This is a genomic window from Nocardia sp. JCM 38205 (assembly GCF_058222935.1).
This window is the reverse complement of the sequence record NZ_JBYHFL010000008.1, coordinates 1-57,006: the sequence shown is the minus strand read 5'-3', so window position 1 is coordinate 57,006 and position 57,006 is coordinate 1. Positions and strand designations below refer to the sequence as shown.

The 57,006-nt window shown below is 66.5% G+C and carries 52 protein-coding genes, 1 tRNA gene and 1 pseudogene; 26 read left to right on the top strand and 28 right to left on the bottom strand.

The window, feature by feature from the left end:
* Positions 1–9: 9 nt before the first annotated feature.
* The 3 genes from AC4HOU_RS25345 to AC4HOU_RS25335 all read right to left on the bottom strand — a co-directional run bounded on the left by AC4HOU_RS25345 (position 10) and on the right by AC4HOU_RS25335 (position 5,447).
* Positions 10–1,632, bottom strand: a complete 1,623-nt coding sequence (locus AC4HOU_RS25345; RefSeq protein WP_195021618.1) for a long-chain fatty acid--CoA ligase — start codon at positions 1,630–1,632, stop codon at positions 10–12.
* A gap of 68 nt (positions 1,633–1,700) precedes the next feature.
* Positions 1,701–4,025: an alpha-L-rhamnosidase-related protein gene (locus AC4HOU_RS25340; protein ID WP_195021619.1), complete on the bottom strand. Its 2,325-nt coding sequence runs from the start codon at positions 4,023–4,025 to the stop codon at positions 1,701–1,703.
* A 216-nt stretch (positions 4,026–4,241) separates the two neighbouring features.
* Positions 4,242–5,447 (bottom strand): MFS transporter, encoded by a 1,206-nt coding sequence (locus AC4HOU_RS25335; protein ID WP_195021620.1) that lies wholly within the window; start codon positions 5,445–5,447, stop codon positions 4,242–4,244.
* Between the two features lie 399 nt (positions 5,448–5,846).
* On the opposite strand from AC4HOU_RS25335, the gene AC4HOU_RS25330 reads away from it, so the two are divergent.
* Positions 5,847–6,887 carry a LacI family DNA-binding transcriptional regulator gene (locus tag AC4HOU_RS25330; RefSeq protein WP_195021621.1) on the top strand — a complete coding sequence of 347 codons (1,041 nt, stop codon included), beginning with the start codon at positions 5,847–5,849 and terminating at the stop codon, positions 6,885–6,887.
* A 13-nt stretch (positions 6,888–6,900) separates the two neighbouring features.
* On the opposite strand, the gene AC4HOU_RS25325 is transcribed toward AC4HOU_RS25330, so the two are convergent.
* From AC4HOU_RS25325 to rhaI, 5 genes are read right to left on the bottom strand one after another with little or no spacing between them, the layout of a single operon-like run.
* Positions 6,901–7,614 (bottom strand): DUF8020 domain-containing protein, encoded by a 714-nt coding sequence (locus tag AC4HOU_RS25325; protein ID WP_195021622.1) that lies wholly within the window; start codon positions 7,612–7,614, stop codon positions 6,901–6,903.
* Positions 7,615–7,646: 32 nt separating this feature from the next.
* Complete coding sequence (locus AC4HOU_RS25320; protein ID WP_195021623.1) at positions 7,647–8,894, bottom strand: alpha-hydroxy acid oxidase; 1,248 nt, start codon at positions 8,892–8,894, stop codon at positions 7,647–7,649.
* The gene (locus AC4HOU_RS25315) at positions 8,891–10,348 is read right to left on the bottom strand and encodes a rhamnulokinase (protein WP_195021624.1); all 1,458 of its coding nucleotides are present in this window, start codon (positions 10,346–10,348) and stop codon (positions 8,891–8,893) included. Before AC4HOU_RS25315 ends, AC4HOU_RS25320 begins: the two co-directional genes overlap by 4 nt.
* Complete coding sequence (locus AC4HOU_RS25310) at positions 10,345–12,381, bottom strand: bifunctional aldolase/short-chain dehydrogenase (RefSeq protein WP_195021625.1); 2,037 nt, start codon at positions 12,379–12,381, stop codon at positions 10,345–10,347. Before AC4HOU_RS25310 ends, AC4HOU_RS25315 begins: the two co-directional genes overlap by 4 nt.
* Before the next feature lie 43 nt (positions 12,382–12,424).
* Complete coding sequence (gene rhaI, locus AC4HOU_RS25305) at positions 12,425–13,594, bottom strand: L-rhamnose isomerase (protein WP_195021626.1); 1,170 nt, start codon at positions 13,592–13,594, stop codon at positions 12,425–12,427.
* Positions 13,595–13,991: 397 nt separating this feature from the next.
* Between rhaI and AC4HOU_RS25300 the strand changes: the two genes are divergently transcribed.
* The 4 genes from AC4HOU_RS25300 to AC4HOU_RS25285 all read left to right on the top strand — a co-directional run bounded on the left by AC4HOU_RS25300 (position 13,992) and on the right by AC4HOU_RS25285 (position 18,559).
* Entirely contained in the window at positions 13,992–15,539 is a 1,548-nt protein-coding gene (locus AC4HOU_RS25300; protein WP_490725442.1) for a hypothetical protein, read from the top strand.
* 479 nt (positions 15,540–16,018) lie between these two features.
* Entirely contained in the window at positions 16,019–17,440 is a 1,422-nt protein-coding gene (locus AC4HOU_RS25295; protein WP_195021699.1) for a UbiD family decarboxylase, read from the top strand.
* Positions 17,441–17,489: 49 nt separating this feature from the next.
* Positions 17,490–17,942 carry a hypothetical protein gene (locus AC4HOU_RS25290; protein ID WP_324197470.1) on the top strand — a complete coding sequence of 151 codons (453 nt, stop codon included), beginning with the start codon at positions 17,490–17,492 and terminating at the stop codon, positions 17,940–17,942.
* Positions 17,939–18,559 (top strand): non-oxidative hydroxyarylic acid decarboxylases subunit B, encoded by a 621-nt coding sequence (locus tag AC4HOU_RS25285; protein WP_195021628.1) that lies wholly within the window; start codon positions 17,939–17,941, stop codon positions 18,557–18,559. The genes AC4HOU_RS25290 and AC4HOU_RS25285 overlap by 4 nt, the downstream gene beginning before the upstream one ends.
* Positions 18,560–18,562: 3 nt before the next feature.
* Here the strand turns inward: AC4HOU_RS25285 and AC4HOU_RS25280 are convergent, their stop codons facing one another.
* From AC4HOU_RS25280 to AC4HOU_RS25255, 6 genes are read right to left on the bottom strand one after another with little or no spacing between them, the layout of a single operon-like run.
* Positions 18,563–19,459, bottom strand: coding sequence for a LysR family transcriptional regulator (locus AC4HOU_RS25280; RefSeq protein ID WP_195021629.1), 897 nt, complete (start codon positions 19,457–19,459; stop codon positions 18,563–18,565).
* A gap of 2 nt (positions 19,460–19,461) precedes the next feature.
* Positions 19,462–21,153, bottom strand: a complete 1,692-nt coding sequence (locus AC4HOU_RS25275) for an asparaginase domain-containing protein (RefSeq protein ID WP_324197464.1) — start codon at positions 21,151–21,153, stop codon at positions 19,462–19,464.
* Positions 21,150–21,971 carry a 3-(cis-5,6-dihydroxycyclohexa-1,3-dien-1-yl)propanoate dehydrogenase gene (gene hcaB, locus AC4HOU_RS25270; protein WP_195021702.1) on the bottom strand — a complete coding sequence of 274 codons (822 nt, stop codon included), beginning with the start codon at positions 21,969–21,971 and terminating at the stop codon, positions 21,150–21,152. The genes AC4HOU_RS25275 and hcaB overlap by 4 nt, the downstream gene beginning before the upstream one ends.
* 23 nt (positions 21,972–21,994) lie before the next feature.
* On the bottom strand, positions 21,995–22,198 hold the full coding sequence (locus AC4HOU_RS25265; RefSeq protein ID WP_195021630.1) for a dihydrodiol dehydrogenase: 204 nt from the start codon (positions 22,196–22,198) through the stop codon (positions 21,995–21,997).
* Complete coding sequence (locus AC4HOU_RS25260) at positions 22,195–22,743, bottom strand: aromatic-ring-hydroxylating dioxygenase subunit beta (RefSeq protein WP_324197465.1); 549 nt, start codon at positions 22,741–22,743, stop codon at positions 22,195–22,197. The genes AC4HOU_RS25265 and AC4HOU_RS25260 overlap by 4 nt, the downstream gene beginning before the upstream one ends.
* Positions 22,740–24,080, bottom strand: coding sequence for an aromatic ring-hydroxylating oxygenase subunit alpha (locus AC4HOU_RS25255; protein ID WP_228816213.1), 1,341 nt, complete (start codon positions 24,078–24,080; stop codon positions 22,740–22,742). The genes AC4HOU_RS25260 and AC4HOU_RS25255 overlap by 4 nt, the downstream gene beginning before the upstream one ends.
* Positions 24,081–24,324: 244 nt before the next feature.
* On the opposite strand from AC4HOU_RS25255, the gene AC4HOU_RS25250 reads away from it, so the two are divergent.
* A complete protein-coding gene (locus AC4HOU_RS25250; RefSeq protein ID WP_195021632.1) occupies positions 24,325–26,625 on the top strand; it encodes an ATP-binding protein in 2,301 nt (766 codons plus the stop codon).
* Between the two features lie 60 nt (positions 26,626–26,685).
* Here the strand turns inward: AC4HOU_RS25250 and AC4HOU_RS25245 are convergent, their stop codons facing one another.
* From AC4HOU_RS25245 to AC4HOU_RS25225, 5 genes are all read right to left on the bottom strand, one after another.
* Positions 26,686–27,513, bottom strand: a complete 828-nt coding sequence (locus AC4HOU_RS25245; RefSeq protein ID WP_195021633.1) for a carbon-nitrogen hydrolase family protein — start codon at positions 27,511–27,513, stop codon at positions 26,686–26,688.
* A complete protein-coding gene (locus AC4HOU_RS25240) occupies positions 27,510–28,670 on the bottom strand; it encodes an oxidoreductase (protein WP_195021634.1) in 1,161 nt (386 codons plus the stop codon). Before AC4HOU_RS25240 ends, AC4HOU_RS25245 begins: the two co-directional genes overlap by 4 nt.
* Positions 28,671–28,705: 35 nt before the next feature.
* Positions 28,706–29,398 (bottom strand): DUF2848 domain-containing protein, encoded by a 693-nt coding sequence (locus AC4HOU_RS25235; RefSeq protein WP_195021635.1) that lies wholly within the window; start codon positions 29,396–29,398, stop codon positions 28,706–28,708.
* A gap of 44 nt (positions 29,399–29,442) precedes the next feature.
* Positions 29,443–30,294, bottom strand: a complete 852-nt coding sequence (locus AC4HOU_RS25230) for an IclR family transcriptional regulator (RefSeq protein WP_195021636.1) — start codon at positions 30,292–30,294, stop codon at positions 29,443–29,445.
* A 299-nt stretch (positions 30,295–30,593) separates the two neighbouring features.
* Positions 30,594–31,409 (bottom strand): 2-keto-4-pentenoate hydratase, encoded by an 816-nt coding sequence (locus tag AC4HOU_RS25225; protein WP_416383107.1) that lies wholly within the window; start codon positions 31,407–31,409, stop codon positions 30,594–30,596.
* 220 nt (positions 31,410–31,629) lie between these two features.
* Between AC4HOU_RS25225 and AC4HOU_RS25220 the strand changes: the two genes are divergently transcribed.
* From AC4HOU_RS25220 to AC4HOU_RS25170, 11 genes are all read left to right on the top strand, one after another.
* Positions 31,630–32,391: an alpha/beta fold hydrolase gene (locus AC4HOU_RS25220; RefSeq protein ID WP_195021705.1), complete on the top strand. Its 762-nt coding sequence runs from the start codon at positions 31,630–31,632 to the stop codon at positions 32,389–32,391.
* Positions 32,388–33,026, top strand: coding sequence for a pyroglutamyl-peptidase I (locus AC4HOU_RS25215; protein WP_195021637.1), 639 nt, complete (start codon positions 32,388–32,390; stop codon positions 33,024–33,026). The genes AC4HOU_RS25220 and AC4HOU_RS25215 overlap by 4 nt, the downstream gene beginning before the upstream one ends.
* A 16-nt stretch (positions 33,027–33,042) precedes the next feature.
* On the top strand, positions 33,043–33,888 hold the full coding sequence (locus AC4HOU_RS25210) for an alpha/beta fold hydrolase (protein WP_195021638.1): 846 nt from the start codon (positions 33,043–33,045) through the stop codon (positions 33,886–33,888).
* Between the two features lie 123 nt (positions 33,889–34,011).
* Entirely contained in the window at positions 34,012–34,878 is an 867-nt protein-coding gene (locus AC4HOU_RS25205; protein ID WP_195021639.1) for a VOC family protein, read from the top strand.
* A 51-nt stretch (positions 34,879–34,929) separates the two neighbouring features.
* Positions 34,930–36,171 carry an NAD(P)/FAD-dependent oxidoreductase gene (locus tag AC4HOU_RS25200; RefSeq protein ID WP_490725441.1) on the top strand — a complete coding sequence of 414 codons (1,242 nt, stop codon included), beginning with the start codon at positions 34,930–34,932 and terminating at the stop codon, positions 36,169–36,171.
* Between the two features lie 19 nt (positions 36,172–36,190).
* Positions 36,191–36,523 carry a non-heme iron oxygenase ferredoxin subunit gene (locus tag AC4HOU_RS25195; RefSeq protein ID WP_195021641.1) on the top strand — a complete coding sequence of 111 codons (333 nt, stop codon included), beginning with the start codon at positions 36,191–36,193 and terminating at the stop codon, positions 36,521–36,523.
* Between the two features lie 94 nt (positions 36,524–36,617).
* Positions 36,618–37,943, top strand: a complete 1,326-nt coding sequence (locus AC4HOU_RS25190) for an aromatic ring-hydroxylating oxygenase subunit alpha (RefSeq protein ID WP_195021642.1) — start codon at positions 36,618–36,620, stop codon at positions 37,941–37,943.
* The gene (locus AC4HOU_RS25185) at positions 37,940–38,512 is read left to right on the top strand and encodes an aromatic-ring-hydroxylating dioxygenase subunit beta (RefSeq protein WP_195021643.1); all 573 of its coding nucleotides are present in this window, start codon (positions 37,940–37,942) and stop codon (positions 38,510–38,512) included. The genes AC4HOU_RS25190 and AC4HOU_RS25185 overlap by 4 nt, the downstream gene beginning before the upstream one ends.
* 26 nt (positions 38,513–38,538) lie before the next feature.
* On the top strand, positions 38,539–39,711 hold the full coding sequence (locus AC4HOU_RS25180; RefSeq protein WP_195021644.1) for an acyl-CoA dehydrogenase family protein: 1,173 nt from the start codon (positions 38,539–38,541) through the stop codon (positions 39,709–39,711).
* A gap of 58 nt (positions 39,712–39,769) precedes the next feature.
* The gene (locus AC4HOU_RS25175) at positions 39,770–40,660 is read left to right on the top strand and encodes a VOC family protein (RefSeq protein ID WP_195021645.1); all 891 of its coding nucleotides are present in this window, start codon (positions 39,770–39,772) and stop codon (positions 40,658–40,660) included.
* 4 nt (positions 40,661–40,664) lie between these two features.
* Complete coding sequence (locus tag AC4HOU_RS25170; RefSeq protein ID WP_490725439.1) at positions 40,665–41,270, top strand: NADPH-dependent FMN reductase; 606 nt, start codon at positions 40,665–40,667, stop codon at positions 41,268–41,270.
* A gap of 63 nt (positions 41,271–41,333) precedes the next feature.
* Here AC4HOU_RS25170 and AC4HOU_RS25165 read toward each other — a convergent pair whose 3' ends face one another.
* Positions 41,334–42,125 carry an SDR family NAD(P)-dependent oxidoreductase gene (locus AC4HOU_RS25165; protein ID WP_195021647.1) on the bottom strand — a complete coding sequence of 264 codons (792 nt, stop codon included), beginning with the start codon at positions 42,123–42,125 and terminating at the stop codon, positions 41,334–41,336.
* Between the two features lie 207 nt (positions 42,126–42,332).
* Here AC4HOU_RS25165 and AC4HOU_RS25160 point away from each other — a divergent pair, with 207 nt between their 5' ends.
* Entirely contained in the window at positions 42,333–43,529 is a 1,197-nt protein-coding gene (locus tag AC4HOU_RS25160) for an aromatic ring-hydroxylating oxygenase subunit alpha (protein WP_195021648.1), read from the top strand.
* Entirely contained in the window at positions 43,519–44,001 is a 483-nt protein-coding gene (locus tag AC4HOU_RS25155) for an aromatic-ring-hydroxylating dioxygenase subunit beta (RefSeq protein WP_195021649.1), read from the top strand. Before AC4HOU_RS25160 ends, AC4HOU_RS25155 begins: the two co-directional genes overlap by 11 nt.
* A 139-nt stretch (positions 44,002–44,140) precedes the next feature.
* On the opposite strand, the gene AC4HOU_RS25150 is transcribed toward AC4HOU_RS25155, so the two are convergent.
* Positions 44,141–45,496 (bottom strand): phosphatase PAP2 family protein, encoded by a 1,356-nt coding sequence (locus tag AC4HOU_RS25150; protein ID WP_195021650.1) that lies wholly within the window; start codon positions 45,494–45,496, stop codon positions 44,141–44,143.
* Positions 45,497–45,618: 122 nt separating this feature from the next.
* Positions 45,619–46,329, bottom strand: coding sequence for a TetR/AcrR family transcriptional regulator (locus AC4HOU_RS25145; RefSeq protein WP_194989362.1), 711 nt, complete (start codon positions 46,327–46,329; stop codon positions 45,619–45,621).
* Positions 46,330–46,430: 101 nt separating this feature from the next.
* Here AC4HOU_RS25145 and AC4HOU_RS25140 point away from each other — a divergent pair, with 101 nt between their 5' ends.
* The 5 genes from AC4HOU_RS25140 (at position 46,431) to AC4HOU_RS25120 (ending at position 51,354) form a co-directional block, all read left to right on the top strand.
* Positions 46,431–48,005: an MFS transporter gene (locus AC4HOU_RS25140; RefSeq protein WP_194989361.1), complete on the top strand. Its 1,575-nt coding sequence runs from the start codon at positions 46,431–46,433 to the stop codon at positions 48,003–48,005.
* 122 nt (positions 48,006–48,127) lie between these two features.
* Positions 48,128–48,790, top strand: a complete 663-nt coding sequence (locus AC4HOU_RS25135) for a cupin domain-containing protein (RefSeq protein ID WP_194989360.1) — start codon at positions 48,128–48,130, stop codon at positions 48,788–48,790.
* Between the two features lie 510 nt (positions 48,791–49,300).
* Positions 49,301–49,693 carry a PPOX class F420-dependent oxidoreductase gene (locus AC4HOU_RS25130; protein ID WP_194989359.1) on the top strand — a complete coding sequence of 131 codons (393 nt, stop codon included), beginning with the start codon at positions 49,301–49,303 and terminating at the stop codon, positions 49,691–49,693.
* A gap of 45 nt (positions 49,694–49,738) precedes the next feature.
* A complete protein-coding gene (locus tag AC4HOU_RS25125; RefSeq protein WP_194989358.1) occupies positions 49,739–50,329 on the top strand; it encodes a TetR/AcrR family transcriptional regulator in 591 nt (196 codons plus the stop codon).
* A 128-nt stretch (positions 50,330–50,457) separates the two neighbouring features.
* The gene (locus AC4HOU_RS25120; protein ID WP_194989357.1) at positions 50,458–51,354 is read left to right on the top strand and encodes an LLM class flavin-dependent oxidoreductase; all 897 of its coding nucleotides are present in this window, start codon (positions 50,458–50,460) and stop codon (positions 51,352–51,354) included.
* Between the two features lie 297 nt (positions 51,355–51,651).
* On the opposite strand, the gene AC4HOU_RS25115 is transcribed toward AC4HOU_RS25120, so the two are convergent.
* Both AC4HOU_RS25115 and AC4HOU_RS25110 read right to left on the bottom strand, forming a co-directional pair.
* Positions 51,652–52,059 (bottom strand): transcriptional regulator, encoded by a 408-nt coding sequence (locus AC4HOU_RS25115; RefSeq protein WP_194989356.1) that lies wholly within the window; start codon positions 52,057–52,059, stop codon positions 51,652–51,654.
* Between the two features lie 216 nt (positions 52,060–52,275).
* The gene (locus AC4HOU_RS25110) at positions 52,276–52,776 is read right to left on the bottom strand and encodes a MarR family winged helix-turn-helix transcriptional regulator (RefSeq protein ID WP_280498636.1); all 501 of its coding nucleotides are present in this window, start codon (positions 52,774–52,776) and stop codon (positions 52,276–52,278) included.
* Between the two features lie 76 nt (positions 52,777–52,852).
* Between AC4HOU_RS25110 and AC4HOU_RS25105 the strand changes: the two genes are divergently transcribed.
* Both AC4HOU_RS25105 and AC4HOU_RS25100 read left to right on the top strand, forming a co-directional pair.
* The gene (locus tag AC4HOU_RS25105) at positions 52,853–53,224 is read left to right on the top strand and encodes a VOC family protein (RefSeq protein WP_194989354.1); all 372 of its coding nucleotides are present in this window, start codon (positions 52,853–52,855) and stop codon (positions 53,222–53,224) included.
* Between the two features lie 156 nt (positions 53,225–53,380).
* Positions 53,381–53,454: transfer RNA gene (locus AC4HOU_RS25100), tRNA-Pro, on the top strand.
* 42 nt (positions 53,455–53,496) lie between these two features.
* Here the strand turns inward: AC4HOU_RS25100 and AC4HOU_RS25095 are convergent.
* From AC4HOU_RS25095 to AC4HOU_RS25080, 4 genes and pseudogenes are all read right to left on the bottom strand, one after another.
* Complete coding sequence (locus tag AC4HOU_RS25095) at positions 53,497–54,705, bottom strand: tyrosine-type recombinase/integrase (protein ID WP_490725431.1); 1,209 nt, start codon at positions 54,703–54,705, stop codon at positions 53,497–53,499.
* Entirely contained in the window at positions 54,705–54,923 is a 219-nt protein-coding gene (locus AC4HOU_RS25090) for a helix-turn-helix transcriptional regulator (RefSeq protein WP_324191346.1), read from the bottom strand. The genes AC4HOU_RS25095 and AC4HOU_RS25090 overlap by 1 nt, the downstream gene beginning before the upstream one ends.
* A 14-nt stretch (positions 54,924–54,937) precedes the next feature.
* Positions 54,938–56,623 (bottom strand): replication initiator, encoded by a 1,686-nt coding sequence (locus AC4HOU_RS25085; protein ID WP_194988993.1) that lies wholly within the window; start codon positions 56,621–56,623, stop codon positions 54,938–54,940.
* Positions 56,623–57,006 (bottom strand): annotated as a pseudogene (locus AC4HOU_RS25080) (hypothetical protein); the annotation flags it as partial. The pseudogene AC4HOU_RS25080 and the gene AC4HOU_RS25085, both read right to left, overlap by 1 nt.

The following is a 57,006-nucleotide window of genomic DNA, read 5'->3' as shown; positions in this document are numbered from 1 at the left end:
CGGGCGCGATCAGAGCCGGATGACCGAGAGCGCACCTGATTCGTAGTCGGCGCGCAAACGCTTCTTGTCGAACTTTCCGACGCTGGTCTTGGGCACTTCGTCGACGATCGCCCAGTTTTCCGGCAACTGCCATTTGGCGACCTTGTCCGCGAGGAACTGCCGTACCTCGCCGGCGGTAGTCGCCGGATCACGCAGCACGACGACGGCCAGCGGCCGTTCGTCCCACGTGGGGTCCGGGATGGCGACGACGGCCGCTTCGGCCACGCCCGGGTGGGCCATGACGGCGTTCTCGAGATCGACCGAAGAGATCCACTCGCCGCCGGATTTGATGATGTCCTTGGTGCGGTCGGAAAGGGTGAGGTACCCGTCCGAACTGATGGACCCGACGTCACCGGTGCGCAACCAGCCGTCGTGGAACTTGTCGGCCGCGTCGACGCCGTAGTACGAACCGGTGATCCATGGACCGCGGACTTCGAGTTCGCCGAGCCCGGCTCCGTCGTGCGGGACGAGGGTGCCGTCGGCGGCGACGAGGCGGGCTTCGACCGAGGCAGGGAATCGGCCCTGCGAGTAGCGATACCTCCAGCGCCGCTCGCCGGTGGCATCGGCAGGCGGACGCGCGACCGAGCCGAGCGGGGAGGTTTCGGTCATACCCCACGCATGCAGCACCTCGACCCCGTACTCGTCCGCGAACGCGTGCATGAGGGCAGGCGGTACGGCGGAACCGCCGATGAGCACCTCGCGTAGCGAGGAGATATCGGCCGGATTATCGCGCAGGTACAGATGCAGGCCCTGCCAGATGGTTGGCACGGCGGCCGCGAAATCGGGCTTCTCGGCGGCGATCATCGCAGCCAGCGGAGCCGGTTGCAGGAACCGGTCCGGCATCAGCAGGGAGGCGCCGATGAGGAACGCCGCATAGGGCAATCCCCAAGCCATGGCATGGAATTGGGGCACGACCACCAGTGCGCGATCACCCTGGGCGAGCCGCGTCGCATCGGTCATGCAGACCTGCATCGAGTGCAGGTAGATCGAACGATGCGAGTAGACAACGCCTTTCGGATCGCCGGTGGTACCGGAGGTGTAGCACATGGCGGCGGCGCTGCGTTCGTCGAGCGGCGGCCAGTCGAAGTCGGTGGCACGACCTGCCAGCAGCTGCTCATAGCTGTGCACCTGAACGCCGTCGGGTGCTTCGCCGGCTGCCGCAGGATCGTCGCCGGTCACGATCAGATGACGCAGGCTGGTCAGTCGCGGCAGGTGCGGAACCAGCAGCGGCAGCAGTGATGCGTCGGCGATGATCACCTGGTCTTCGGCATGTTCGGCGACGTGCACGAGCTGGTCGGGGAACAGCCGGATGTTGAGGGTGTGCAATACCGCGCCCATGGCAGGCACCGCCAGATAGGCCTCCAGATGTTCGGCGTTGTTCCACATGAAGGTCGCGACCCGCTGGTCACCGCTGATGCCGAGTTCGCGCAGTGCGTGTGCGAGTTGGGCGCAGCGCCGGCCGATCTCACCGAAGCTACGGACCCGCGGACCGAACTCGGTCCACGTGGTCACCTGCGCCCCGGCGTGCACGGTGCTGCCATAGCGCAGCAACCGGCTCACCGACAGTTCGACGTCCTGCATCGTGCTTCGCATGAGAACCTCTCCTATCGCAAGATGACTTGCGATATCTACAGTAGGTGGGCGTGATCAAGTAACGCAAGTCAAGTTGCGATATTGTCCGCGCCGAACGTCGCGGTGCCGGCGGCATGCCTCGAGGCTCGTCCGTCACCGTGGATGAAAGTGAACGGGACAGGGCTCTCGACGATGGCCGAGCCGCCGCTGACCGAGACGTGCAGCAATCCCTGTGGCGTCGGGGCCGCGCCGCGGAATTCAGCGACCGTGCCGAATGCCGGAGCGATCCGTGCCGAGGCGAAGCCGGGCTCGTCTGGTTGGATCCCGAGCAGATACTGGACGAGGTCGCGAGTCGGTGTCGCGCTCCAGCCGTGTGCCGGGGTACCCCAGCCCCAGCATTCGCCGAATGTGTCGTACCCGTCCGCCCGGAAGCCGCTCCAATCACGCAGTGCGCGAACCAGATCGGCCTTGCGCCCGCACTCGGCCAACGCATCGTGCACAAGGTAGGAGCCGAACGGCTCCGCGCGGACCGACTCGGTATGCGGGTTCCAGGTGAGGGTCTGGATGCCACGCATGTGCTCGGCGATCTTCTCGTCGTCGTAGCCGCCGTCTCCGCCGACCCACGTACGGACGACCATACGGTCTCGATCTGTGATCCAATCGGCGATGGACGTCCATCGACCGCGCGGGGCCAGCCCGGAAACGATCGCGGCCGCACCGGCCAGTTGCGACGCGGGCGGCTGTGGCACGCCGTCGAGCACGTGGTCGATGTAGGTGCCGCGTTGCGCGTCCCAGAAGATTTCGAAGCCGGCTTCAGCATCTGCCAGCAGCCTTCTCGCCCAGTCGGCGTTGCCGCGGTTGCCCAGATAATCGCTCATCTGCGCGAACTCACGCAGGCCGCGAGCCCACAGCGCGGTCAGGATGGAACTCGCCCCGGTCAGGTAGATCGCCGACCAGTCGACGAGGGTCCATTCGGGCACGTCGGTGAGTACACCGCCGGCGTCGCGGTACGGCAGAAACCAGCGCAATATCTGCTCCGCAGCCGGAAGCAGCGAGCGCAGCGTCTCGGGGTCGCCACAGTACCGAAACCAGTTGTGCACGCCGTGAATCCAGTGCAGTGCCCAGTCCGGAATGGTGGCGCCGCCGTTGTACTCCATCTCGCCGACGACGCTCTTCGGCAGCATTCCGTCGGACCGGGGGGAGTTCGCCAGCTCGAGGTACCACTGTGCGAGCGACCAATCCGTCGACGTCGTCAGGTGAACCATCTGATGAACCACTCCGTCGCCCACCCAGGCGCGCTGTTCCCGGGTCGGGCAATCGGTGAAGGCATCGGCGGAATTCAGCCACACGGTGCGGCGACCGGCGGCGTAGAGCGCGTCCAGTTCGGAATCGCTGGATGAGAAGTAGGCGTCGCCGCGCAGCGGGTACAGATGCTCGCGCACCCGGATTCCGCTGAGTTGGATCTCGCCGGGGACGTCCGAGGAGACGAGCAGGCGGATATAGCGCAATCCGCTGACCTCGAGTGCGCGGAAACGGTCGTCGCTGCCGCGCGCTATATAGCGGGCGCCGGTGATATTCGCGATTGTTCGCGGCACCCCCGGGTCGATCGGACGTTCCTGGTACCACAGGTCCACCCGCGTGCCCGGTGGCGCCAGCAGATCGAATTCGACGAAACCGCACACGATTCGGCCGAAATCGACGGTGACCAGCCGCGCCGTCGCCGACTCCGCCGTAAACGAAATCGGCTGGCCGACTTCGGCATGGTCGAGTCCGGTATGGGTGGCGCAGAAGGCCTCGACCTGGGTGACCGGATGCTCGACCGGCGCATCGCATGCCACGGCGGGGGAGAGGAGATAGCTGGTGGGCCGGCAAGCCTCGCCGGTGAGGGGCCCGATAGGACGCGGCAGCAAAGCGCCGTACGGATCGGTCGGTGGCCGTGATCGCGCCAGTGCGCCGGGATGGCCTGCGCGGGCGACCGCCGCCACCGGCCAGGCGTCGTCGATGCGCCACTGTGCCCACTCCGGCGGGATGGCGCGCGCATCGACCACCTCGACCGGAACATCATGGAATCCCACGAGCGGCGCAATGGTCCAGCCCGTGAGTCGCTGCACTCGCCACTGCTCGTCGGTGACCAGCCAATGACCGTCGAGCTCGCATTCGAATACCACCACTGCGTGCGCGCCGAGCGTCGCATTGGGCGCGGCTGGTTGCCATAACGAGTTCGCCGCAGCGTAATAGGTGACCAGCACGGTGACGGCATTGTCGCCCGGCCGCAGAAAGGGGGCCAGGTCGTAGTCGTCGTAACGCATCCGCCGAGGCTGCGAGCGCACCGGGCCGCGGCCTACTTCCTTGCCGTTGACGAGCAGCACGTAGCGGGAGTCGGCGGTCAGTCGGGCGGGCGCTCGATCGGGCACCGAAGTCAGGGTGAATTCGCGGCGGAACAGGTGACGTGCCGGCCCCGAGCGCACCGAATGCGTCAGCTGGGTATATCCCCGCGGCGTCTCGACCTCGTCCGGATGCCCGATCCAGTGGCCATGCCACGCGATCGGCCACCGGACGGGTTCTGCAACGCTTGCGCGCCCCGGCTGCGTCGTCGGGTGCTGAACCATAGGAGTTCTCCTTCTCGTCTGTCAGGCGCGGCTCGGTGCGAGATCGGATGCCGTCGTGCCAGGCTCGGCGGCACGCGGCATGCGATCGATTCGGAACCCGATAGCCGCGGCGGCGGCCACCAGAACGGTGAGCGCGGCGAACAGCGCTCGTGGGCCCAGATCGAGGAGCAGCGGCGTCCACAGGGCCATGATTGCCGCGAGCACGCGGGCGAAGGCGATGGTCGCGCCTTGGGCGGTGGCCCGCAGCAAGGTCGGGAACTTCTCCTGGGTCCACACCTTGTAGATGCCCTCGAAGGCGAAAGCGGCACCGATACCGCCGATCAAGCCGCCGATCGCCAGGGACCACACGCTGACCCCGGCAAGTGCGGGCAATCCGAAATACAGCAGCAGGCCTGCCACGCCCGCGGCGTACCACCGCATGCGATGCGGGCCGTCGACCACGCGCATGAACAACAAGGCCAGCCCGATACTGACGGCCTGCATGGCGAGGCCGATCGCCGAGGCCACCTGAACTGTGCTGCCGGCGACCTTCACATACATGTAGGTGCCGAACTGGCCCTTGGTGTTGGCGGCCAGGTTGGTCATCGAATAGAACAGCGTCAAGGCCACGAATGGTGCCAGGTAGGGCGGCCGGAACAGATCACGCAGGACGGACATGGTCACGCCACCGTTGTCGACGGCGGCGAAGCGCCTGCCGACCCACTGTGCCGATTCCGGCACCCGGAGCCGGAGCAGCAGCACGATCAGTGCGACGGCGGCGATGTGCGTGTACAGGATTCGTGCGCCGGCTGCTCCCATGTCACCGACCAGCAGGCCGAGCACCTGGGTGACGACGATCCCGATGTACCACAGCACTTGCGACAGCCCGACGAGTTTGCCCTTCGCGCCGGTGGGCGCCTCCTCCGAGATCATCGCCAGGGAGACCGGCAGGTCGGCGCCGGCGGCGAACCCCACCATGATCATGCCTGCGGTGAGCATGCCCGGCCCGTTGGCCGCGGCCAGCAGTGCGGCCCCGGCCGTCAGCAATCCCATGGTTGCGAGGAACACGGTGCGGCGCCCGTAGCGGTCGCCGAGCCGCCCGCCCACCAGCGCACCTGCCGCGATGGCAAATGTGAGTGCAGAGGACAGCGCGCCGATCGTGCCACGGCTCAGGTGCAAAGGGTCCTGATAGAGGACCAGTGCAACGCCGCTGGACACGATGGCCGCGGAATCGAGGTAGGAGGCCATGCCGGCAATCCCCGAGCGGAACCAGATAGTGCCCGAGATCTCCGTCGTTGGAGGTGCCATTGTTCTTCGCTTTCCACGCTGGGAGGCCGCGCGGGTGCTGTGACCTTCGACGATCAGCGTCGATCGGGTCGCAGCGTACCCGGCGCGGGCCGATAATGAAACGATTCACTCAAAGAGGAGTGAATCGGCACACAGGTCGAGCACGGTGAACGGGTTTGCCGTTTGGGGACTTGACCTGTGTTGACTGTGTGGCGAGTGCGGTGACTCCGGAACGACAGCGCGGCTGCCGCCATGAGATGAAACGATTCAGATCGCGTATGCTGGGCGAGACGAAAGCGCGCGGCATGAGGGCGGCCCGAATGCGGAGCACATCCGCCGCGCCTGGACGGAAGGAGTGCTGTGGCTTCTCGGCGGGTGAACGCCCGGCACGGGATTCGTGTCCGCGATGTCGCCGAAGCTGCGGGTGTGTCCCTCGGCACGGTGTCGAATGTGCTGAACCGGCCGGACACGGTGAGCCCGAGCACCAGGGCCCGGGTGCAGGCCGCGATGGATCAGCTCGGATTCGTGCGCAACGAGTTCGCCCGCCAACTGCGGGCCGGCACCAGCCGCACGCTCGCCTACGTGATGATCGATGGCGCCAATCCCTTCTTCATGGATGTCGCCCAGGGCATCGAGGAGCAGGCCCAGGCCAACGGTCTGTCGCTGTTTCTGTGTAACAGCGCAGGCCGGGCCGATCGCGAGCAGGAGTATCTGGCGCGATTGGAAGAGCAACGCGTGCAGGGCATTCTGATCACCCCCACCGACCCGGATGCCGCCGTGCTGGACCAGCTGGTCGCCCGCGGCACCCCGGTGGTGATCGTGGATCGCCACCGCGACGCCGAGACCCACTGTTCGGTTGCCGTCGACGACGTGCTCGGCGGTGAACTGGCGGTCGACCATCTCGTCGAGCTCGGCCACCGCCGGATCGCGTTCGTCGGCGGCCCCACCGAGATCGGCCAGGTGCGCGACCGGCGCGCGGGAGCGCTGCGCGGCCTCCGGCGGGCCGGGCTCGGCGCGGAATGCCTCATCGATATCCCGACCGCCGGGCTGACGGTGGCCGAAGGCATCCGCGCGGGCGAACGCCTGCTCGGGCTACCGTCGGCATCCCGGCCGGCCGCGGTCTTCTGCGCGAATGATCTCCTGGCGCTCGGCTTGTTGCAGCAGTGTGTGAGCCTGGGGCTGCGGGTGCCCGACGACGTGGCGATCGTCGGATACGACGACATCGAATTCGCCGCCGCGGCGGCGGTACCGCTGACTTCGGTGCGCCAGCCCCGCACCCTGCTAGGCCGCACGGCCGCGGATCTGCTCCTGAGCGAGGTTTCCGACACCGAGCACCGGCATGAGCAAGTACTGTTCGCGCCCGAGCTGGTGGTGCGGCGCTCGACCCGCGGCGCGGGATGAGCGGTGCGGCGGCTCATTTCGCCGGAGCCGGGGCTGGAGTAGGAGCCGGCTGGTTGATCGTGGTGAAGTACTGGACGGCGGCTGCGACCACCACGGGCGCGGTCACCAGCAGTTGCCCGGCCACAGCTCCCAAGGCGCCCACAGCCATGATCCCGCCGATGCAGCCGATGGCCGCGGCGGGCAGGAACGCACCGAAGAGGCCGACGATCGCGGCGGCAGCGACGGTCGCGCCCGCGATACCGCCGAGTACGCAGCCCACGGCCGCGCCGCCGAGCGAGCCGACCAGCGTGCCCACGGCCGCGCCGACGGAAATCGTGCTGGTCAACCGGGCCCAGGCGGCCTGCTCACGTTCGTACTCGGTGCGCCAGGGCGCCTGATTCTCGAACGGCAGGGCCACCGGGCGATACGAGGCATGTTCACGCTGGAACAACGGCGTCAGTGTCGCGGTATGGCCGGAGATCGTGGCGGCGATGGGGAAGACGAAATCATCCACCCGGAAGGCCAATTCGGTGCCGCCGACAGTTGTCCCGCCCGGCGCCCGCACCAGAAGTTTCCCGTTCTCCACGACGAAGGTGCCCGCGTCGATGGTGATTTCGGTGCGGTCGCCGAGGTGCGTTGCGGTGTAACCGATCGCTTCGTCCTGTGGTGTCGCGTCGGCGGCACCCGCCGTGACGCCGAGAGTGCCGATCAGGGCGGCAGCGGCCAGAGCAGTGGTTCGAGTCTTCATCGATATGTTTCCTTCGTGAGCGGGTCGAGCGGTTAACGGGGGAAGGTGTGCAGGGCCGGGCGGCCCAGGCGGGTGAGCTGGGTGACGTGGCCGGGACCGAGATCCTCGAGGCAGCCGACTCCGAGCAGGCGCATAGTGCGTTCGAGCTCTTCGGCGAGAATGGCGATCGCGCGGTCCACACCGGCCGCACCGCCCGCCATGAGCCCGTACAGGTAAGCGCGGCCGATCAGGGTGAAGCGGGCGCCGAGCGCTATCGCCGCGGCGATATCCGCGCCATTCCTGATCCCGGTATCCAGGACGATCTCGAGGTCGCTGCCGACTTCCGCGACCACCCGTGGCAGTAGCTGAAACGGCACCGGTGCGCGGTCGAGTTGCCTGCCGCCATGATTGGACACCACGATGCCGTCGACGCCGCATCGGGCGACCCGCACCGCGTCCTCGACCGACTGAATGCCCTTGACCACCAGCTTCCCCGGCCAGCGCGCTCGGATCCAGCCGAGATCCTGCTCTGTCACCGTGGGGTCGAACATGGTGTCGAGCAGCTGGGCGACCGTGCCGGGCCAGCGATCGATGGACGCGAAGGCGAGCGGTTCCGTGGTGAGGAAATCGATCCACCAGCGCGGGTGCGGCAGCGCGTCGAGCACCGTGCGAGCGGTGAGTGCCGGCGGCACCGTGAGGCCGTTGCGGCGATCGCGCAAACGCGCACCCGCCACCGGCACATCCACGGTGACGAGCATGGTGTCGAAACCGGCCGCCGCAGCCCGATCGATCAACGCCATCGAGCGATCCCGGTCCTTCCACAGATACAGCTGGAACCAGTTGCGCCCGTGCGGGTTGGCGGCATGGACGTCCTCGATACTGGTGGTCCCCATGGTGGACAGCGCGAACGGAATGCCTGCGCGGGCGGCCGCCCGCGCACCCGCGATCTCGCCCTCGGTATGCATCATCCTGGTGAATCCCGTCGGTGCGATGCCGAAAGGCATGGCGACCGGTGCCCCGAGGACGTCCCATCCGGTGTGCACGTGAGCGACATCGCGCAATACGGACGGATGGAATTCGATATCGTTGAACGCGTCTCGTGCCCGCGCGATAGATATTTCGGCTTCGGCCGCGCCTTCGGTGTAGTCGAAGACCGCACGCGGGGTCCTGCGGCGAGCGATCACGCGCAGGTCGTCGATGGTTGCCGCGGCCGCCAAACGGCGTCTGGTGCGGTGAAAATCCGGCCGCCGCGGACGCAGCAGTGGCGCCAGTTCGCGGGGCCGTGGGAGTCGGCGCTTCACAGGCGGGTCTTTCGTATAGGCAGTGGATTCGGCAGGTATCGGCGGGCCGGAAACGCCGCGGCGACGAGGTTGCGCGCGGCGGCCGCGTCGTCGGGGATCGCGCCGTGTGCCCGCGCCTGGGTCAACGCGTTGCCGAGCGCGCTCGCCTCGACAGGGCCGGCCAGTACCGGAAGTCCTGCATGATCGGCGAGCAGTTGGCACAGCAGTTCATTGCGCGCGCCGCCACCCACCAGGTGCACGGTTCGTACACCGACACCGGACAGCTGGGCGGCGGTGTGGACCGCGTCGGCGAACGCCGCAGCCAGGCCGGTCAGCACAGCGCGCACGATCGCGGGGCGATTACCGGGGGCGGGCAGATCTCGCTCGCGATACCACTGCGCAATACGCCGTGGCATGTCACCGGGGGCGAGGAATCGCGGGTCCGCGACGTCGAGCACGGCGACCGGATCATCCGCCGCGGCCGCATGGTGTAACAGACTGTCGAGGTCGGCGGGATGGCCCTCGCGTTCCCACTGCCGCATCGATTCCTCGAGCAGCCACAGGCCCATCACGTTGTGCAGGAACGTGATCCGGCCGTCGGCTCCTTGCTCATTGGTGAACCCGGCGGCGCGGCAGGCGGGATCGAGAATCGGATGCGGCAATTCGACGCCGACCAGGCCCCAGGTGCCGCAGGAGACGAAGGACGCGGTGGCGGGATCCATCGGGATAGCGGCTACCGCGGCTGCGGTGTCGTGGGACGCCACCGCACGGACCTCGGGTCGTCCGCGCAATCGCAATCGGCGCATCACCTCCGGCAGTGGCGCGCCGAGCGCGGTGCCGGGCTCGATGACGCCGGGAAACAGCCCGGCGGGCAGGCCGGCACGATGACACAACTCCGCATCCCAGCGCCCGTCGACGCCGAGCAGCCCGGTGGTCGAGGCATTGGTGCGTTCACACACCGCGCGACCGGTGAGCCAGTACCCGATCAGGTCGGGGATGAGCAAGGCCTGATCCACATCGTCGAGCAGCCCCGCGGCGGCGTCGGCGGCCAGCTGATAGATGCTGGTGAATCGCAGGAATTGCAAACCATTGCGCCGGTACAGCTCGTCCGGGTCGATCTGCTCATGGACGAGCCGCACCCCGAGCTCGGCGCGTTCGTCACGATAGTGGTGCGGTACCCCGATCAGCCGCCCGTCGCGCAGCAGCCCGTAGTCGACAGCCCAGGCGTCCACCCCGATGCCGTCGAGCGGCCCGTCGTCGAGGTCCGCGCGCGCGAGGCCGCGGCAGAGCTCGGCGAACAGCCAGGGAAGGTCCCAGTGCATCGCCTCCCGGTTGCCGTCCCAGATGTGGACGGCGTCGTTGCGGAACCGATGCACCGGGCGGAGGCCGAGTTCGCCCGCGCCGACTGTCGCCAGCATCACCCGCCCGCTGCTCGCGCCGAGATCGACCGTCGCGAACCGTGCAGCCGGGCTCATCGCAGGAACGCCGCGGAGACGCCGGCGTCGACGGGCACGAGCAGTCCGGTCGTGCGGGCGAAATCGCCGGCGCACAACGCGAACGCGGCCGCGGCGACGTGGTCGGGAAGCACCTCGCGTTTGAGCAGCGTGCGGTCGGCGTAGAAAGCACCCAGCTCGGACTCGGCAACGCCGTAGACAGCAGCGCGTTCGGCGCCCCATCCGCCGGCGAAGATGCCCGAACCCTGCACCACTGCATCCGGATTGATGCCGTTGACCTTGATCCCGGACTCGCCGAGTTCGGCCGCCAACAGCCGCACCTGATGGGCTTGATCAGCCTTTGCCGAGGCGTAGGCGATATTGTTCGGCCCCGCGACAACGGCGTTCTTCGAACAGATGTAGACGATGTCACCGCCCATGCCCTGCTCGACGAGCACGGCAGCCGCGGCCCGGGAGACGAGAAACGACCCGCGGGCCATCACATCGTGCTGAAGGTCCCAGTCCGCTGTCGTCGTGTCGGCGAGTCGCTTGGACAGCGACAGACCCGCATTGTTCACCACGATGTCGATGCCGCCGAATGCCAGCAGGCACTGTTCGATCGCGGCCTCGATGGAACCTTCGTCGGTGACGTCGGCGGTGATACTCGTGGCGACGTCGGCGGAACCGATTCCGGCGGCGGCCTCGCGTGCCCGTTCGCCGTCTCGGTCGGCGATCGCGACGCAGGCGCCTTCGGCCGCGAAGCGCCGTGCGATGGCCAGCCCGATGCCCGACGCAGCGCCGGTGATGAGGGCGACTCGCCCCGCGAGCGGCTTCGGTGCGGGAAGACGGGCGAGCTTGGCTTGCTCGAGTTCCCAGTATTCGATGCGGAACTTCTCCGATTCGCCGATGGGTTGGTAACGCGAGATGGCCTGCGCACCGCGCATCGCCGCGATGGCGTTGCGGTAGTACTCACCGGCGATTCTCGCGGTGTGCTTGTCCGGGCCGTAGCTGAACATTCCGACTCCGGGGACGAGCACGATTGCGGGGTCGGCTCCGCGCATCGGCGGCGTGGATTCATGGGCGTATCGCTCGTAGTACGCGCGGTATTCGTCGCGGTAGGTGCGGTGCAGCTCGGTCAGCCGATCGCGGCAGGTCTGCGGGTCGGCATCGCTGGGCAGGTCGAGCACCAGGGGCCGGATTCTGGTGCGCAGGAAATGGTCCGGGCAGCTGGTGCCGAGCGCGGCGAGATCGGGATGGTCGCGTGCGGCAAGGAATTCGAGCACCTCCGGATGGTCGGTGAAATGGCCGACGCGCCGGTGATCGGTGCTGACGAGGCGGCGCAGATGCGGCGCGAGGGCTGCCGCCTTGGCCCGGCGCTGCCGCTGCGGCAGGGGCTGGTACCCGGACAAGGGCGGTCCGAACGGTTCCGGCCTGCCATTGTCGTCGATATAGCGCTGGATGGCGCGGATGATCTCCAGCGAATTGGACTCCGCGGCCGCTGAGGTCGGGCCCCACGCGGTGATGCCGTGACCGCCGAGGATTACACCGATGGCCTGCGGGTTGGCCTTCTCGATGGCGGCGATATCGAGTCCGAGCTGGAACCCGGGACGGCGCCACGGCACCCATAGCACCCGATCACCGAAGATCTCGGCGGTGATGTCGGGCCCATCGGCGGCGGTGGCGAGGGCGATGCCTGCGTCGGGATGCAGGTGGTCGACGTGGGCCGCGGTGAGCAGGCCGTGCATGGCGGTATCGATCGAAGGTGCGGCCGTCGAGCTGCCGTGACGTGCGTAGTCGAACAGCGCGACCATCCGGTCCTCTTGCGCCGGGCCCGGATAGACCCCGGTCATGGCTCGCAACCGGTCCAGGCGCAACACCGCGAGTCCGTCCTCGGTGAGGGTGCCGAGATCGCCGCCGGAACCCTTGACCCACAGCAGTTCCAGTGCACTGCCGGTGATCGGGTCGCGCGCGGTGGCCTTGGCAGAGGCGTTACCGCCGGCGAAGTTCGTGTTGCGGGGGTCGGAACCGAGGCGGTGTGCGCGCGCGAGTAATTCGGCGACGACGGTATCGGACATCGGGGATTTTCCTTCGACGGTGTGGACGGGACGGTGCGGGAACTCAGCCGACGCTCGCGGCAGCCCAGGTGGTGGCCGGTCCACCCACCCGCGCCGCGGTGAGGCTGTCCTGGTGGCCGGAGCCCGCGTAGGAGGCGAGCGGATCGGCGGGCAGCCCGCGTGCCATGCGCCACTGCGCAAGCATGGGCCGGACATCGGTGTAGAAGGCATCCATCAGCACCGCGTTGGCGCCCAGCACGTCACCGTCGCACTGTGCCGCTGCCAAGGCTTCCGCGTCGACGAGCGCGGCGCGCGCCGTCATTTCCTGCACATTGAGCACCGACCGGATCTGCGCGGGGATTTTCGGTTCGATGTAGTGGCATTGGTCGAGCATCAGATTCACCCGCGCACCGGGTTGGAGGCCGCCGCCGTGGACGAGTTCGAACAGGATGCGGAACAGCTGAAACGGATCGGCGGCGCCGACGATCAGGTCGTCGTCGGCATAGAACCGCGAATTGAGATCGAACGCGCCGAGCCTGCCGAGGCGCAGCAACTGCGCGGCGATGAATTCGATGTTGGTGCCCGGTGCGTGATGGCCGGTGTCGAGGCAGACCACCGCTCGCTCGCCGAGCGCTGTGACATGGGCGTAAGCGGTTCCCCAGTCCGGCACGTCGGTCATATAGAAGGCGGGCTCGAAGAACTTGTATTCCAGCACCAGTCGCTGATCGCTACCCAGCTGGGCGTAGATGTCGGCCAGCGATTCGGCCAGCCGGTCCTGCCTGCTGCGAATGTCGCCTTGGCCGGGATAGTTCGTTCCGTCCGCGAGCCAGATCTTGAGGTCGCGCCCGCCGACCTGGTGCAGGATATCGAGGCAGGCCAGGTGATGGTCGATGGCCTTGCGGCGAATCGTGGCGTCGGTGTGGGTCAGGCTGCCGAGGCGATACGCGTCGTCCTGGAAGGTATTGGAGTTGATCGTGCCGATCGCGACGCCCAGATCGCGGGCGTGGCGCGCCAATTCGGCATAGTCGTCGACAGTGTCCCAGGGAATGTGCAGGGCGACGGTCGGCGCGCTTCCGGTGAAACGGTGCACTGTCGCGGCATCGGCGACCTTTTCGTATGCGGTGCGCGCCGCGCCCGGCGTCGAGAAGACATGGAATCGGGTCCCTGTGTTGCCGAAGGCCCAGGACGGTAGTTCGACGGACAGGGAGTCCAGCACGGACTCAGGGCTTGTCATGAAGTAGCTCCCGGTGGAGGAAAGAGCGCATCCCCGAGGACGGGTGCGCCTGCGACCGGCCGGGCCGGTCGGCGAAATGAAACGTTTCAATACCGTAGCGCGATGTGTGATCTGCGTCAACAACTTGGTTGCCGAACTTGCGCTCAGCGCACCGGCATGCAGTGGCGATACATGATGCGCCTGTTGCAGAAAGTGCAGGTAGATTCATTTTGGTTGGCAAGGTGTCAGGGCGAGAGTGGGATGTGCGGCTCCCTTTGGCTGCTTGCCTGGAGAAGGTGCTCGCGACTAGGTTTGATTGAAACGATCAAATTCACTTCGCGCCGACTGTCGGGTGATCCCGGCCGGCGAGCGCGCCGACGCCCGAGAGGGGCTGTCGGCGATCCACCCAGGAGGCGATATGGCCGATCGATCCGAAGCCGCCGCGCGAATCTCGCGGCGCGGGCTGCTGCGTTCCTCGCTGGCGATCGGCGCCGTCGCCGCCCTGCCTGCCGCGCCGAGTGCGCAGGCATCGCCGTCGGCCGGCGTGCCGGCGCAGCTCCCCGGCCCGGACGTGCTGGTGACCGATGTTCGCGAGATGGTCGCGCTGGGCGCCAGGTATCCGGGTAGTGCCGCACATCGCGCGTGGGTCGACCGGCTGGCCGCGGAGTTCGCAGCGCTGGGCATGGACGTGGCGCGCGATCGGCATCAGTTCATGCGCTGGCAGGCCAACTCCACTTCGCTGCAAATCGAGGGTGAGGCCGTGCGGGTAGCCGCCGCGTACCCGAACTCCGGTGCCACGCCACCGTCGGGCAGCACCGGCCCCGCGGTGTATCTGGGTCCGCTGTCGGCTCCCGGGGTGGGCGAGCTCCTCGGTGAAGGGGCAGCGTCGCGTGCCGTCGACCGAGCGGTCCGTGCTCTGCTCGACGCCGTACCGGGAGGAGTGGCCGGCAAGGTCGTGGTCATCGACGAGCCTGTGGCCGCCTTGCGCCTGGGGGTATTCGAGCCGCTGCTGTCCTACCGCCACGATCCGGAGGGCAATACCGGTCCCGGTACCGACTACCGGCGCACCTGGACCACCCTGCTCACCGCCGGAACTTTGACCGCCTTCCGGGAGGCCGGCGCACTGGCCGCTGTGCTCGTGCTGGATGCCGCACCCGAGAACGCATCCGGTCAGTACACCCCGTTCACGCACCCCTATCAGGATCTGCCCGCGTTGGTCGTCGACCGGGTAGCCGGGGCTCGCCTGCGGGCTGCGGCCGAACGCGGTGCGCAACTCACTGTCGAGCTGCAGGCCACCAGGACGCCGGAATCGTCGGACAGCTTGGTCGCGATCCTGCCGGGTAGTGGACGCAGCCCGGAGGCACTTGTGCTGCACACCCATTCGGACGGAATGAACGCCTTCGAAGAGAACGCCACCGTCGCTCAGGTGCATCTGGCCCGCCACTTCGCCGCCTTCGGTCGCGACAACCGCGACCGCGATCTGATCATCAGCGCGGTCACCGGGCACTTCGGGCCCGGTCTGCCGGAGAGCGAAGGGTTCCTCAACGACCATCCCGATCTGGTCGCCCGCGCGGCGGCGGCAGTGACGATCGAACATTTCGGCGCCACCGAGTGGCTCGACGATGCCGCGGGCTATCACCCCACCGGGCAGGTCGAACCAACCGTTGCGTTCCACTCGCCGACCGGCATCCGCGACATAGCCATCGACACCACCCGTGCGTGCGATCTGCGTCGATTCGAGCTGCTTCGCCCCATCGGCCAGACCTTCTTCGGTGTTGGAGCAGCCCTGCATCGCGCCGGGATTCCGAGTGTCGCCTACATCGGAGGGCCCAATTACCTGCTGTCCGACGTGCCCGGCGGTCATCTCGACAAACTGGACGGCCGGCGCATGGCCGACGAGCTGCGGTGGACCGCCGACCTGTTGCATCGACTCGATCGCGCACCGGCAACGCAGTTGCGACACTGACCGGCCACGAGCTGCAATCCGACGATGCCAACGGTGGGCTACCGGCCGAAGAGCTTGTGTGCAGAGCAGAAAATAGGTAGTGCGTTAGGTAATTCGCCGGTTCCGTCGACGCGGGCGGAATGGAATTCTTATCGGGCGTAGACATCCGGTCTACCGCTCCCGCCACCGACAACGGCGTCGGCATGGCCGCCAACGACGTCGGCCAGCAGGCGGGGATGGCGCCCGGTTGCGGCCCTGTGCTGCTCGAGCCCGGCCGCAGATTGTCTGGAGGCGTGCCGCCACTGCGATCCGGAATTCGGATCGCATTCAACAGAACCTGCTATTGGACTTCCGGAGACCGGCGCAGCAGGCTTGAAGCGGTAGGAATCACTCTCCGCCGATTCGAACCTCGGACCTGTCCGAGTTCTCGTGCAATGAAAGGAGACAGGGCCGTCGCCATGGGGCCGCGGCCCTGGATAGCCATGACCCTTTTTCACGACCTGCGCCACTACATCGACAACTTGACCGACAAGCTGGGACCGGATGAGGTTCGCCGGATCGACGGCGCGAATTGGGACCTCGAGATCGGCGGCATCACCGAACTGTCCGCCGAAAAAGAAGGCCCGGCACTGCTGTTCGACAATATTCCCGGCTATCGGCCGGGCTACCGAGTTTTCACCAACTTCATGGGGACCGCCGAACGCTGCGCGGTGGCACTCGGGCTGCCGGCCGATACACCGAAGATGGACATAATCCGTGCCTGGAAGGACATCGGCAAGAGCATCGAACCGATCCCGCCGACCACCGTCGACACCGGCCCGGTGCTGGACAACGTAATGGCGGGCGACGCCGTAGATCTCACGGCGTTCCCCACACCACGCTGGCACGACGGCGACGGCGGCCGCTACATCGGTACCGCGTGCATGGTCATCACCCGTGACCCCGACACAGGGTGGGTCAACATCGGCACCTATCGCGGCTGTGTCCAGGGCAAAGACCGGCTGTCGCTGTGGATGCTGGGAAACCGGCACGCGCGGGCGATCGCAGAGAAGTATTGGAAGCGCGGGTTGTCCTGCCCGATCGCGGTCGTGGTCGGCCAGGATCCGATCCTGTCCACAGTGGCGGCGATCGCGGCACCGGAAGGGGTCTCCGAATACGATCTGGCGGGCGGCCTGCGCGGCAAAGGTGTCGAGGTGCTCATCGCGCCGGACAGCGACCTGCCGATTCCTGCCCACGCCGAGATCGTCATCCAGGGTGAGATGCCTCCGGTCGAGGAAGAGGCAGTCCTCGAAGGGCCGTTCGGGGAATGGACGGGATATTTCACCCATGCAGGGCCCGAGACCGTCGTCCGGGTAACCCGGATCATGCACCGAGACGCGCCGATCATTCTCGGTGCACCGCCGATGATTCCCACGGTGCCGGCCGGTGACCAGGCGGTGCCCCTGTACTCGGCGTCGGTCACCTGGGACCATCTCGAGGCGTCGGGCGTGCAGAACATTCGCGGCGTATGGGCATATGCCAGGCAGTTGCTGATGGTGATCTCGATCGAGCAAACCGGTGCAGGCGATGCGATGCACGCCCTGCTGGCCGCGGCCGGCCGAAAGCGGACCGGCGGAATGGACCGTTACTTCGTGGTCGTGGACGAGGATATCGACATCACCGATATCAACCACGTGCTGTGGGCCGTGTTCACGCGCGTCGATCCCGCCGAATCGATTCACGTGCTGCGCACGCCGACAACCGCTATCGATCCGCGCTTGGCACCGACCAAACGGGAAGCCGGCGATATGTCGATGGGCATCGTGTTGATCGACGCGTGTAAACCGTTCGCCTGGAAGAACACCTATCCGAAGATGAATCGATTCGACGAGAACTACCGAGCCGAGATCCGCGAACGATGGAAAACTGTTCTTCCGCTGTAGGCCACGGCATCGCATTCGGACAGAAGAAAGTAGGCGCGCCGAGTTGAACGTGCCCGATGAGATCATGCCGCTGCTGCGCGGATGGCCGCAGATCGGTGCGGCGGAGCAGGCGTTTCCGTTTCTGTCGGTGGATGCCGACGGCTTCCCGCACAGTGCGTTGCTCTCACGTGCGGAGCTGGAACCCGGTGCCGACGGGACGGGATTGCTCGCGATCATCGCGAGCACCCGTACCCGGTCCAATCTCATGCGGTCACGCGCCGCGGGGTTGATCGCGATCGACGGCACTGTCTGTCATCGCATGAAACTCGCGCTGACGGCGTGGATCGCCGATGGCAGTGACCTGCTCGGCTGTGTTTTCACGGTCACCGGGCACACACCAGACGATATCGGCGTGCCGATGCGGCCCTTGACCTTTCGGCCGACGAGGGAGCTCGCCGAAATGGAGAACTGGCGGCGCGGTGACCGGCTGTTCACCAGGCTGCGAGAGGAGCTACCGCGATGACGTTGCCGCAGCGACGCATCATTATCGGCGTGACGGGGGCAAGCGGTGCTCCCTACGCCGTCCGGCTGTTACAGACCTTGTACGAGATGCCCGGAATAGAAACGCATCTCGTGATGAGTGCCTGGGCAAAATCGAATATCGAGACCGAGACCCCGCACACGGTCGCCGAGGTCGCCGGCCTTGCCGACGTCACCTACAAACTGGGGGAGCAGGGTGCCGCGATTTCCTCGGGGTCGTTCCGAACCGGAGGGATGATCGTAGTGCCGTGCAGCATGCGTACGCTGGCCGCGATTCGACATGGCATCGCCGACAATCTGGTGAGCCGGGCGGCCGATGTCGTCTTGAAGGAGCGCCGCCGGCTGGTGCTGGTACCCCGTGAGACACCGCTGAACGATATTCATCTGGAGAACATGCTCGCACTGAGCCGGATGGGCGCACGCATCGTTCCGCCGATGCCTGCCTTCTACAATCACCCCGAAACCATCGATGATCTGCTGGATCATGCCGTCACCCGAATACTGGACCAGTTCGATATCGATGCGCCGCAGGCGAAACGGTGGCAGGGTTTGACCAAGACGCGGCGCGCCCGAAACGGCGCCGGGGCGGACCGGATCTGAGGACTATCTGCTCGCGCCGCGGCTGACGAATTCGGTGGCGTGGTCGACGAAAGCGCGGGCGGCGGGCGCGCCGACCCCGCCATTGCGCAGGAGAATGCCGAGCCGCCCCGGGGGCAATTCCTCGACCGCCACACCGACGATCCGATCGTTTCCGCGCACCGCCGATGTCGGCACCAGCGCCATTCCCAGCCCTCGTTCCGCCAGCGCGACCAGGACATCCGGATCGCTCGCGGCGAATGCGACGTGCCCGCGAACCCCCGCGCGTGCCAATGCGCGGTCCAACTGACAGCGCACACCGGAGCCCTCCGGTAGCGCGATCAGTGGGCGTTCGCCCAGGGCGGTGAGCGGTAATGTGTGCCGCGCCGCGAACGGGTCCTCGGGCAGTACCGCCGCGATGATGGGTTCGCTGTGCAGTTCGCGCGTGCGCATGGCCGGCGCCGGATCGTCGGTCAGGCTGGTGAAAGCGATATCGAGGGCGCCGTCGTAGACGCGGCGAGCGAGCTCGTCCGCCGTGCCCTCGACCAGGGTGATATCCACGCCGGGGTGATCGCGGTGGAACGAGGCGAGGATCTCCGGCAGATCGATGCTGCGCGGCGAGATCGAGGTGATGGTTCCGACCGCGACATGCCCGGTCAGCAGCCCGGACAGCGCGTCGATCGAGGCGCGCCCGGCCGCGATGGCGTCCATCACCTCGACCGCATGCGGCAACAGGGCCGCGCCCGCCGCCGTCAGCGTCACCCCACGCGGTTTCCTGACGAACAGCCGCTGCCCCAGCTCACGCTCCAGCGCCTTGATGTGAGTGCTGATCCCCGATTGGGCGACGTGTACCCGCTCCGCGGCACGGGTGAAGTTCCCCGCCTCGGCGACGGCGATGAAGTAATGCAGCTGGCGTATGTCCATCGTCAGTGCGTATCGAAAATCCACTGGTAGGCAGCAACCGCCGCTTCGGTGGCCGCCCGTTCGGCCGGCGTGGGGTGCTCGGGATCCACGGCTACCGGCAGTGCGCCGAGTTTCAGCATGGCTGCCATGAGCAGCATTCGTGCCTTCGTGGCGGTCAGGTTGCTACCGGCGATGACCGTCGGGTCGGTGCGGTAGGCGATGCCGCCGGTATTTCCCCGCCCGACCCGGACCACCGGCATGCCGGAGTACGTCGCGATCGAGAGTGCGGCTTGGGTCGCCGGATCGGTGCCACCGAAGGGCGACATGCCTTCGCAGACGAAACCCGACAGTGGCGCACCGGCGAGATTCGCGGCCCGGCGCGCCAGCACTTCCACCGCTGTCGTGTGGTCCGGCGCGGTATCCGCTCCGACCGCGGTCTGCACGTAGCGGGTGTACTTGACGATGGTCACCACTGGCATCGCCTGGGGGTTCAATGCGCCGGCATCGTCTTTGACCGACACCTCGACGGTACGAATGCCGCCGTCGCCTTCCTCGGCGACGCCGGTCACCCGAGGCGGCAAGAGCGGTAAGCGCAGTTCTGATCGGTGCGTGTGCCGATAGTTGGGAATGTAGGTGACTCGCGGTGGACCGTATCCGCCCATATCCGCGACGACGCCGCCATGGCCGCCGGTGGCCTCATAACCGCCTGGCCTGGCATCGACTTTGGCCACTTCGCGGGCGGAGTAGACCAATTCGTCGACGATCAGCACAGCGCCGAGCCGGTTGCGCCCTCGCTCGTCCAGGGCAGCCTCCGACAGCAGGAACTTGACGCCGTCGACAATATTGCGGGCGCCGTCGGCACTGAGCGTCTGATGCCTGCGCTGCGCGGTGTGTCCGACGATCGGCACCGTGGTGTCGATCAGCAAGCCGAGCCAGTACACCGTCTCCTCGGTGGTCGGGCTGCCTTCCAGCCACTGCGCGCCGACGTAATCACCGGCCGACAGCACTCGCTGGACCATTGTCGTTGCCCGCGCCAATGCGCGCAGGTCCGGCTCGCGATGCAGGTGATACGGGTAGTAGGCGAAGAAGTCCTCGCCGAGCGACTCCGCCGCCCTGCCGTCCTGCTCGCCGGTATACCCGCCGCTGGGGGCGGGGCGGAAGAAATCGAAGGTTGCCCGAGTGCTCAACCCGATCGGATGACCGTGGTCTTCGAGCCCGAACCGCTCGATCTCCTCGTAGAGGCGTTCGGCGTCCGGATAGAAGGTTTGCCGGCTGAGCGCCGCGGGCGCAAGCGGCGAGCTGGACGCGGCTTCCCACGCCGATCCGTCGGCTTGCCTGGCCATATAGGGAAGCTGGTAGAGCCCGTCCTCCGGGTGCAACTCCACCTCGTATACCGGTTTCGCGCCGGGGGTTTCGGTGGCATGCAGTGTGCCGTCGGCGTCCAGCCAGCCGTCCGGCGGCGCGTAGAGGGCCCGTGCGTCGGATTCGAGGGGGTGTGCGGTGTAGGCCTCGACGAGGACCGTCACCGGTGCCGCGAGCCGTTGCGGACGCACTAGATCGAAACGTGGTGTCCCGCCGTCGAGCGTGGCCAGTGGCGGCAGGCCGTAACGTTGCCTGGCTTTGGCGGAAGTCACCAGATCCGGACTGTTGCCGATGGTCGCGGTCGGTCCGGAGAAGACCGCGATGCGGCCGGGGTCGATCGGTTGGGCAGTCACGAGATCAGCTCACCGCCCAGCGGAACGAGTCCGCGGCTGTGCAAGCCGCCGTCGGAATGGATCACGCATCCGGTCACCGATTTCGTCCGTTCCTTGGAGGCGAGGAAGACGTAGGCCCACGCGTGGTCTTCCGGTTCCGACGCGACCTGCAGCGGATTCGTCTGCCGAATCAGTTCGGGCAGGTCGGGCATATCGACCAACCGCTGGCCGCCGCCATCCATCGCCTCGACTCCACGCAGCTGGGTCACCGTGCCGCCGGGTGCGACAGCGTTGACCCTGATATGCGGTGCGAGCTCGAAAGACAGCTGGGACAGCAGGCCTCGGACGGCGAATTTGGAACCGGTGTACAGCGGGCCACCTCCGCCGGGAAGGTAGCCGGCATTCGAAATCGTCAGCACGACATTGCCCTGCGTCTTCGTGATCTCCGGAAGCGCAGCCTTGACCGCGAGCAACGATCCCTTGACGTTGATATCGAACATCTCGGTGAAGGCCGCATCGAGCCGGTCCTCGGGCAGGCTGTCCAATGAAGCGAAGTAGTCGAAGATTCCGGCGACCGTTACCAAGGTGTCCAGCCTGCCGAAAGCCTCGACCGCGGCCTCGACCGCTCGTTTGTGGTCGTCGAGTTCACGTACGTCGCCCTGTATCACGGTGACCGCGTCGCCACCCACTTCCCGCAACGCCTCGACAGCTTCGGGGGAGCGGTCGAGGACTGCGACCCGCGCGCCTTCGGCGACGAATCGTTCCACCACGGCGCGGCCGATACCGCTGCCCCCTCCGGTGACGAGCGCGACCTTTCCGGTCAACCAGCCTTCTGTCATTGCCATACCTTTCACGAAAATCATTACGACGCAGGTCCGATCGAGCCCTCGAGCATGCGGGTGAACACCGCTGAGGGCTGCCATGTCAATGCTTCGAGCTCCACCGGATCCAGTCGCACGCATGTGCCACGGCGCGGTGAGGTGATCTCGAGACGTTCGCCGTTGCCGACCGTCACGACCCGTACGACGACGTCGGCGAATTCGTTGCTCAGATGCTGTTCCGTCACAGGAACACCCCGAGGTTGGGGGTGACCAGCGTGGTATGCGCCAAACGGACTGTGCGCGCAGCCAGTTTCCAGCCGCTTTCGGTGTGGTGCAGGATGTCGAAGCGCTCGCCGATGATGGAATCCGATTCGACGCCGTCGCCCTGGGCGCGGAAGCACAGGAAATTGCTGCGCACGTCGTACTTGCCGGCAGCCTCGAGTGCGTCCACGCGGACGTTGGTGATCAGGCGCTGGGTCCGTGAGGGCGGATCCTCGGCGTAGGCGTGGTCGGTGTAGAGACGCGAGACGCGCATCTTCATCGACGCGAAATTGTCTTTCATGTGGAAACCCGTCGGCGAGAACTCGTGTTCACGGGCTTCAGGTCCGCGGGTGACGCGAATCGGCATGAGGTAGACGAGTTCCTCCGACAGGCAGTCGAGCCACCGCTCGAACTGCCGGCGGTCGAGGTATTCGGCCTCGCGGTAGAGGAAGTCGGCGCACGCGGCGGCGATATCGCGGGAAACGCCGGAGCCGGGAGAGGCGGTCCCGTAGTCGGTCGAGATGGTCACTGTCCGGCCTCCTGGTCGTCGCGGTCGGGTGTCGATACTTCCCGCAGCCACCGCCGATAGAAGGCGCGCTGCGGAGCCTCGCCGAGCGCGGTCGTGGTGGCCCGGCCGGGGAAAGGCCAGTGCGGATCCTCGGCGTAGTCGCTCATCCCGTCCAACCCCAGCTGGAAGTTCAAACGCATACCGCTCTTGCGCGCGAAGACCGACTTCGCGGCGACCGGTGCGCCGCCCCAGACCACGGTGTCGTCCTGCTCGAGGATCCCGGCCGGACCATGCATGCTCAGTGCCGCGACATAGGCCTCTTCGTTGAAGCTGTCGGGCGCACTGTTCCAGCCCAGCGTCCAGTTCCAGTTCACGATCGTGTCCGGTCCCGCCGGCTGCCACTGGCGTAGGTACGTGAACACCGCAGGTGGCGCGTCGGGGTGCGGTGAGGCGGGCACCCGCACCAGTCCGAGATTCGGGAAGATGAGAAACGTGGTGGCCGAATGGTTCTCGACGAACTGCCGCTGGTCGGGCGTGAGGCGGTCGAGTTGGAACGTTTCGGCGACCTCGGGCGGGAATCCGGATCGGTGCCAGGGTGCTGGGAGGAATCCGTCATTGACGATCATGCCGTGACCTTCGTCGAAGTACACATGCCGCGACACGCCCTGCGGGCCCGCGCCGCCCGCCTCGATGCCGGGGAACATGCCGACCTCTTCGGCCGACCGGTGGAGGGACGGCACGTGATAGGCGTCGGCCATGAAATTCTCGGCGCCGGACTTCCAGTTGGCCGGCACGCGCCAGCGGTGCGGCTCGCCGATGGCGGACATTCCCTGCTCGTTGAGGCCGAGGAGTGCGTCGAGGTACCACCGCATCCCGCCGAGGTACTCGTCGAGGGTGGGTGCGCCGGGATCGAGGGAGGCGAAGATCAGGCCGTGAACCGAATCGACGTGCGGCGCCGCGACGAGGCCCCACTGCTCGGCATCGAGTTTGCGGTAGGCCTTCTTGCGGTACGGAGCGCCGCTCCAATCGCCGTTGTTCTTGAATACCCAGGAATGGTATGGGCAACGGAAATGGGAGCTGTTTCCCTTCTCCACCCGGCACACCGGGCTGCCGCGGTGAGTGCATTTATTGAAGAGGACATTTATGCGACCGTCCTCGTCGCGGACGACGATGAACTGGTCCTGCCCGATGTAGCGGAGAACGTAGTCGCCCGGCGTCGGAATCTCCGATTCGTGTGCGACGAAGCACCAGCAACGGGCGAAGATGCGGTCCAGTTCGCGTGCATAGACGTCCGGATCGCCGAATATCCGAGGGGAAACAATTCCCTGCTCCAGCTCGCGATCGACCCTGCGGAACAATTCCGTCGTAGAGTCCGGAAATTCAATGGTCCTGCCAGTTTCCGGCAGGGTCGTCTGATCGAACACGTGGTATCTCCTCGCGCTGCTTTCACGGTTTCCGGTAAAATACGAGCGGCTTCGTGAATAGGCAACGAAATCGGTCCGAATGATGGAACGCGGGAGAATTCGGTGATTTCCGGCGACTCGCCCGAAGGGGGGCTAAGGTCGATAGCTGCGGATTCTCTCCAACGATCGAGGTGTTGTGATGGCCGATACCGCGCCACTGTCGAACCTGCCGGCCGAGCTGACCAGCCTGGTCGGTCGGGCGTCGGAATCGGCGGAGGTCAGGAGGCTGCTGGCGAATTCACGGCTGGTCACCCTCACCGGTACCGGCGGTGTCGGGAAGACACGACTGGCCATGCATGTCGCTCGTAAAGCCGAGCGAGGACTCGCCGGCGGCGCCGTGTTCGTCGAATTGGCGGAGGTCGCAGACCCTGCTCTGGTGGCGCTGACGGTGGCCCAGGTGCTGGGCGCGCCCACCCAGCCGCACGACGTGGTGGCGACGTTGATCGACTTCCTTCGCGGTCGCGAGCTGCTCCTCGTACTGGACAACTGTGAACATCTACTCGACGAGAGTGCGGTTCTGGTGCGCAATCTGCTCTCTGCGTGCCCGGCCCTGCGCGTGCTCGTGACCAGCCGGGAGCCGCTGCGCGTTGCGGGTGAGCATGTGTTCGAAGTACAGCCGCTCGGGGTGGGCCCGGCCGGGCATCGGGACGACGGCACGCGCCCCGATGCGGTAACGCTGTTCGTCGAACGGGCCGCCGCCGCGGCGCCGGGATTCTGTATGACAGCGGAGAACACAGCCACGATCGAGGAACTCTGCCGTCGGCTCGACGGTCTGCCGCTGGCGATCGAATTGGCCGCCGGACGGATGCGAGCCCTCTCGCCACGCGAATTGCTCGAACGGCTGGCCGACCACCACCGATTGCTTACGGTAGGCGATCGCTCGGCTGCGCCGCGGCATCAGTCGCTCTGGGCGACGCTGGACTGGAGCTATGGGTTGTGCACCGCCATGGAGCGTCGGCTATGGGAACGGTTGTCGGTGTTCACCGGCCCGGTTCACATCCAGGCCGCCGAGTGTGTGTGCAGCGATTCGAGCGTGCCGCGAGAGGCGATCGTCGATTGCCTTGCCGCGCTGGTGGACAAGTCGATTGTCGGCCTGCTCACCGATGGCGAGCACCCGACGTACCGGATGTTGGAGACGGTGCGTGAGTACGGCTTGCGCAAGCTCCGTGCCCGCGCCGACGAAGCGGCCGTGATCGGTCGATACCGCACGTACTATCAACGGTTGGCACGAGAATTCGATGCGCACTGGTTCGGCCCCGGCCAGGTGGGGCAGGTGGAACGGATGCGGCGGGAGCACGCGAATCTGCGCGCGGTGCTGGATTCGCTGCTCGCGGATCCAGCAGGTGGCCCCGCCGCGCTCGGCATGGCTGCGGCCCTGTTCTGGTATTGGCTCGGATGCGGCCAGCAGCGCGAGGGACGGTACTGGCTCGATCGCGCACTGGCGTCCGGCTCGGCGCCCAGCTCCGAACGTGCCGCCGCGCTGTGGTCGAACGGATACCTCGCCGTGGCGGAGGGCAAGGCGGTGGTCGCCCTTGATCTGCTGCGTACCAGTCAGGACCTAGCCGCTGAACTGGGCGATGATGTCAACCTGGCGCACGCGACGCACTTCCGCGGGGTCGCCGAGCACAACCTCGGCAACACGGCATTGGGCATGAAGCTGATCGAGGAAGGCTCGGCGATGGAGGAGGCGGGGGGACCGAGCCTGCTGCACATTCTCGCCCTCGAGCAGTTGGGGTGGGCCTACTGCCTGCGGCAGGAGCCCGAGCGCGCGATCGAGGTCCTGCAGGAGTGCAGGCGAGTCTTGGCCGAACACGGCGAGCGGTGGCTGCTGTCCTGGATCGATGCGTTCCTCGGCCTGGCGCAGTGGATGCTCGGCGAGTACGACGCGGCCGGAAGACATCTGCACGAAGCATTGACGGTCAAACGTTCCTTCCACGACGCGCTGGGCATCGGGGTGGTCATGGAGTTGCAGGCCTGGGTGGCCGTGGCCGAAGAGCGGCCCGAGCACGCCGCCCGATTGATGGGTGCGGTCCGGCACGTGTGGGAGCCACTCGGTGAGTATCCGGGCGGCTTCGAATTACGCAGCTGGAGCGACAGAACCGCACAGCAAGCTCGGGCTGCGCTCGGAGACGCGGCCTTCGAAGCAGCGTTCGCAGCGGGCGGCCGACTCGGTACCGAACGGGCGATCGACGTCGCTCTTGGGCAGATCTCGGTGGACGACACCCCCGAGCCCGAGCCGGCCGATGCGGTCCTCGCGCTGCTTACTCCGCGTGAGCTGGAAGTAGGCAGGCTACTCGCGAAAGGGTTGACCAACCGGCAGATCGCGCAGGCGTTGGTGGTCGCTCTGCGCACCGTCGACTCTCACGTGGAGCACATCTTCGCGAAGCTGGGCGTGAATTCCCGAACCCAGGCGGCACTGCTGCTGTCGTCACGGTGCTGAGCATCGATCGTCAGTGCCGGTGCCGCATCGACCGTCGGTGGATGGCGCGCCACCGCGCGGTCAGTGCTTTGCCGTCAGCCTGTTGCACATCGCCCGGTTCGCCAGCACACCGGTCGCCGCCCGGGCGGCCGTGGCCGTGGCCGCATCGATGGTGACGACGAGCATCCCTGGCCCGGACTCGAGTCGGTCGACGACCCGGCCGAACGGATCCGCAACCATGGAGCGGCCGATCCCGGTCGGCGCGCTCGGATTCAGTGCGAGGCCGGTGAACCGCGGGTCCGCCTGATCGCAAGCCAAGATCCACGAGCCCGAGTCGAGCGCGCGCGCCCGCACCAGCGTTTGCCACTGCTGGACCTTGCCCTTGCCCGCACCCCATGAGGTCGGCAGCATGATCGCGCTGGCACCCCGCTCGGCGAGCTGTTGGAAGAGGGCGGGGAAGCGCACGTCGTAGCAGGTGGCGACGCCGAGCACCAGCCCGTCGACCGACACCGTCACGTAATCCGTCCCGGCGGCCACGGTGTCGGATTCCCGGTAGCCGAAGGCGTCGTAGAGATGAATCTTGTGGTAGCCGAGGTGATATCCGAGGCCGGTGAGCAGCACCGTGTTGCGCACCCGCTCGCCCGCCGGGGTGAACATCCCCGCGGCGATGAGTACCCCATGGTCGTCGGCGATCTCGGCCAGAGCTCGTGCCCACTGGCCGTCCAGCGGTTCGGCCACGGCCGCCAGCGGGGTGCCGAAACACGCCATCGTGGCTTCGGGAAAGACGACGATCCGGGCGCCTTGTTCAGCGGCCCGCCCGACGGCGGCCCGTACCTGAGACAGGTTGTGCGACGGATCTGCCGTGGAGGTGATCTGGCACAGTGCCGCGCGCACTGCTGCGATGCTCATGTCCGCGCCTCCCGCCCCGCTCGGGGGATCCAGCCGGGCCGGCTCAGCAGGTAGCGGACCATCCGCGGCGGGATCGTCAGGGCGGCGGTGATTTCTCTTTCCTCGGCGGGCAGTTGTGTCCGGATCGTGTGGTGTGCACCGGATTTCACCTTGCCGATCCATTCCGGATCGATAAGTGCGGCACGGCCGACGGCGATGAGGTCCGCGCCCGCCGACATCGCGGACTCGGCGTCGTCCAGGGTTCGGATACCGCCACTGGCGACGACGGCGCTGCGTCCGGAGACAGCGGCCGCGATCACCGGAATCGGGTTGCGTGACTCGGCCGCCGAACGCGTTCTGGTCCAGTCCCGGTCTTCGGGCTGCGGTGAGTTCTTCCGAAAATCGTCCATGGAAATGTGGATGTAGTCGGCATACTCGGCCAAGCGGTCGGCCAGTTGCGCCGCATCGTCGAGCGTGTAGCCGCCGGCTTCCGATTCGAACGGTGTGATCCGGAAACCGAGCGTGACCTCATGGCCGACCGCACTGCGAACCTTGCGTGCGACGGCGATCGGAAAACGCATTCGCTCGCCGAGCCCACCGCCCCAACGATCGGTGCGCTGGTTGGCCCTCGGGGAGAAGAATTGGTGGATCAGGTAGTGGTTCGCACCGTGGATCTCGATCCCATCGAACCCCGCAGCGACGCCGAGTGCCGCCGAGCGTGCGAATGCATCGACGAGGCCGTCGATCTCCTCGGGACCTAGTTCTCTCGGCACCGGTGCGTTCGGGCGGGTCGATGGCACCGCGGATGGCCCCCGAATCCCGCTGCGCCCGACGATCTCCGGGATGGCGATACGCCCGCCGTCGTAAATTTGCAAGATGGCAAGCCCACCGTTGCCGCGCATAGCGCGTGCGACTGCGGTCAGGCTGTCGAGGTGGGTGGAACCGGTGGCGCCGATTCCTCGCCATGACCGGCCGTCCTCGTGTACATACGCGCACGAGGTGATCGCGGCTCCGAAGCCAGCCGCGCTGCGACGGGCCAGATAACGCAACTCGTCATCGGTGACCGAACCGTCGGGGTGGGAAGAGTTGGTGGTCATCGGTGCCAGGACGAATCGATTCCGTAGTATCGCCCCGGATTCGAGGCGTAGCGGTGCCCAGGGGCCTGGGTTGTCGTGCACAGTGGGAGCTCCTGTGAGTAGGGATGGGCAGGCGATCACTCGACCGGTGGCGGCAGCCGGCGGACGGCGTAGGAAAGTTCGATCGAGCGTCCCGTCCGGGGATCGCCGAGCTCCACTCGCCAACCGTCGCTGAACTGGTCGGCATCCGGACGCATGGGGATGGTGCCCGACATCAACACCGTCCCCACCTCGAGGAGCCCACGGCGACGCAGTTCCTCGACCCAGTACTGCGGCGTCAACAGTTCAGCGAGTGTGCCCTGTTGAATGACCTCGGTTTCGCGGTCGACCAGAACCGATCCGGTAAGGGTCAGCTCGTCGATGTAGCCGGCCACCTCGTCGAGCGGCCATGCCGAACGGGCGAGGACATCCGGCGCGGCCTGCTTGCTCCACGCCACTGCGTGCTGCTCGAGTTGCCGGTCGGTGTGATCGCACGCGGCGGTGAGCAGCAGCTCGCCCGGACCGTCGCCGGCGACCACCAATGCCCATTCGGCCTCCCCCGAGGTCCGCTCGTGCTGCACGGGCACCTCGTCGGTCTGCATGGCCAAGTACGGAGCGATGGGATAGACGCACGGGATTCGGGTGGGGCCGGGGACGCCGAGTTCGGCGAGCTCGGCGATGTGAGCGGCGACGTCGGCTTGGCTCCGCCCGGCGTACCCCGCGTTGAGCAGAGTCCGTACGTCCACCGTGCGGCGGCTGCCGTCGGGCAGGTCGAAGGTCAAAGGAGGCATGGGTTTTCCGGATTTCCTTACTGTGTCGATGAATCGGCCGGTCGCTATCGACGGAGGTGTCGCTGCCACCGGGCTTCCTGGGTCTGCTTGCCCACGCTCGCGGCTACCGCACGAATCGCGGGTGCGGCCTGTGCGGGACGGAATCGGTGGACCGGGCCGGAGATCGAGATCGCCGCGATCACGCCTCCCGACCAGTTGCGGATCGGCGCAGCGATACAGGTGAGCCCCGGCCTGGCTTCCTGCCTGTCGTATGCGATGCCTGTGTGCCGAATAGCGGAGAGCTCTCGTGCCAATTGTGCGGGCGAGCAGATACTGGTCGAGGTCGCGGGCCGCAGTCGGTCCGAGACCCGGGCGAGCACGTCGTCGCCACTGAACGCCAACAGGGCCTTACCCACGGCGGTGTTGGTGGCAGGCAGCCGAGCACCCACGGTGGCGGGTGAGCTGACGGCCTGGTGACCGTGGATCTGCTCGATGTAGCGTGCTTTGTCGTCGGCCAGCACGCACAGATTCACCGTCTCGTGCGTCATCTCGTAGAGGTCGAGCAGATGGGGCAGCGCGATCCGGCGCAGGTCTTGCACCTCGGGTTGTGCCGTGAGCGCGGCCAGCTCGGCCAGCCGAGCGCCAGGGGAGTACTCGGTGCCGCATTTGGTGACCATTTCCCAGTCGACGAGTACGGCGAGCAGCCGGTGTGCGGTCGACTTGGGGAGCCTGGCCCGCCGAGCGATCTCGGAGACCCCCATTACCCGGTGCCGCGGAGAGAAGCTACTCAACAGTGCCAAAGCCTTGGACGCAGAACTGGAGGACTCGGGTTCGGCCTGGTCGCGGCCCGCGTTCAAGGGGATGCACGCGCCGGCGGCGGCCGTGTGGGCCGACGCACCCATGCTGCTGATCGTCATGATGTGCCTCTCGATAACCGTGGCCGGCCAGACGGGGCCGGCGGAACAGGATGCAAACCCGGACCGCGGATGGCCGAACACATCGCCGCTCCGCCGGGGGCGCCGCCCGGCGGAGCACGGAAACCCGCGGGGCTGAACTGGGCTGACAATTCACGGGAGACCGGTGCTCAGGATGTGCGGACTACGGATTCCGACCGCGCAGCCAACGGTATTTCCGATGCGTGATGGGTCACAACGGGGGAATTACCGAGTGACTACCTATTCGCGAATGGGTCACCGCCGAGGCCCACCCGAAGCGGTCAGCAGGCGAGCCCCACCGACCCGAGATGTGTGAAATGCGCCGCGATCATGGCGCCGGGCGGTGCCGGCACCGCGTCGGTCATGGCGCCGGTCATCACGATCCAGCCGGGCTCGATCGCATGACCGCGTTCGGCCAGCGCATTCGCGGCCATGGCCAGGGCCTGGGCCGGATGCCCCTGAACGGCCACACCCAGCCCGGTCGCCGCCAGCGCTCCATCGACCTCGAGCAAGCAGGCTTCCAGCGGCAGGTTCAACTCCGCCGGGTTCGCCCCGACCGATCCGGTGCGGAAGTATGCCGCCGAGGCGTTGTCGGCGATCACCTCGGGCAGGGTGAATCGGAAATCGGGGTACCGGCTGTCGATGATCTCGACGCTGGCATAGACGCGATCGACCGCGGCCAGCGCTGCCGCCGCGGTGACGCCAGGCCCGGCCAGGCCTCGGCCCATCACAAAGGTGATCTCGGGCTCGACTCGGGGGTGGATCAGCTGATCCTGCGGCAGGGGCGTCCCGGCCGGTAGCACCATCGCATCGGTGAGCCATGCGGTCAGCGGCGCGGACACACCCATCTGCTGCTGTTTGGCGGCCGAGGTGAGTCCGAGCTTCACTCCGACGATGGTTTCGCCGCGTTCGATGCGCTGGCTCAACGCTTCGTCCTGGACGCGGTAGGCGGTCGCGGTGTCGAGGGCCGGGTACCGGCCGGTGAGTGGCGCCACCGTCGTCCGGTCGGTCTGCGCACGCAGCAACCGGGCCGCGAGCTCCTCCACCGGCACGCACGGATCGTCGATGGTGTCGGGCACTGCTGGTTCTACGGTCACGATCGGCTCCAGAGGTTGTTGTCGTGGTCTCGGACCGATTCACACTGACCTTCATCGCGCGACGGGTGAACGATCGTGGTCCGTCCCACGGAACGTCCGGCAACGCCCCGGCGGGTGCGGATCGGAGTTTGCCGGCCAGTGGAACGCGCTGATTGCTCACGGCCTGCCCAGCGTCGAGCCTGCTGTCACCACAGCGGACGACGGAAAGGGATTCCATTTCATGGCCACGTTGGCGATCGATGGTGTCGAGATCTATTACGAGCAGCACGGAACCGGGGATGAGGTGCTGCTGGTACACGGCGCCGCGGCGTCCGGACGCTGGTTCGGCGAACTGATCCCGCGACTGGCCGCGCACTATCGGGTGATCGTTCCCGATCTGCGTGGACTCGGCCGTAGCCAGCGGGTGGCGCCGCTGACTCGACCGCAGACATGGGTAGCCGACCTGTGGCGGCTGCTCGACGAGCTGGGGCTGGACCGGGTCCACGTCGCGGGGGTGTCACTCGGCTCGCGCATCGCGGGCCGTCTCGCACTGGAGAACGCTGCCCGGGTCCGGACACTGACGGTCGACGCGCCGATCGTCGGTCTCAGCGTAAGCGGCAACGCCTCGCTCAACACGGTGTTCACGACCGTCGATCCGGACAGCGCGCAGGCCGAGGAATGGCGGCAACTGCACGGAGCGGATTGGCGTGACGCCGTGGATTTCTACGCGAAGACACGCGGCACGGCCGAATTCCAGGAGTACTACACGCTGCGTCCGAATCTGACGAAGATCACCGTGCCGACGTTGGTCTGCCGCGGCGATCTGGACGACGCGATCCACCCCGTCGACGACGCGTTCATCTGGCACAAGCAGGCTCCGGACACTCAGCTGTTCATCGCGCCCGGACTCACACAGTCCTCGGTGATGCTCGAGCGTGCCGAACAGTTCGTCACCGAGTTCGTTGCTTTCCAGCAGCGGTGCGCTGCGGACCCGGACGCATGAATCGGGTTCTGCTCACCGGCTTCGGCGCCTACGCCGAGGAAACCGACAATCCGAGCGGGGTGATCGCGCGGCGATTCGACGGTGCCCGAGTCGAGGGCGCCGACGTCGTCGGCCGTGTGCTTCCGGTCGCCACAGAGGAAGTGCGCGCCGTGCTCGTCGAGGCAATAGACGAGATACGCCCTGACGTCGTCCTGGTTACCGGCGTGGCGCCGGGGCGGGCGAGCCCGGCTGTCGAACGAGTCGCGATCAACATGCGGGACTTCCCGATACCCGACATCGACGGCAACATCCCCATCGACCGCCCGATCGACGCGAGCGGACCGGACGCGTACCTGAGCACCTTGCCGATCAAGGCCATCGTCGACGGCTGGCATTCGGCGGGCATTCCGGGCTACGTCTCGAACACGGCGGGCACTTATCTGTGCAACCAAACGATGTATCTCGCGCGCCACCTCTGCTCGGCCCGCGCCGGAATGGTGCACCTCCCCGCGACGCCGGCCAGGGCGGCGGCGGAACTACCGCCACCGCCGTCCATGTCGCCATCGGATCTCGAAGAATCTGTGCGACTGGCCATTTCGGTGGCGGTAACGCATCGAGGACCGGATCTCCATCTCGGTGCCGGTGCGATCAGTTGATCCGAGGACATGCGAAATGACCGAATTCACCGAAGAATCCACCAGTCGTTACCTCGAGGTCGATGGCAGCGCCGTGCACTATCACGACGTGGGGTCCGGCCCGCCGTTGGTCTTCGGTCAGGCCTTCGGGCCCTTGCCCGGTACCACGGCGTGGCTCACCTATCATCGTGTCCTGGTCGATCTCGCGGCGGACCACCGCTGCGTGCTCGTCGACTATCCGAACTTCGGCCGCAGCGCAGCCCGCGAATTCCATGAGCCGGTGCACGATTTGTACGCTCGCAACACCCTCGCCGTGTTGGACGAGCTCGAATTGGACGCCGTGACGCTGATCGGAGTCTCGACGGGCGGCACCGTTGCTATTGATCTCGCGATGACCGCGCCCGAGCGCGTCGAACGGTTGGTCATCGGTGGCTGCAGTGCGTCCACCGGTGGCGACCCCTATCTGCTCGGTCCCGCGCCGACCGAGGTCGGCCGGCTGTTCGACGAATGCCAATCGAAGCCGCCTGACCGTGCCAACATCGCGCGCCTGCTGCGCGCGATCGTGCACGACCCCGGCACGATCGACGATGGGCTCGTCGAGCAGCTGTACCGGTGGCGGCGCCGAGAACCCGAGCATGCCGACACCTGGAACCGGTCGACGATCGTGGCACGCAGCAATATCGCCGCACTAGCCGAGGTCGCTGCGCCGACGCTGATCGTGCACGGTCGCTCCGACCGCATGGTTCCGCTCGAAGGTGCGTTGATGCTGCTGGGGCGGCTGCCCGCCGCAGACCTGGTCGTGCTGAACAACTGCGGGCACTGGTCCCCGTTCGAACGGCCGTCCGCGTTCGTCGCGGCGGTCCGCGCGTTTCTCCGGCGATGACGCGCCGCACGTTCCGGCATGCGGATCGTCGCCGTTGTCCGGCGTTGGGAGTCGGCCCAAGCTGCATACATTCACCGGAGCCAGCGGTTTCCGGTTTGATCCACCAGGAAGGCAACACCGAACATGACTGAAGTTGTCGGGCTCGGCTACGTGGGCCTCACCGCGACGGATGTGGAGGCCTGGCGCAGCTACGGCACCGAAATCCTCGGCCTGCAAGACGTTTCCGTCGCAGAAGAAGCCGGCGAGGACACTGTCCTGCTGCGGGCCGATGAGCGCGGCTGGCGATTCGCAATCCATCGTGGCGAGGCCGGCGGAGCCGCGTATGTGGGCTGGGAAGTGGCGAACCGGTCCGCACTGGAGGCAGTCAGAGCCCGCCTGGCTACCGCAGGTGTCGCCACCGAAGACGATCCGTCCTGTGCCGCCGAACGCGGCGTCGAGGAACTGTTTCGCTGCGCCGACCCCGACGGCCACCGGCTCGAGTTCTTCTACGGCGCTCGTGTGCCGAAGAAACCGTTCGTCTCGCCACGCGGTGTCCGATTCGTCACCGGCGACCTCGGCCTCGGCCATGTGTTCTTCTTCGTCACCGAGCTCGCCGCGGCCAAGCGGTTCTACCTCGACGTTCTCGGCTTCCGCCTGAGCGACACCATCGAATTCCACGGCCGCAAGGTGCACTTTCTCCATGTCAACCCGCGCCATCACAGCCTCGCGTTCGTGGAGAACGAGGACCTGGCTCCGGCACTGGGTCATTTCATGCTCGAGGTCGACGACATCGACGACGTCGGCCGTGCGCTGGACGAGGTACACGCCCACGGCGTCACCCTCACCGAGACGCTCGGCCGTCATTCCAATGACCTGGCGATCTCGTTCTTCATGAAGAACCCGTCGGGCTCGGAGGTCGAATACGGCTACGACGGCCGCCTGGTCGACGATGCCACGTGGCGGGTCTCGAATTACGACGCGACCAGCCTGTGGGGGCATCACCGTGATTGACGACCGAATTCGCACTCGCAGCCGCCATCAGCACATCGCCGGGGTGCACCGATGACCGAAACCTATGTGGTCGTGGGTGCGAGCCTGGCCGGCGCCCGTGCTGCCGAGACACTGCGCGCCGAGGGCTTCGAAGGCCGTATCGTCCTGGTCGGCGACGAATTCCATCTGCCCTATGACCGTCCACCACTGTCCAAGGAAGTGATCCTCGGGCGGAAGGAGCCCGAGCAGACGCATCTGCATCCGGCCGAGTTCTACGCGAACAACGACATCGAGTTGCTGCTGGGGGTCCGGATGACCCGATTGGCCCCGAGTGAACGCCGGGTCGAGCTCGACAGCGGCGCGGCACTGCGAGCCGATAAGGTGCTCTTGTGCACCGGCACGGCACCGCGTCGGCCGGATATCGCGGGCCTCGATGTGGAAGGCGTCCATTTCCTCCGCACTGTCGATGACGCGATCGCGATCCGCGACCGTTTGCGGGCAGGCGGATCGGTGGTCATTGTCGGCGGCGGCCTGATCGGCATGGAACTCGCGGCGTCGGCGGTCTCAATGGGCAATGCGGTCACCGTGCTCGAACGTGAGGCGGGACTGCTGCGCCGCGTCCTGGGTGCGCAGATCGGAGACCGGCTGGCCCGCTGGCACTCCGAGCGCGGGGTGTGCATCCGAACCGGCGCCGAAATCACCGGCTTATCGGGGAAAGGCCGGGTGCGACAGGTCCATACCGCCGACGGCGCAGCCATCGACGCCGACCTCGTGGTGATCGGCATCGGAGTAACGCCCGCCGTGGACGCAGTAGCAGGTGCCGGTATCGACATCGAAAACGGGATCGTCGTCGATGAATTCGGTGAAACCTCGGTGCCGGGGATCTACGCCGCGGGCGATGTCGCCTGCCGGGCCGACAGACGCTCGGGGCGCAGGATTCGGCTCGAGCACTGGCAGAACGCCCAGAACCAGGGCATCGCCGCGGCCAGGGCCATGCTCGGCAGGCGCGAATCCTCCGACGAAGTGCCGTGGTTCTGGTCCGATCAGGGCGAGGTCAACATCCAGGCCGCCGGCCACATGCGCCCGACCGATGCGGTGGTGTGGCGCGGTGAGCCGGAGTCGATGGAATTCACCGCGTTCCACTTGCACCAGGGCCTACTGGCCGGCGTCGTCGGCGTGAACCGCAGGCGTGAGGTGCGCATGGCGATGAGCATGATCGGCAAACAGGCGCGACCGGATCCCGCTCTACTCGCCGATCCCGCCGTCGACCTGCGTGGCATCGGGGACAGCGCAGTACGCACGCGTGGCGCCTAGCGTCCGAAAGGAGAGACAGATGACATCGACAGAGCAGTCGGAGAGGTTGGTCCGGGTATGTGCGGTCGGCGACCTCACGCCCGGCAACGTCACACGTGTGGACACCAATCCACCGATCGCGGTCTACAACATCGACGGCGAATTCTACGCGACCGCGGATTGGTGCTCACACGACAAATCCTCACTCGCGGATGAAGGATTCATCGAAGACGGTCAGATCGAGTGTGGCTGGCATTTCGCGAAGTTCTGTATCAAGACCGGAGCCGTCACGGCGCCGCCTGCGTCGGAGCCACTCGCCAAATACGCCGTGCAGGTCGTCGACGGCGCCGTGTACGTCGACATCGGAAGCTGAATTGTCGTTCCGGCGCCCAGAACATCGGGATCGACCGTTCCCGGCTCTGGTGATTACCTGTAGGACAACGATTTCGACGTGTAACTGAAGGGAGATGATCGTGGCCGTTGCTGCCGATTATCTGCAATCGTTGGTGAATTGGAAAGAGGGCCGTATCGGGCCCGAGATCTTCGTCAGCGACGAAATTTACAAAATGGAGCAGGAGCGCATCTTCGGTCGCAGCTGGTTGTTCCTCGCCCACGACAGCATGATTCCGAACCCGCACGATTTCTTCGCGACCTATATGGGTGGTGACCCGGTGCTGGTGGTCCGTCAACCCGACGGAAGCGTGCGTGCCTTTTTGAACGTCTGCCGCCACCGAGGTATGCGTGTCTGCCGCGCCGAGGAAGGTAACACGCGGTCGTTCATGTGTACCTATCACGGCTGGACCTATGACAGCGCGGGCAAGCTGGTGGGCGTCCCGAATCTGGAGGACGCCTATTTCGACAAGCTGTCGCTGGAGGACAACGGCCTGATCCAGGTCGCGCAGGTCGACTCCTACAAGGGCTTGATCTTCGGCAACTTCGACCCGGCGGCCCCGTCACTGCACGAATACCTCGGTGCACTGAAGTTCTATATCGACGGCTGGGTCGACCACGCCGAAGGCGGTATCGAGGTGTTGCCGGGCGCGATCAAGTGGACGATCAACGCCAATTGGAAACTCGCGGCCGAGCAGTTCGCCGGCGACACCTATCACGCCACCACCAGTCACCTGTCCTCGCTGCTGTCCTTCGGTCCTGGATTCGATGCCAAGGACGGCGCTCATGTATCGCTGCGCGAAGGTCACGGCGAGAGCTTCCTCTTCGAACGCCATACTCGCTTCGCCGACGATCCGCTGGGCCAGTACAACGAGAAGAAGCGCCGAATCGCGCGGGAACGGGTAGGCGATCGTGCGGACATGGTCGCGAATTTCAACGCCTTCCCGAACTTCGCCGGACTACCGGGTTCGGCGAATCTCCGGGTCTGGCACCCCAAGGGCCCGACCAAGTTCGAGATCTGGTCGTTCACCGTGGTCGAGAAGGACGCTCCCGAAGAAGCCAAACGGGCACAACAGGTCTCGGCATCGTTCACCGAGGGCGCAGCCGGTGTCGTGGAGACCGACGACGGCGAGAACTGGGGCATGATCGGTGGAGTCCTGGAACAGGGCTACCAGGCCCGCAAGATGGCATGGAACTACGAAATGGGGCTCGGGACCGGACGTGAGCATCCGGAGTACCCGGGAGAGTACTTCGACTCGTTCTTCGGTGAAGCCGGCCAGCGCGGCTTCTATCGGCGATGGCTGGAGTTCATGACGACCGAAGCCTGGCCGCAGATTCCGCCGGAGGAACGCACCGATGCCGCACCGTTTGCCGCGGCGAGCGCGACGGAGGCAGTCCGATGACCGTCGACCAGGTTCTCGCGCCCACGACCGGCGCGGAAATCGACACTGTCGTCCGGCAGCACCGCATCGAGCAGTTTCTCTACCATGAGGCACAGCTGCTCGACCGGTGGCAGTGGAGCCGCTGGCTGGAGCTGTTCGCCGAGGATGTCCTGTACTGGATGCCGGTACGCAAGAACCGGCTGCGCCGCCAGCGTGACCAGGACGAGGTGCCCAAGGGCATCGAAATGGCCCACTTCTACGACGATTACGAATCTTTGCGCATGCGGGTGAACCAGATGCACTCCGGTACCCATTGGGCCGAGGATCCGCCGTCACGGTGCAGGCATCTGGTCACGAATGTCATCGTTGCGCCGCGTGCGGACGGCGGACAGGCCGATGGGGCCACGGAATTCGATATCACGTGCAATTTCCTGGTCTACCGGAATCGGCTCGAATCGGAGACCGATATCTGGGCAGGCGAGCGCCGCGACGTCCTGCGCGTCGACGGCTCGAGTTTCAAGATCGCCAAGCGCACGATCCTGCTGGATCAGAACGTCGTGCAGTCGAAAAACCTGAGTGTGCTGTTCTAGCGCGCCCGAAATGGAGAGGGATTGCCATGGTAGCCCCCGATATCGATCGCACTGCCGATCTGGCACTGCACGAGGTCCTGCTCGACCGCGCCCGTGAACTCGCGCCACGGATTCGGGCGCGAGCCGCCCGAACGGAGGCCGAGCGGGCGGTGCCCCGTGAGTCGATCGACGAGATCATCGCGGCAGGCCTCGGTGGCCGCATTCTGGCCCCACGTCGCTACGGCGGTGACGAGTTGTCGCTCGACACGATGTATGCCGTAGCCGTGGAACTCGGACGGGCATGTGCGTCCACGGCGTGGTGCGCCGCGTTGCTGCCCCACGATGCCCATATGGTGGGGTACTTTCCGCGGGTCGCGCAGGAGGCGGTGTGGTCCGACGGGCCCGATACGTGCATTGCCGCCTCGCTGGCTCCGGCCGCCACCGTGCACAAGGTCGACGGCGGATACCGATTGACGGGCAGGCACGGCTTCGCCAGCGGGGTCGACCACGCATCGTGGGTGATCGTGAGCGGCCTGATCAAAGATGCCGGGCGCGCGGCCAATCACCATTTCCTCGTGCGGCCGGGCGACTACACCATCGACGACGACTGGTACGCAGCCGGAATGCGCGGCACGGGGAGCAAGACGATCGTTGTCGACGATGTCTTCGTGCCGGATGGTTTCGTCGTGCCGGCCGCGGCGCTGGTCGCCGGCGAGGGGCCGGGCAGTGAGGTCAATCAAGGCCCGCTCTACAGTCAGCCGCTGGCATTGCATGCCGGCCTCACCTTCCTCGGCCCGATGATGGGCACCGCACTGGATGCTTATGACCACTTCGTGGAGTGGGCACGTGGCCGGGCGCAGACCTCGGGCTCGGAAGTCGTCCAGGAGGCGGTCGCGCGCACCTCCGCCGATCTGGAGCTGGCCGAGCTGGCGATCCAACAGGTTCTCGATGCGGCCCGTGCGCCGGGCCGACTCGAGCTCGCCGACCGCGCGCAGATACTGCGCGACTACAACCGCGCCGCCGAACTTCTGACCGGCGCCGTCGACAGGCTGTTCGATTTGAGCGGAACCTCAGGCTTCAAAGACAGCAGTCCGATGCAGCAGAAGTGGCGAGACATCCACATGATGGCCAGTCACGTCTCCTTCACCCGCGCGAACTTCCAGCACTACGGCCGGGTCGCGCTCGGGCTCGAGCGCGACCCGAAACTGGTCGTGTTCTGAGGCCGCGTCGGGTGCCGCGCCCTTCCCACTCATCCAGATCCCGGAAAGTAGTAGATCCATGGCGGCTGTCAGCCAACTCAGTTATGTCGTCGGGACGTCGAGCGATGTCCCGGCCTGGAAACAGTATGCGACGGAGGTGCTCGGCCTCGAGGTCTCCCGCGATAGCTCCGATCGCTTGCTCTACGTCCGAGCCGACGACCGTCATCACCGGATCGGGGTGCGGCCCGGTCACGAGGACGACGTCGCTTACGTCGGATGGGATGTCGCGTCGAAGGCAGCGCTCGAAGCTGCGGCCGCGCAGCTGGACGCCGCAGGTGTCGAGGTGACGGCCGGATCCGCCGAGGAAGCAGCCGACCGGCGGGTTATGGAATTCGTCTTCTTCACCTGCCCGTATTCCGGGGTACGCATGGAGTTGGTGCTCGGGCACGAGAAGCTTTTCCTGCCCAAGTTCCGGCCCACACGCGACCTCGCCGGCTTCAACACCGGCGATATGGGCATGGGACATGTGGTTCTCTACGCAGCCGACGTCGTCGCAGCGGCCGACTTCTACTGCCGAGTACTGGGTTTCGGCGTCAGCGACTTCGCCCATATTCCTGATGTCGGGCCGTTCGCCGCGTTCCTGCACTGCAACGCTCGCCACCATTCGCTGGCGTTCATGAATATCCCGGAAGCTACGCGCCGCATCCAGCACGTGATGTTCGAGACGGTCAGCATCGACGACGTCGGGCACAGTTACGACCTCTGCGTCGAACGCGGTATCACCTCGACCTCGACGGGCCGTCATCAGAACGATCACGTCTTCTCGTTCTATTTCCGCAACCCCTCGGGGTGGCATTTCGAGTACGGCTGGGGACCGCGGGTGGTCGACCCGCAGACCTGGACCACCGAGAACTACGCGCTGGGTTCGGGCTTCGCCTGGGGCCACGACGGTCTGATGAAGATGGTGTGAGGAGATGTCCGAGCCGGCTACCTCACCGTTCATCGTCGGCCTTGGCGGAACGCTACGGCCGGCGTCTTCCACCGAATCGGCCCTTCGCATTGCCCTCGACGCTGCCCGTGAGCACGGCGCCCGCACAGCACTTTTCGGTGCGTCGACGCTCGCGCGGCTGCCCATGTACGATCCCGACCATCCGCCGGTGGCCGAGGCGCGCGAGTTGATCGACGCGTTGCGCATAGCCGACGGCGTGGTAATTGCCTCACCCGGATACCACGGCTCGGTGTCGGGCTTGGTGAAGAATGCCCTGGACTATGTCGAGGATATGCGCGACGACGAGCAGCCGTATCTGTCCGGCCGCGCCGTCGGCTGCGTCACCACGGCATACGGATGGCAGGCCGCCGTGACTACGCTGCAGACACTTCGCAGTATCGTGCACGCACTGCGCGGCTGGCCGACACCTTTGGGCGCGGCGATCAATTCCGCGGCGACGCGAGTGGCATACGGCCGGCAGCTCGACGAGCCCGTTGCGTTTCAGTTGCGTACGGTGGGCCGGGAGGTGTGTGCGATGAGCGTTGCGCCTTCGACCTCGAATTCACTCACCGTCGCCGTCTCGGCCGAATAGCGTTTGCGCCGATAATCTCGCCCCGGCATCCGGAAAATCGGATGCCGGGGCGAAGCCGTAGGGCTACGTCGCATCATCGAAGATCGAGAAGCGTTTTCCAGCGGTCAGGCCACCGTCGACCGCGAGCACCGCGCCGGTGATATAACTGGCATCGTCCGAGGCGAGAAATACTGCCGGCCGGGCGATTTCCTCGGGATCGGCGTAACGCCGCATCGGGCACATATCCTCGATCATTTTCTCGTGGCCCGGAACGCGATCCAGATAGTCGCGAATGCGTGGAGTCATCGTGCTCCCCGGACAGACCGCATTGACGCGGATCCCGTCCGCCGCGTAGTCCATTGCCATGTTCTTGGTCAACAGCAGCACCCCGCCCTTGGCCGCGCTGTAGGCAGCGCAGCGGTTCTCGGCGAGCAGGCCGGCGGTCGAGGAGATGTTGACGATGCTGCCGCCGCCGGAGCTGCGCATGTGCGGGATGACGAGCTTGGAACAACGATAGACCGAGGTCATGTTGATGTCGATCATCCGGTACCAGTCGTCGTCCGCCATCTCGTCGACCCGTCTCGGCAGGCTGGCGCCGGCCACATTGAACAGGGCGTCGACGCCACCGAACGCGTCGAGGGCGACGGTAAGCATCGACGTGACGGAGTCCGGATCGGTGACATCTGCGGTGGTGGCCACCGATCGTCCGCCGAGACCGCGCACCTGCCGTGCTGTTTGCGCTGCGTCCTCGGCCCGGAGATCGGCGGCGACTACCGCTCCGCCGCGTGCTGCCCACTCGATCGCGATCGCGCGCCCAATTCCCGCGCCCGCCGCGGTAATCAATGCCGTGCGACCGGCCGATCGCGGGCTGCTCATATGTGAGTTCACGTCAACTCTGCCTTTCCAGCGTGTGGCACAACGTTTTTCGAATAATTGAGGGGTTGACCCGGGCGGAATCAAAACATAGGATTTTCGACACCGGCAGAGAAATGTTCTGTGTGCCGGAATCGCCAGGGCAGCTTTGTATGTTGTCGCATCCGCCGACCAGCGTTGCCCGTTACGAATCGATGCGGAGGCCGGCGCATGGCGCACGCGACCGAAACGGAAATATCGAGCGACTACGAGCAGGTTCGGGCGGTGATCGCCGCAAAATTCACCAACCCGCTCGACCTTCCGAAGGAGATCTTCTCCGACGAGCTCGTATACAAGGAAGAACTGGAAAGGATCTTTTACGGGCCGTACTGGCACCCGGTGGCGCACCGCGCCGAACTGGGGGAGGTGAACAGCTTCAAGACCACGTGGCTCGGTGAGGTGCCCATCATCGTCAGCCGGGGGCCACGAGACCGGATCCGTGCTTTCATCAACACCTGTACCCACCGGGGCACGCTGCTGGAACAGCGGGCAGCCGGCGTGGCGACAGAATTTCAATGTCCGTACCACAGATGGCTGTTCAACAGCGACGGTGAGTTCTGCGGTGCGCCGGGCGAGCGCGAGTTCCGTTCCGACTTCGACCGGAAGGACTACGCGCTGCCGGAACTGCGAGTAGCCGAGCTGGCCGGGCTGATCTTCGTGACGAGGCATCCGGACACTCCACTCCTGGAGGCATTTCTCGGCGCCTGCGCCAACCCCGTGCGCGACTGTCTGCTCGATGACGGCGATCTCACCCTGCTCGGATACCAGAAGGTCGTCTACAAGGCGAACTGGAAAACATACTTCGACAACGACTTCTACCACGCGCCCCTGCTGCACACCGGTTTTCGGATACTCGGCTGGCAAGGAGGCAAGGGGGAGGTGCGCATCACCCAGCCGGTGGGACACTTCTCGGTCGGCTACCAGAGCACGCCGTACGTGGACAACGGTTACCTCGCCGATCCGAGCGTCGTCCAGTTTCGCGGTACCGATGATCGCGCCAGGGTGGTGGCCTTGCGGCCGGTCACGGTAATGACCAAACACGTCGACACCATCAACGTGCGATTCGCCCGGCCGCGCGGCGTGGACCGCACCGAAGTGGACTACGCATTCTTCGGGCATGTCGACGACAGCCAGGAGTACCGGGAGCATCGTGTCCGTCAGGCGTCGAATCTGCTGGGGCCCAGCGGCTTCATCACGATCGAAGACGCGGCGGTCTTCAACCGTCAACAGCAGACGGCTCGGGACGGAACGCTTGCGCGCTTCGTCAAAGGCGTCGACGGACGTCCCGAAGACGCCACCCAGAACGACGAGATCGGCAACACCGTCGGCTGGGCCTACTACCGGAAGGTGATGGGTTTTGATCGTTGAGACCGACCAGGAAGTCCTGGCTGTCGACGAGTTGCTCGGCAGATACAGCGATGTGGTCGACGAACAGGACTGGCAGCGCTGGCCTGATCTGTTCGCGTCCGAATGCTCCTACACCGTGCACACTCTCGACAACCTGCGCCGCGGGCTACCGCTGGCCTATATGTACGACGACAACCGCGCCCGCGTGTTGGACCGGGTCAAGTTCATCACGGAGGTGTGGGCGGGCACGGTGGAGCCGTACGGTACCCGCCACGTCACGCAGCGCACCCGAGCCACGCGCCTCGACGACGGACGCTGGCGTGTCCGGGCGCATTTCCAGGTCAGCTACACCGAGAACGATGTGCTATCGGGGTTGCTCGCCGCCGGATACTACGACGATCTGATCGACTTGTCCGCCGGTGACCCTCGCTTCGCGCAGCGTCGAGTCTGCCTGGACAGCATGCCGGCGCGATATCTCGTCTATCCGCTGTAACTCCGAGATGGAGATCGATAGGTCTCTCACGAGGGGCCGGGTCTCCCGGCGACTCAGCCACTGGAAGCGCTCGAGGGCCTCACCCTGAATCGGGTGAGGCCCTCGGACTCGGCGGCGGGGGCCGCCACCTCTGCTCACATCAGCGATGTTGAGGCTCACGTGTTCCGCCCGCAAAGGCTTCCGCACGTCCCGGAGCGAACCAGGTTCGGTAGAACACGATCGACAATGCGGTGAGCGCGCCGAGGATCGCGATACCGAAGGGGAGTGGGTGGGTCGCCATCGGCATCGCGAAGTAGCGGATGCACAGCAGCACTGCGGCGAAAGTGGCTGTTCCCATCGCCACCACCAGCACGCGCTGACGGTCCCAGCCTCGGCCGGGGTCGCGCAGGGCGGACTCGATGGTCAGGCAGAATGCGGCGCCGGCCACGAGGTCGAGGCCGTAGTGGGCGCCGAGGCCGAGGGTCGCGGTGAGGGTGCACACCAGCCAGAAGGCGCCACCCCAGCGCAACCAGACAGGTCCGCGACGTGAATGGATGAACAGGGCGAGGGCCCATGCGGTATGCAGCGACGGCATGCAGTTACGCGGTGTGATGGCGTCGAACGGCATCGATTCGACCGAGATGGGGAGCGCGGGAACGGTATTCGGCCAGACGTCGGCGAGTTCCATGCCGTTTCCCCATGGTCCGAACGCGAGCACGGGCCCGACGACCGGGAAGATCACGTAGAAGATCGGGCCGATGAGACCGATCGCCAAGAATGTCCGCACCAGGTGGTGCTGCGGCCACCTACCTGTGGTCACGCCGCGTAACTGCCAGACGGCGACGACGATGGCGGCCACCGGAAGCTCGAAGTACACCCAGCGCACCAGCCCCGTCGGCACCGGCCCGGCCAGCTCGAGCGCATGGCCGACGATCCAGGACGGATTGCCGAGCGCGCGATCGGCCACCTCCACGTACGGGTCGAGCACCTGCGGACACGCCCAGGCCGTGACGTCCAACCAGACATCGCCGACCTTGGTCGCGAGGATGAGCAGCGCGCCGAGCGCGATCATGTGCAGTGCCGTGCGTCGTCGCGCACCACTCCACCGCAGGGCGGCGATCAGCGCCAGCGCCGTCAGCACGATGGTCGGTCCGTTGCCGACGGTGAAGGGACGGCCGTCGAACGCCCGAACCGCGACGAAGACGAGGTCGATGGCGACCGCGGCCGCGAGTGCGCTCACCCGCACCCGGCTGGTGACACCGACCAGCGCCAGCAGGAAGCCCGCCCACGGCGTCGTCGCCGACTTGGGCGTTCCGATGTAATCACGAACGAGGCTGGTCAACGGGCCGAGAGCGTGGATGTGAACGGCCATGAGCTGACCCGCGACGAGTACGAGCACAGCGGCGGCGATGCCGCCCCACACCACGAACGGCGAGAATCGACGCTCCCGGAGTTGTTCGACTTCCGCCGGCTCCGGAGGTGAGGTCGAACTGCCGTGCGTGTCGTGAATAAGCATTCGGACATCGTAAATACTCGGTGAACACGGCTTGACGGGACGCTTGACGGAGACCGTCGGTGGGTGAAAACGCCTGGGCGGCAGGAGGGGACGTCGCCGCGAGCTGGTGGCGTCACCGCTGGTCAAGGCTCCGGTATCGCGGACGAGCTCGGTACGTCGTCGATGTGTACGTGGTGCGCTCCCGCGGCGTCGAGATGGTCGCCCTGGATGGACTGGCTGTGTGCCAGTAGGGCGTCGTAGTCCACGGCGGCGCCGCGCATGATCGTTTCGATGGCTCGTTCGGCGTCCTCGTCGTCGAGATGGTTGCCGAACAGGGCGCGGTAGTGCACGAAGGCGGCGATGAGGTCGAGCATTCGTTCGATGTCCACATCGTCGCGCAGGTCGCCGCGGTCGACGGCGCGAAGCAGCATCTCCCGCACCGCCTTACGTGATGGCTCGATCACGGTGTCGAGGTATCGTCGGCGCAGTTCGGGATCGGCTGCGCATTCGGAATACAGGGCGCTGTACACCTCGGGGGCGATGGTGCGGTAGGCGGCGAGGAACAGGGTGAGGCCGTCGGCGATATCGCAGAGCGTGCATCCGGTGTCGGGTGGCAGCGGGGTGTCGAGCCGGCTCTCGATGGCGGCGAGGACGAGTTCGGGCCGCCCGGACCAGCGTCGGTAGATCGCGGACCGGGTGGTGCCGGCACGGCGCGCGATCTCCCCGACACTCACGGCGAAATAGGCGCTGTTCTCCAGGAGTTCGAGGGTGGCCGCGGTGACGGCGGTCGCGATGCCCGCGTCGCGGGGGCGACCGCCCGGCCGTCCGCCACTCGTGTGCTGCGCATTCGTCATAACGGCCAGTCTACGGATTCGTTACAGACAGAATCGTAACGGATACTGCTATGCTTCGAGTTGCGTAACAACACAGCTTGTAACGAAACCGAGGAGGCGCGATGAGCGCACGCGAACAGACCCTCCCGTCGAGCCGCCCGGCCCGAGCGACCCTCCGTGAGTGGCTGGGTCTGGCGCTGCTGCTACTGCCGATGCTCGCGCTGGCGACCGATCTGACCGTGCTGTTCTTCGCCCTGCCCGCGATCAGCGCCGACCTGGAACCCAGCTCTTCGCAGCTGCTGTGGATCACCCACGTATACGGATTCCTGATCGCCGGGTTCCTGGTCACGGCCGGTCGCCTCAGTGATCGCATCGGCCCCCGCCTGCTGCTGTTGATCGGATCGGCGTTCTTCGCCGTACTCTCCCTGGCCGCCGCCTACGCACAGACCGCGGAGGGGCTGATCATCGCCCGCGCGGCCCTCGGAATCGCCGGTGCCACCCTGATGCCCGCCCTGTTCTCCTTGCTGCGCGCGATGTTCGGTGACGATACGCAACGCCGCCTGGCGATCGCCATCGCCTTCAGCGCGTTCACCGTCGGTGGGGCGATCGGTCCGGTGCTGGGCGGGCTGCTCCTGGAGTATTTCTGGTGGGGCGCGGTCTTCCTCGTGAACATCCCGCCCCTCGTTGCGCTGCTGCTGGCCGGCCCGCGGCTGCTTCCCGAACGGGCGGAACGCAATCGCACCCGCATCGATCCGATCAGTGTCGCCCTGTCTGTCACGGGAATGCTGGTGATCGTCTACGGCCTCCAGGAGCTGGCCGCAGGGCGATCCGCGGAAGGTGGGCCTGTGTGGCTCCAATTACTGTGTGTCCTGGCGGGATCCGGAATCCTGGTGTTGTTCCTGCGACGCCAGGGCCGGATACGCGAGCCGTTGTTCGACCTCGCGATCCTCGGCAGCCGGCAAGTGCGGGTAGCGCTTGTGACGCTGCTGCTGATGGGCATCGGCGTGACGGGCATGTTCTATCTCTTCACGCAGTACCTGATGCTGGTCGCCGGGCTGACGCCGCTGCGAGCCGGCCTGTGGACGTTGCCGTACATCGTGGCGAATATCGCCGGCGCGATGCTGGCGCCGGGCCTCGCGCGCCGGTGGCCGCCGGCGATGGTCGTGGCCGCCGCGCTACTCGTCGCCGCGGGCGGTGCGGTCGGATTGGCGGCGCTCGCGGGCCCGGCCGCGTCGGCGGCGCCGATCGTGGCGGCGATCTCCGTGGTCGGGTGGGGTCAGGGCGCGGCGGGCGCGTTGGTCAGCGACCTGATCATCGCCGGCGCGCCCGAAGAGAAGACCGGCTCGGCGGCCTCGGCGCAGGAGGTCGGCGGGGAGCTTGGCACGGCCCTCGGTATCGCCGCGGCCGGTGTGATCGGAATCGCCGCGTACCGGCATTATCTGACGGGCCATCTTCCCGGCACCGTGTCCGGGTCGGTCGGTCGAGCCCTGAGTTCTGGCATGCACGAAGGCGTCACTGTGGTGGGCCGGCTTTCGGTCGGCGACCCCGTGCTGCCCGCGGTCGTCGATGCGGCGGTCGGCTTCGGGATCCAGGTGTTCGCCGGGATCGGCGCGGTCGTGCTGGCACTGACGGCGGGGCTGATCCTGTACGCCCACCGAAACGAACAGCGGCGGGCACGCCCCGTCTGCGTCGGATGAGAGGAACCGAGATGGGCCCGGTACGGCAGATGCGGAGGTTTACTTCCGACGATGTGCGCGCCTGGGAACGGATCGACGGCGGCATCCAGCTCGGTGCGGCGGTGGATGCCGACTATGGCCGATTGAGCGCCGGTTTCGCCCGGATGGCCGTCGGTGCGCGTGCCCCGCTTGCCGCGCCTTACGAGGAGGTCTGGATCATCATGGCGGGGACGATGACCATCGACGGCGCGGACGATGTTGTCGCCGCCCGCCCGGGAGATCTCATTCATCTGAATCCGGCCACTCGCGGCGAATTCCGGATCGACGACGATCTGGAAATGGTCGCATTGGCCTACCCGCCCGCCTGGGATATCGACCGCGGCGCATGGGAATCGGCCGTCGCGCGATCGACCGAAGGTCCTGCGGCGACGGTGTTCTCAGGCGAACACGCTGCCGCCGGGCGGCACCACCGGGTGGGGCAGGCGTCGCTCGTGCCCGCGGTTGCGGGCAGGTCGGCGGAGCCTCGGTTAGGCATCGGCTTCAGGCGGACGCCCGCGGCAGCCTCCATCGAGTTCCGTGTCCCGCGTGATTCGGTAATCGTGGCTGTCGAAGGGCAGTTCACGATCCACGTCGATCACAGAGCCTCCGAGCACCGTGCCGCCGCAGACGGCGGATCCTACCTCGCCGTGCGCCGAGGACAATTCGTTTACTTGCCGGCGGGGACCGGCGGCACCCTGGTGACCGACCCCGGCTCGGCGATCGCGTGGGCGCACCTGCGCCACAGCACCGCCGAACCACCGGCGTGACCGCACCGGATCACGGCACTGGCGCCAGGTGGCAGATCGACATCGTGCCCGCCACAGCGTCCGCGTCGTCCGGCGTCAGGGCAGCGGGATTCCGCGGACATTTTCCCGCGGCATTCGTCGGCCGCGACGCCGAAGGTGATGAACGGCAGGATCTGTCGTACGGCGGCGGACAGTTCGCCGCCGCGGTTGAGTGGGATCCGCTGGGTGTCCAGGCAGGCCAGGATCATCAGCGCGGCGGCGTCGGGTCTTGGTCGCTGCGGAAGCTGCCAGCGGCTATGCCGCCGGCGAGGATTTCCCGGAGGCGCGCGGTCCGTCGACGTTTCCACGTCGATCACGCCTACGACGGCGTTGCCGGGCCGCCGGTCGGCTCGGCAACGCCGTGGAGGTGGCTCGGACGCCATACTCACTGTTCGCTGTGTGATGAGCGGCCTCGGGAATCCCTCATGGAGCCAACCGCCCGACCGATCCGATACGCTACAGTTGCGTATCTGAATTACGGAAGGTGGCACCGTGTCGTTCACAGCAGGCGAGCTCGGGTTTCTTCGCACCCAGCCGATCGGCAGGTTGTGCACGATCAGCGCCGCGGGAGTGCCGCAGATCCGGCCGGTCGGCGTGCATCTCACCGCCGACGGCACCGGCATCGAGATCGTCGGTCATGCGCTGGCGAGCACCCAGAAGTGGCGCAATGTACTGCACAACCCGCGGGTGGCGTTCATCGTCGACGTCGTCGAGTCGGTCACTCCGCCGGTGGCCTATGGAATCGAGGTCCGCGGTGTCGCGAGCGCGCATCCCGGTGCCGGATCGACCGAGGGCGGGCTCAGTGGCGACGTCCTCCGGATCGCCCCGCGCCGAATCCTTTCCTGGGGGATCGACGGGCCCGGCACGCACGCCCGTAACGTCTGAGGCCCGGTGCGCGCGTCGCACCTTCGAGCGAAAAGGATCACCGCCATGTCGAAACCGGGACGCCCGCGCAACGCGGACCTCGATCGCGATCTGCTCTTGGCGACCCAGTCCCTGCTGGCGGAGGTGGGTTACGACCGGCTGACCATCGATGCCGTGGCGGGCCACTGCGGTACCGCGAAAACCACGGTCTACCGGCGCTGGCCGGGAAAACCCGAACTCGTCGCCGATGCGATCGCACTGCTGCACAGCATCGATCCCGTCCCGGATACCGGGGACCTGCGCGCCGACCTGGTCGCCCTGGCCGCGGCCTGGCATGATCCGGACAGCCGCCGCGACGCCGTCGTCGGCGGATTGCTCACCGCGATGAACCGCGAGCCGGCTCTTCGGGAAGCCGTCCGCGCCGCGATCACCACGCCGCACCTCGACGCATTCGCCGCCATTGTTGCTCGCGCGGCCGATCGCGGGGAGATCGCCACCGGCCACGATCTGGGATTGATCGGTTCGCTGTTTCCGGCACTCACCTTTCATCGCATCACCGTGCAGGCCGAACCGGTCGACAGCGCGTTCATCGAACGCGTCATCGACGGTCTCGTGCTGCCTGCCCTCGCGGCGCCCCCGTTGGGCGTCACTTCCTAGTCGGCGCGATTCGATGCGAGAATGCGATGGCGTCCGAGCAGCGCGTTCACCCACGTTCGCCGGCTGTTCGCGCCTATTCTCGGGAAGCGACCTGCCAGCTGTCGAAAGTTCCGTGAGAGGAGCGCACAGTGACGGACTACGGGCGTGATCTCCAATTCGGGGTATTCGTCAATCCCGCCGTCGCGAATCTCGGCAACACGCTCGAGGTGGCCGAGCTCGCCGACGAATCCGGCTTGGATTTCATCGCGGTGCAGGACCATCCGTATCAGGCCCGGTTCCTGGACGCGTGGGCCCTGATGTCGACGCTGCTGGCTCGTACGCAGCGGGTGCGGGTCGTTCCGGACGTGGTGAATCTCCCGTTGCGTCCGCCCGCTGTGCTGGCCAAGTCGGCGGCTTCACTGGATGTGTTGTCCGGTGGACGTTTCGAGCTCGCGCTCGGGGCGGGCGCGTTCTGGGAGGCGATCGCGGCGATGGGCGGTGCGGCCAGATCGAAGGCGGAGGCCGCGACCGCGCTCGAGGAGGCGGTCGAGGTCATTCGGCTGATGTGGTCGGACCAGCGGGCGGTGCGTTTCGATGGCCACTTCTACCGACTGTCCGGCGCCCATCCGGGTCCGCGGCCCGCGCATCCGATATCGATCTGGCTCGGGGTCTCCGGGCCGCGTTTGCTGCGGCTGGTCGGCCGGCGAGCCGATGGCTGGATACCCTCGAGCACCTACATTCCGCCGAGCGCGCTTCCGGAGCGCAATGCCGTCATCGATCAGGCCGCACGGGAGGCCGGCCGGGACCCCGGGTCGATTCTGCGTGGTTACAACGTCTTCGGAGAGATCGGCAGCGCGGAATCGGCGCAATTCAGCGGTCCGGTCGATCAGTGGGTTCGGGAACTCACGAGCCTTGCCACCGAATTCGGGATGGACACATTCTTGTTCGGCCACCCCGCCGACGACGTGACCCAGATCCGGACGTTCGCCGAGAAGGTCGCCCCCGCGGTCCGATCAGCGGTCGCCGCTCGTCGAGCTGCCGGCTGATCCGCCGTCGGCCTCACCTGGAGCGCCGCCACTTCGATCCGGCCGGGGGCAGGGGAGTGGATTCGGCTCGCCGTTGACGAGCCGAATCCGCCGGTTCACCAGCCGGAGCCCGAACCGCCCGATCCGGTGTTGGCGAGGATGGTGCCGATGATCATCTGCAAGATTCCGGCGACAGAGCCGACATATTCCACGGTCTTCCTCCGCTTCTCATCGCCGATTGTCCGGCGTAGCTGGAATATAGCCAGCCAGGTTGCGAAATGTGTGAGTTTCACAAAAGTGGGCGTGCGGCGGTCGCGGTCAGGTTCTGTCGAGGCCGGCCTCGCGTAGCCGGTGGTGCAGTTCGCTGTCGTTCAATCTGGCGAGATAGGTGTTGTAGGCGGTGGTCGCGGGATCGTTCTCGATGGGGATTCCGGCGCGGTCGGGCAGCAGGCCCGGCGGCAGTTCCCGAGCTGCAGTGGCTTTCAGGCGTGCCGACGTCGATACGGCGGTGGCGAAGGCGCGTTGCGGTCGTCGGTGGGCCCAGGCTGCGACGATCAGGAACAGACCGAACAGCGGCCACAGCAGCGCATAGCCGACGTTGTGGTCGAGAGCGATCGCGCCCTCGAGCCGGAACCACTGCCACGCGCCTACCGCCGTGCATCCGACCGCCGCCACGGTCAGTAACACCGGGGTCAGCAGCGGTCGCGTAGAAGGAGGACTTGCCACACCTCATGTGTACTACAGCGCGTCGCACAACCGCCTGGATGGTTGTCGGGCGACCTCGTGCCGTGAGGCTGGATTCGGTCGGGTCGAGAGTACGGGGTGTTCTGGCCATCGAGGCCGGGCCGCCGCCTGCGAGCGCATATTGGTCGCGCGCAAATCCTCTCGTGGCAAGGGGATTCCGTCACGCCGCGAGCTCGAAACGGCTCGCGGCATGACGACTCACCGAGTCGTCTCGTCGGCCAGGCGTTGCAGGTAGCCGGCGAATCGGCGGCGGTCCTCTTCGCTCCACGTTGCGGTGAGTTGTTCGAAGGAGCGGCGCTGCCAATCGCGGGACGCGGCCAGCAGGTCGAGTCCGCTGTCGGTGAGTTGAACGACGGCTCGGCGACGGTCGCGTGCGGATTCTCGGCGCGCGAGATATCCGGCCACCACGGCGTCGCGCACCATCCGGCTGGCGCCGGAGTGATCGAGGCCGAGCTGCTCGGCGACGTCGGTGACGGCCGCCTCCGTACCGCTCTGAAGAACCGCGGCGACGGCTTCTACGACCTGGATGTGCTGCACCCGCCGCAGCTCTCCGTCCGGTTCCTGGGCGACCTGCGCGAGAGCCTGGTTGCTCCAGCGGCGCGACCAGAAACGGACCAGCCGAAACAGCGCCGGACCGCCGTCGACCGCGTCGCCGCTGCCTGTCTTGGGCGGAACGTTCCGAGGATCACGTGTACTCACCCTCGACATTGTATGCGTTCCGCACCTATATTTGTATGCGTATCGCATGCAAATGCTCATGACTCAGGAGGAAACGATGCCCATCGTTCTCAACCACACAATCGTCCCGGCGACCGATAAGCGGATCGCGGCAACGTTTTTCGCCGACCTGCTGGGACTGGCGGTATCCGCTCCGACCGGCCCGTTCATCCCCGTCCACATCAACGACGATCTGACCTTCGACTTCGACGATCGCGCCCGATTCGCCCCCGGCCACTACGCCTTCCTCGTCGACGACGAAACCTTCGACGCAGTGCTCACGAAGCTGGCAACATGGCCCGCAGTCGATTACGGCTCCGGCCCGGAACACGGCTGGGACCGCCAGATCAACCACCTGTCCGGCGGCCGCGGCGTCTACGTCCGAGACCCGGACGGTCACAGCTACGAGCTGTTCACCGCGGTTCCGTGAGTCGGCGCTCACCGCACCCCGCGCGCACCGGCCTCCATCTGCCGGACAGCGCCGCCCACTCTGTGCCACTCCCTCCGAAGTGCCCTCTGACCAGCGGATTAGCTCTCCAGACACCCCCTGAGGTAATCTCTTCGAGCGCCCGGAAACGCGGCGCAACGGGCTGTGGCGCAGTTTGGTAGCGCACTTGACTGGGGGTCAAGTGGTCGCAGGTTCAAATCCTGTCAGCCCGACAATCAAGAAACCCCCTCTGACCTGCATCAGAGGGGGTTTCTTCATTCCCCGACGACCCTGAGAGCGGGACCAGAACGGGACCGCAGGTGCTTGGAGAGTTTGTCACCAGCCCCGACGATCTCGGATCGGTCCGGGTGTAGATATCGCTCAGTGGTCCGGCTGTCGGCGTGGCCGGCTATCTGTTGGAGCAGATGCAGACTCACCCCGGCATCGGCCATCCACGTCAGGCCGGTGTGCCGAAGATCGTGACGCCGAAGGTGTTCGTATCCGAGCTTTTCCACGACCTCATCCCAATGGGTTGCGTCGCGGAGAACCCCAGTCGCGATGCGTCCACCGCGAGGACCGACGAACAAACGGGCGTCAGGGTTGGCCCCGGCACGGTCGAGCCGCTTCGCGACGATCTCGCGAACTTCCTCGATCAACGGCACGTATCGCGCACGGTTACCCTTGGTGCCCTTGTCCTCCAGGCCGCCCGGTGAGGGTGTCGTTTGCCGACGCACTCGCCATGTCCAGGTTTCGGTGTCGATGTCTCCGACGCGGCAGCCGGAGACCTCCCCGATTCGCGACGCTGTGCAAGCAGCAAAGATCACGACATCGCCCCAGCCCTGATAATGGCCCGCCGAACGTGCCACCAGCGCATCGGCCAGGGTCACCAGCGCCGACCAGTTGGGCAGCGCGAGCGAACGCGGATCGTCCAACTCGTCCTCAATCTGCTCGTACAACTTCTGCCAGCCACGAATGCGAGCCGGATTAGTCTCACGGAGGTTGTCGCGCTTTGCCTGTTCCATGACCCGGACCAGCACGGCAAGGCTGTTCTTCACCGTCGATTTTCCGGCCCCGTCACTGATCCAGCCCACTACCGCTCGGTCAACCGCCCCGTTTGTCATCATGGCGACCGGCAGGTGGCCCAAGGTGGGCACTACCCGCTTCCGCCAGCCAGCCATGTACGGATCGCGGGTCTTCTTCTCCAGGCCCCGAAGCGCCATATCCATGTTCGCGTTGCCGTAATCGGCAAGCCGCATGGTGGCTGTCTTCGGGTCGACGCCCTGAGCCGCCTTGAGCTCAAGATTCGCAATCCACTGCTCCGCCTCTTCGCGCGTCTCGAACGGCTCAGACACCGAATGCCGCTTCTTCGTCACCGGGTCAACCCAACGAACTCGAGCTTTGAAATGCCGGCGCCCGTAGTCCTTCCGCTCCTCGATGTCTGACGAAAGGCGGACGCCCACAGGTATATTCGGAACCTTGCTCATTACGCAGCCACTTCCGTGGGATCAGTTCGCCGACTTTGCAACCATGCCTCGATATCAGCGGCGGCATACTTCACCACGCGCGCGGACACCCGGACAAACGCAGGCCCGTACGGCGGATTCGCGGTGCGCCAGCGTCGCAAGCTGGACGGATCGATACCGAGTACCAAGGCTAGTTCTGCCGTCGTATACCACTTCCCGTCAACCAACCGAGTATCCATCTTTCTCCCCTTACCTACGCTGCTGACTGGATTGCTGAAAGGTCTTGTGTGTCTGGTGGTGCCGCTGCGAGCAGGGCATTGGTGTATTGGGCGCGCCAGGCGGTGCGTTGGGCGATGGCGGCCATGATCAGGTGATCGCGTGGCGGCACGGATTGGTCGCCGGGCTGGACCGGGCTGACCCGCAGGTGTGAGGTGTCGGGCTTCTCGATCCCCACTCGGGCGAGCAGTTGCCGAACAAACTCGGCCCGATCCTGCTTGTGGTCTGGGAGGGTTTTGCCGGACCAGCGTCGCGAGACCAGGACCCGGCGACCGGGCAGGCCGAGGGTGTCGCGGCGGTGGGCTTTGCCTCGGCATTTGCCGGGGATGGTTTTGTCGCTGGCGCCCTTGGGGACGATGCCGTAGCGCAGCCAGACACCGCAGCGCGGCGAGCACGGGGTGTATTGGAGCTCGGCGTGGAGGCGGTCGTAGTGCTCGGCGGCGCGCTGCGAGCGTGGTTCCACGATTTCGGCGATGGACTTGGTCAGGTACTTGGTGACGTAGCCGATGTGCCGGTTCACCTCCTGGGTGCCACCGAGCACGCCCCGGATGTGTTTGCGGTCCATCTGCGACCCGAACCGCACCGTGTGCGCGGGCGGCAGCTCATCGACGGAGTCCATGATGTCGAGAGCCTGGTCCCAGTCGGTGAGCGGGCGGCGGGTGTCGGGGTCGACGAAGGTCATGGCGGCCGGGTCCCAGACCGGCATCCGGTCGCCGGTGTACTGCTCGTGGTCGAAGTGCGGCCACCACACCTGGTGGTAGGTGGCGGCGGTGACCTGGCGCAGCAGATCACGCGAGATCGCACCCCGAAGCAGGATATGCAGGTGCGGGGCACCGCGTTTCTGCGGTTCGACCGAGGCGAAGTACTGCACGTCATAGCCCACCGCACGACGCAGGTTCTGGATCCAGCGATCCACCAGGGCGGAGAAGTGCACGATGTCACGGGCAGCCCGCTGATAGTCGTACTCGTCGGGGCGACGCGGGGACCCGTCCGAGCAGGGCATACCGTCCGGGCCGGTCGCACCATCAGGGTTGATGGCCCCGTAGGAGGGCATGGTCAGGGTGACGAACATGGATGGCCGGTGGCCGGAGAACTCGCGGCCGATGGTGGTGCGGGAGACCTTGCGGCGCGGCAGGTTCGGCGCGTCCTGGCGGCGGCGGGTCGAGCGGGTGCGGCGAGTGGCCGGCCTCTCGTCCAAGGCGGGCAGGCGGCCCCGGAACCCGGAGTCACGCAGTTCGCGGTCAAGATCTTCGATGATCTCGCGGATACCGGCCATCAGCTCGGCATCGTCTTCGGCCTTCGCGCCCTGGTACTGGTTGAACAGATCCGAGCGGGCGGCGACCAGATCCGTCTGTTGCTCGGTGGGGTCCTTGGGTTCTTCGACGGGTTCGGCATCCAGGTGCCAGCCCTCCCGGCATTGGGTCATGCGCAGGTAGCGGGCCTGCTTCGCACACGCCGGGCACACCGATTCGATGGTGGATTTGCAGGGGGCGGCGACGTAGGAGACCGTCAGGGTCTTCGGGTCTTCGACCCGCATCGGGATCGGCCGCTTGCACACATCGAACTTCTCGGCGGTCGCTTCGGCCACGTCCCGGAAGTCGGGCAGGGCGCGGCGTTCGGCGGCGGTCTGGCGTTGCGGCACATCAACACTGGTCGTTTCCATCAGGCAGCCTCGTTCTTGTCCTTGGTCCAGTGGTCGACTCGGGGGAGGATCACGGTGGCGGCGAGGGCGTCGGAGCGTCGGAAGGTCAGGTCGTAGAGGCCGGGTCCGGCCAGGCTGGCGTGGCAGTCGAGAGCGCCGAAGGCGTGGCAGAGGTGGGAGGTGCGGTTGTCGTAGTCGGCGGGGCATTGGCCGTCGAGCATCCGCACCCGCACCCGGTCGGAGAACTCCCCGATAGCCACCGTCACCAGCCGTGGAACCTTGGTCGACTCGCCCTTGGTGACAGCGAGGCCGCAGGCGGTGAGTTTGCGGTCCCAGCGCAGCCGGTAGCGCCACCAGGTCAGAAACCGGGTCCGGGCACGCCGGGCCACCCAGCGCTCGAACAT

Coding starts and splice junctions, on each gene's coding strand:
- AC4HOU_RS25200 (WP_490725441.1), top strand. CDS start 34,930: ATGACCGAAACCTATGTGGTCGTGGGTGCGAGCCTGGCCGGCGCCCGT.
- AC4HOU_RS25090 (WP_324191346.1), bottom strand. CDS start 54,923: ATGGATACTCGGTTGGTTGACGGGAAGTGGTATACGACGGCAGAACTA.
- AC4HOU_RS25160 (WP_195021648.1), top strand. CDS start 42,333: ATGGCGCACGCGACCGAAACGGAAATATCGAGCGACTACGAGCAGGTT.
- AC4HOU_RS25150 (WP_195021650.1), bottom strand. CDS start 45,496: ATGCTTATTCACGACACGCACGGCAGTTCGACCTCACCTCCGGAGCCG.
- AC4HOU_RS25145 (WP_194989362.1), bottom strand. CDS start 46,329: ATGACGAATGCGCAGCACACGAGTGGCGGACGGCCGGGCGGTCGCCCC.
- AC4HOU_RS25315 (WP_195021624.1), bottom strand. CDS start 10,348: ATGAGCCCGGCTGCACGGTTCGCGACGGTCGATCTCGGCGCGAGCAGC.
- AC4HOU_RS25300 (WP_490725442.1), top strand. CDS start 13,992: ATGGCCGATCGATCCGAAGCCGCCGCGCGAATCTCGCGGCGCGGGCTG.
- AC4HOU_RS25175 (WP_195021645.1), top strand. CDS start 39,770: ATGGCGGCTGTCAGCCAACTCAGTTATGTCGTCGGGACGTCGAGCGAT.
- AC4HOU_RS25165 (WP_195021647.1), bottom strand. CDS start 42,125: ATGAGCAGCCCGCGATCGGCCGGTCGCACGGCATTGATTACCGCGGCG.
- AC4HOU_RS25250 (WP_195021632.1), top strand. CDS start 24,325: ATGGCCGATACCGCGCCACTGTCGAACCTGCCGGCCGAGCTGACCAGC.
- AC4HOU_RS25085 (WP_194988993.1), bottom strand. CDS start 56,623: ATGGAAACGACCAGTGTTGATGTGCCGCAACGCCAGACCGCCGCCGAA.
- AC4HOU_RS25095 (WP_490725431.1), bottom strand. CDS start 54,705: ATGAGCAAGGTTCCGAATATACCTGTGGGCGTCCGCCTTTCGTCAGAC.
- AC4HOU_RS25190 (WP_195021642.1), top strand. CDS start 36,618: ATGATCGTGGCCGTTGCTGCCGATTATCTGCAATCGTTGGTGAATTGG.
- AC4HOU_RS25180 (WP_195021644.1), top strand. CDS start 38,539: ATGGTAGCCCCCGATATCGATCGCACTGCCGATCTGGCACTGCACGAG.
- AC4HOU_RS25235 (WP_195021635.1), bottom strand. CDS start 29,398: ATGCCTCCTTTGACCTTCGACCTGCCCGACGGCAGCCGCCGCACGGTG.
- AC4HOU_RS25185 (WP_195021643.1), top strand. CDS start 37,940: ATGACCGTCGACCAGGTTCTCGCGCCCACGACCGGCGCGGAAATCGAC.
- AC4HOU_RS25215 (WP_195021637.1), top strand. CDS start 32,388: ATGAATCGGGTTCTGCTCACCGGCTTCGGCGCCTACGCCGAGGAAACC.
- AC4HOU_RS25140 (WP_194989361.1), top strand. CDS start 46,431: ATGAGCGCACGCGAACAGACCCTCCCGTCGAGCCGCCCGGCCCGAGCG.
- AC4HOU_RS25285 (WP_195021628.1), top strand. CDS start 17,939: ATGACGTTGCCGCAGCGACGCATCATTATCGGCGTGACGGGGGCAAGC.
- AC4HOU_RS25230 (WP_195021636.1), bottom strand. CDS start 30,294: ATGACGATCAGCAGCATGGGTGCGTCGGCCCACACGGCCGCCGCCGGC.
- AC4HOU_RS25325 (WP_195021622.1), bottom strand. CDS start 7,614: ATGAAGACTCGAACCACTGCTCTGGCCGCTGCCGCCCTGATCGGCACT.
- AC4HOU_RS25245 (WP_195021633.1), bottom strand. CDS start 27,513: ATGAGCATCGCAGCAGTGCGCGCGGCACTGTGCCAGATCACCTCCACG.
- AC4HOU_RS25210 (WP_195021638.1), top strand. CDS start 33,043: ATGACCGAATTCACCGAAGAATCCACCAGTCGTTACCTCGAGGTCGAT.
- AC4HOU_RS25280 (WP_195021629.1), bottom strand. CDS start 19,459: ATGGACATACGCCAGCTGCATTACTTCATCGCCGTCGCCGAGGCGGGG.
- AC4HOU_RS25205 (WP_195021639.1), top strand. CDS start 34,012: ATGACTGAAGTTGTCGGGCTCGGCTACGTGGGCCTCACCGCGACGGAT.
- AC4HOU_RS25170 (WP_490725439.1), top strand. CDS start 40,665: ATGTCCGAGCCGGCTACCTCACCGTTCATCGTCGGCCTTGGCGGAACG.
- AC4HOU_RS25125 (WP_194989358.1), top strand. CDS start 49,739: ATGTCGAAACCGGGACGCCCGCGCAACGCGGACCTCGATCGCGATCTG.
- AC4HOU_RS25195 (WP_195021641.1), top strand. CDS start 36,191: ATGACATCGACAGAGCAGTCGGAGAGGTTGGTCCGGGTATGTGCGGTC.
- AC4HOU_RS25105 (WP_194989354.1), top strand. CDS start 52,853: ATGCCCATCGTTCTCAACCACACAATCGTCCCGGCGACCGATAAGCGG.
- AC4HOU_RS25345 (WP_195021618.1), bottom strand. CDS start 1,632: ATGCGAAGCACGATGCAGGACGTCGAACTGTCGGTGAGCCGGTTGCTG.
- AC4HOU_RS25310 (WP_195021625.1), bottom strand. CDS start 12,381: ATGTCCGATACCGTCGTCGCCGAATTACTCGCGCGCGCACACCGCCTC.
- AC4HOU_RS25220 (WP_195021705.1), top strand. CDS start 31,630: ATGGCCACGTTGGCGATCGATGGTGTCGAGATCTATTACGAGCAGCAC.
- rhaI (WP_195021626.1), bottom strand. CDS start 13,594: ATGACAAGCCCTGAGTCCGTGCTGGACTCCCTGTCCGTCGAACTACCG.
- hcaB (WP_195021702.1), bottom strand. CDS start 21,971: ATGACAGAAGGCTGGTTGACCGGAAAGGTCGCGCTCGTCACCGGAGGG.
- AC4HOU_RS25335 (WP_195021620.1), bottom strand. CDS start 5,447: ATGGCCTCCTACCTCGATTCCGCGGCCATCGTGTCCAGCGGCGTTGCA.